This window comes from Glycomyces sp. TRM65418, from assembly GCF_019710475.1.
GTDB lineage: Bacteria > Actinomycetota > Actinomycetes > Mycobacteriales > Micromonosporaceae > Glycomyces.
Genome location: NZ_JAJFAX010000009.1, coordinates 111,674 through 167,849 on the forward strand (window position 1 = coordinate 111,674; position 56,176 = coordinate 167,849).

General features: G+C 69.7%; 49 protein-coding genes, 1 tRNA gene and 6 pseudogenes (2 of these 56 cut by a window edge). 21 read left to right on the plus strand and 35 right to left on the minus strand.

All coding sequences use genetic code 11. From position 1 onward, the window contains the following. Window positions 1–299 carry the start of an aldo/keto reductase gene (locus K3N28_RS18845; protein WP_228094300.1) on the minus strand. It extends 685 nt beyond the left edge of the window, so only the first 299 of its 984 coding nucleotides appear in the window; the start codon lies at window positions 297–299; its stop codon lies beyond the left edge, outside the window. A 283-nt stretch (window positions 300–582) separates the two neighbouring features. Between K3N28_RS18845 and K3N28_RS18850 the strand changes: the two genes are divergently transcribed. Continuing rightward, window positions 583–1,005, plus strand: coding sequence for a nuclear transport factor 2 family protein (locus K3N28_RS18850; RefSeq protein ID WP_374209830.1), 423 nt, complete (start codon window positions 583–585; stop codon window positions 1,003–1,005). Between the two features lie 213 nt (window positions 1,006–1,218). On the opposite strand, the gene K3N28_RS18855 is transcribed toward K3N28_RS18850, so the two are convergent. Next, on the minus strand, window positions 1,219–1,716 hold the full coding sequence (locus K3N28_RS18855) for a MarR family winged helix-turn-helix transcriptional regulator (RefSeq protein WP_228094302.1): 498 nt from the start codon (window positions 1,714–1,716) through the stop codon (window positions 1,219–1,221). Between the two features lie 101 nt (window positions 1,717–1,817). On the opposite strand from K3N28_RS18855, the gene K3N28_RS18860 reads away from it, so the two are divergent. Further along, complete coding sequence (locus tag K3N28_RS18860; RefSeq protein ID WP_228094303.1) at window positions 1,818–2,849, plus strand: LLM class flavin-dependent oxidoreductase; 1,032 nt, start codon at window positions 1,818–1,820, stop codon at window positions 2,847–2,849. A gap of 127 nt (window positions 2,850–2,976) precedes the next feature. Here the strand turns inward: K3N28_RS18860 and K3N28_RS18865 are convergent, their stop codons facing one another. Continuing rightward, window positions 2,977–3,192 carry a hypothetical protein gene (locus tag K3N28_RS18865; RefSeq protein ID WP_228094304.1) on the minus strand — a complete coding sequence of 72 codons (216 nt, stop codon included), beginning with the start codon at window positions 3,190–3,192 and terminating at the stop codon, window positions 2,977–2,979. A 221-nt stretch (window positions 3,193–3,413) separates the two neighbouring features. Between K3N28_RS18865 and K3N28_RS18870 the strand changes: the two genes are divergently transcribed. Next, entirely contained in the window at window positions 3,414–4,910 is a 1,497-nt protein-coding gene (locus tag K3N28_RS18870) for a SulP family inorganic anion transporter (protein ID WP_228094305.1), read from the plus strand. A 1,019-nt stretch (window positions 4,911–5,929) separates the two neighbouring features. On the opposite strand, the gene K3N28_RS18875 is transcribed toward K3N28_RS18870, so the two are convergent. Further along, a complete protein-coding gene (locus K3N28_RS18875) occupies window positions 5,930–6,757 on the minus strand; it encodes a Ku protein (protein ID WP_228094306.1) in 828 nt (275 codons plus the stop codon). Between the two features lie 264 nt (window positions 6,758–7,021). Between K3N28_RS18875 and K3N28_RS18880 the strand changes: the two genes are divergently transcribed. Continuing rightward, the gene (locus K3N28_RS18880) at window positions 7,022–7,480 is read left to right on the plus strand and encodes a DUF6463 family protein (protein ID WP_228094307.1); all 459 of its coding nucleotides are present in this window, start codon (window positions 7,022–7,024) and stop codon (window positions 7,478–7,480) included. 14 nt (window positions 7,481–7,494) lie between these two features. Here K3N28_RS18880 and K3N28_RS18885 read toward each other — a convergent pair whose 3' ends face one another. From K3N28_RS18885 to K3N28_RS18915, 7 genes are all read right to left on the minus strand, one after another. Further along, window positions 7,495–8,421 (minus strand): N-acetylglucosamine kinase, encoded by a 927-nt coding sequence (locus K3N28_RS18885; protein ID WP_228094308.1) that lies wholly within the window; start codon window positions 8,419–8,421, stop codon window positions 7,495–7,497. Window positions 8,422–8,483: 62 nt separating this feature from the next. Continuing rightward, complete coding sequence (locus K3N28_RS18890; RefSeq protein WP_228094309.1) at window positions 8,484–9,701, minus strand: family 16 glycosylhydrolase; 1,218 nt, start codon at window positions 9,699–9,701, stop codon at window positions 8,484–8,486. 27 nt (window positions 9,702–9,728) lie between these two features. Then, window positions 9,729–10,556, minus strand: coding sequence for a carbohydrate ABC transporter permease (locus tag K3N28_RS18895; protein ID WP_228094310.1), 828 nt, complete (start codon window positions 10,554–10,556; stop codon window positions 9,729–9,731). Further along, a complete protein-coding gene (locus tag K3N28_RS18900; protein WP_228094311.1) occupies window positions 10,553–11,461 on the minus strand; it encodes a carbohydrate ABC transporter permease in 909 nt (302 codons plus the stop codon). The genes K3N28_RS18895 and K3N28_RS18900 overlap by 4 nt, the downstream gene beginning before the upstream one ends. A 12-nt stretch (window positions 11,462–11,473) precedes the next feature. Then, window positions 11,474–12,886, minus strand: coding sequence for an N-acetylglucosamine/diacetylchitobiose ABC transporter substrate-binding protein (gene ngcE / locus K3N28_RS18905; protein ID WP_228094312.1), 1,413 nt, complete (start codon window positions 12,884–12,886; stop codon window positions 11,474–11,476). Window positions 12,887–12,908: 22 nt separating this feature from the next. After that, a complete protein-coding gene (locus K3N28_RS18910; protein WP_228094313.1) occupies window positions 12,909–13,676 on the minus strand; it encodes a sugar isomerase domain-containing protein in 768 nt (255 codons plus the stop codon). Beyond that, on the minus strand, window positions 13,673–14,584 hold the full coding sequence (locus K3N28_RS18915) for a MurR/RpiR family transcriptional regulator (protein WP_228094314.1): 912 nt from the start codon (window positions 14,582–14,584) through the stop codon (window positions 13,673–13,675). The genes K3N28_RS18910 and K3N28_RS18915 overlap by 4 nt, the downstream gene beginning before the upstream one ends. Before the next feature lie 322 nt (window positions 14,585–14,906). Here K3N28_RS18915 and K3N28_RS18920 point away from each other — a divergent pair, with 322 nt between their 5' ends. Continuing rightward, on the plus strand, window positions 14,907–16,289 hold the full coding sequence (locus tag K3N28_RS18920; protein WP_228094315.1) for an erythromycin esterase family protein: 1,383 nt from the start codon (window positions 14,907–14,909) through the stop codon (window positions 16,287–16,289). Window positions 16,290–16,532: 243 nt separating this feature from the next. Here the strand turns inward: K3N28_RS18920 and K3N28_RS18925 are convergent, their stop codons facing one another. From K3N28_RS18925 to K3N28_RS18935, 3 genes are all read right to left on the minus strand, one after another. Beyond that, window positions 16,533–17,111 (minus strand): hypothetical protein, encoded by a 579-nt coding sequence (locus tag K3N28_RS18925; protein WP_228094316.1) that lies wholly within the window; start codon window positions 17,109–17,111, stop codon window positions 16,533–16,535. Between the two features lie 305 nt (window positions 17,112–17,416). Continuing rightward, window positions 17,417–17,490: transfer RNA gene (locus K3N28_RS18930), tRNA-Pro, on the minus strand. A gap of 182 nt (window positions 17,491–17,672) precedes the next feature. After that, complete coding sequence (locus K3N28_RS18935; RefSeq protein WP_228094391.1) at window positions 17,673–17,927, minus strand: histone-like nucleoid-structuring protein Lsr2; 255 nt, start codon at window positions 17,925–17,927, stop codon at window positions 17,673–17,675. On the opposite strand from K3N28_RS18935, the pseudogene K3N28_RS18940 reads away from it, so the two are divergent. Next, window positions 17,880–18,032, plus strand: a pseudogene (locus K3N28_RS18940) (IS5/IS1182 family transposase); the annotation flags it as partial. The gene K3N28_RS18935 and the pseudogene K3N28_RS18940 overlap by 48 nt on opposite strands. Window positions 18,033–18,862: 830 nt before the next feature. Here K3N28_RS18940 and K3N28_RS18945 read toward each other — a convergent pair. From K3N28_RS18945 to K3N28_RS18960, 4 genes are all read right to left on the minus strand, one after another. Continuing rightward, the gene (locus K3N28_RS18945) at window positions 18,863–19,597 is read right to left on the minus strand and encodes a hypothetical protein (protein WP_228094317.1); all 735 of its coding nucleotides are present in this window, start codon (window positions 19,595–19,597) and stop codon (window positions 18,863–18,865) included. A 227-nt stretch (window positions 19,598–19,824) separates the two neighbouring features. Further along, a complete protein-coding gene (locus K3N28_RS18950) occupies window positions 19,825–20,646 on the minus strand; it encodes an N-acetyltransferase (RefSeq protein ID WP_228094318.1) in 822 nt (273 codons plus the stop codon). Next, window positions 20,643–21,526, minus strand: a protein-coding gene (locus K3N28_RS18955) for an IS5 family transposase (protein ID WP_374209831.1) whose coding sequence is annotated in 2 segments (ribosomal slippage) — window positions 20,643–21,167 and window positions 21,170–21,526 — 882 coding nt in all. Because the reading frame shifts where the segments join, the coding sequence is not laid out codon by codon here. Before K3N28_RS18955 ends, K3N28_RS18950 begins: the two co-directional genes overlap by 4 nt. 426 nt (window positions 21,527–21,952) lie before the next feature. After that, entirely contained in the window at window positions 21,953–22,204 is a 252-nt protein-coding gene (locus K3N28_RS18960) for a hypothetical protein (protein ID WP_228094320.1), read from the minus strand. Window positions 22,205–22,239: 35 nt separating this feature from the next. Here K3N28_RS18960 and K3N28_RS18965 point away from each other — a divergent pair. Continuing rightward, window positions 22,240–22,554 (plus strand): annotated as a pseudogene (locus K3N28_RS18965) (transposase); the annotation flags it as partial. 87 nt (window positions 22,555–22,641) lie between these two features. On the opposite strand, the gene K3N28_RS18970 reads toward K3N28_RS18965, so the two are convergent. Next, window positions 22,642–23,058: a hypothetical protein gene (locus tag K3N28_RS18970; protein WP_228094322.1), complete on the minus strand. Its 417-nt coding sequence runs from the start codon at window positions 23,056–23,058 to the stop codon at window positions 22,642–22,644. A 116-nt stretch (window positions 23,059–23,174) separates the two neighbouring features. On the opposite strand from K3N28_RS18970, the pseudogene K3N28_RS18975 reads away from it, so the two are divergent. Continuing rightward, a pseudogene (locus K3N28_RS18975) lies at window positions 23,175–23,588 on the plus strand (transposase); the annotation flags it as partial. Window positions 23,589–24,493: 905 nt separating this feature from the next. On the opposite strand, the pseudogene K3N28_RS18980 reads toward K3N28_RS18975, so the two are convergent. The 3 genes and pseudogenes from K3N28_RS18980 to K3N28_RS18990 form a co-directional block, all read right to left on the minus strand. Next, window positions 24,494–25,321 (minus strand): annotated as a pseudogene (locus tag K3N28_RS18980) (sigma factor); the annotation flags it as partial. 296 nt (window positions 25,322–25,617) lie between these two features. Beyond that, entirely contained in the window at window positions 25,618–26,511 is an 894-nt protein-coding gene (locus K3N28_RS18985; protein WP_228094324.1) for an NAD(P)-dependent oxidoreductase, read from the minus strand. Further along, on the minus strand, window positions 26,498–27,922 hold the full coding sequence (locus K3N28_RS18990; protein ID WP_228094325.1) for a pyridoxal-dependent decarboxylase: 1,425 nt from the start codon (window positions 27,920–27,922) through the stop codon (window positions 26,498–26,500). The genes K3N28_RS18985 and K3N28_RS18990 overlap by 14 nt, the downstream gene beginning before the upstream one ends. A 63-nt stretch (window positions 27,923–27,985) precedes the next feature. Between K3N28_RS18990 and K3N28_RS18995 the strand changes: the two genes are divergently transcribed. Continuing rightward, the gene (locus K3N28_RS18995) at window positions 27,986–29,461 is read left to right on the plus strand and encodes a PLP-dependent aminotransferase family protein (RefSeq protein ID WP_228094326.1); all 1,476 of its coding nucleotides are present in this window, start codon (window positions 27,986–27,988) and stop codon (window positions 29,459–29,461) included. A gap of 5 nt (window positions 29,462–29,466) precedes the next feature. Here K3N28_RS18995 and K3N28_RS19000 read toward each other — a convergent pair. Beyond that, window positions 29,467–30,258: pseudogene (locus K3N28_RS19000) on the minus strand (IS5 family transposase). Window positions 30,259–30,436: 178 nt separating this feature from the next. After that, a pseudogene (locus tag K3N28_RS19005) lies at window positions 30,437–30,727 on the minus strand (histone-like nucleoid-structuring protein Lsr2); the annotation flags it as partial. A 452-nt stretch (window positions 30,728–31,179) separates the two neighbouring features. Between K3N28_RS19005 and K3N28_RS19010 the strand changes: the two are divergent. Beyond that, entirely contained in the window at window positions 31,180–31,671 is a 492-nt protein-coding gene (locus K3N28_RS19010) for a hypothetical protein (protein ID WP_228094328.1), read from the plus strand. An 827-nt stretch (window positions 31,672–32,498) separates the two neighbouring features. Here K3N28_RS19010 and K3N28_RS19015 read toward each other — a convergent pair. Beyond that, window positions 32,499–32,789, minus strand: a complete 291-nt coding sequence (locus tag K3N28_RS19015; RefSeq protein ID WP_228094329.1) for a hypothetical protein — start codon at window positions 32,787–32,789, stop codon at window positions 32,499–32,501. A gap of 1,415 nt (window positions 32,790–34,204) precedes the next feature. On the opposite strand from K3N28_RS19015, the gene aac(3) reads away from it, so the two are divergent. Continuing rightward, window positions 34,205–35,020, plus strand: a complete 816-nt coding sequence (aac(3), locus tag K3N28_RS19020; RefSeq protein WP_228094330.1) for an aminoglycoside 3-N-acetyltransferase — start codon at window positions 34,205–34,207, stop codon at window positions 35,018–35,020. Window positions 35,021–35,522: 502 nt separating this feature from the next. Here aac(3) and K3N28_RS19025 read toward each other — a convergent pair. Further along, on the minus strand, window positions 35,523–36,020 hold the full coding sequence (locus tag K3N28_RS19025) for a MarR family winged helix-turn-helix transcriptional regulator (protein WP_228094331.1): 498 nt from the start codon (window positions 36,018–36,020) through the stop codon (window positions 35,523–35,525). Between the two features lie 90 nt (window positions 36,021–36,110). On the opposite strand from K3N28_RS19025, the gene K3N28_RS19030 reads away from it, so the two are divergent. Further along, window positions 36,111–36,533: a Rid family hydrolase gene (locus K3N28_RS19030; protein WP_374209833.1), complete on the plus strand. Its 423-nt coding sequence runs from the start codon at window positions 36,111–36,113 to the stop codon at window positions 36,531–36,533. A gap of 178 nt (window positions 36,534–36,711) precedes the next feature. Here K3N28_RS19030 and K3N28_RS19035 read toward each other — a convergent pair whose 3' ends face one another. Beyond that, window positions 36,712–37,863 carry a S9 family peptidase gene (locus K3N28_RS19035; RefSeq protein ID WP_228094333.1) on the minus strand — a complete coding sequence of 384 codons (1,152 nt, stop codon included), beginning with the start codon at window positions 37,861–37,863 and terminating at the stop codon, window positions 36,712–36,714. Between the two features lie 89 nt (window positions 37,864–37,952). On the opposite strand from K3N28_RS19035, the gene K3N28_RS19040 reads away from it, so the two are divergent. After that, entirely contained in the window at window positions 37,953–39,104 is a 1,152-nt protein-coding gene (locus tag K3N28_RS19040; RefSeq protein ID WP_228094334.1) for a serine hydrolase, read from the plus strand. Here K3N28_RS19040 and ligD read toward each other — a convergent pair. Together ligD and K3N28_RS19050 are read right to left on the minus strand one after the other, a co-directional pair. Beyond that, window positions 39,101–40,009: a non-homologous end-joining DNA ligase gene (gene ligD, locus K3N28_RS19045; protein ID WP_228094335.1), complete on the minus strand. Its 909-nt coding sequence runs from the start codon at window positions 40,007–40,009 to the stop codon at window positions 39,101–39,103. The genes K3N28_RS19040 and ligD overlap by 4 nt on opposite strands. Before the next feature lie 244 nt (window positions 40,010–40,253). Next, window positions 40,254–41,144, minus strand: a complete 891-nt coding sequence (locus tag K3N28_RS19050) for a LysR family transcriptional regulator (protein ID WP_228094336.1) — start codon at window positions 41,142–41,144, stop codon at window positions 40,254–40,256. Between the two features lie 104 nt (window positions 41,145–41,248). Between K3N28_RS19050 and K3N28_RS19055 the strand changes: the two genes are divergently transcribed. Beyond that, on the plus strand, window positions 41,249–41,596 hold the full coding sequence (locus K3N28_RS19055; RefSeq protein WP_228094337.1) for a DoxX family protein: 348 nt from the start codon (window positions 41,249–41,251) through the stop codon (window positions 41,594–41,596). A gap of 65 nt (window positions 41,597–41,661) precedes the next feature. Here the strand turns inward: K3N28_RS19055 and K3N28_RS19060 are convergent, their stop codons facing one another. The 4 genes from K3N28_RS19060 to K3N28_RS19075 form a co-directional block, all read right to left on the minus strand. Continuing rightward, on the minus strand, window positions 41,662–43,089 hold the full coding sequence (locus K3N28_RS19060; RefSeq protein ID WP_374209834.1) for a glycosyl hydrolase family 18 protein: 1,428 nt from the start codon (window positions 43,087–43,089) through the stop codon (window positions 41,662–41,664). A 330-nt stretch (window positions 43,090–43,419) separates the two neighbouring features. Beyond that, a complete protein-coding gene (locus K3N28_RS19065) occupies window positions 43,420–44,379 on the minus strand; it encodes a magnesium and cobalt transport protein CorA (RefSeq protein WP_228094339.1) in 960 nt (319 codons plus the stop codon). Between the two features lie 177 nt (window positions 44,380–44,556). Further along, window positions 44,557–47,178, minus strand: a complete 2,622-nt coding sequence (locus tag K3N28_RS19070; protein ID WP_228094340.1) for a bifunctional [glutamine synthetase] adenylyltransferase/[glutamine synthetase]-adenylyl-L-tyrosine phosphorylase — start codon at window positions 47,176–47,178, stop codon at window positions 44,557–44,559. Then, window positions 47,171–47,854: a type 1 glutamine amidotransferase gene (locus K3N28_RS19075; protein ID WP_228094341.1), complete on the minus strand. Its 684-nt coding sequence runs from the start codon at window positions 47,852–47,854 to the stop codon at window positions 47,171–47,173. Before K3N28_RS19075 ends, K3N28_RS19070 begins: the two co-directional genes overlap by 8 nt. A 361-nt stretch (window positions 47,855–48,215) precedes the next feature. Here K3N28_RS19075 and K3N28_RS19080 point away from each other — a divergent pair, with 361 nt between their 5' ends. Genes K3N28_RS19080 through K3N28_RS19105 form a run of 6 tightly spaced genes read left to right on the plus strand, consistent with a single transcriptional unit; the run spans window position 48,216 to window position 53,523 of the window. Continuing rightward, window positions 48,216–49,040: a hypothetical protein gene (locus tag K3N28_RS19080; protein ID WP_228094342.1), complete on the plus strand. Its 825-nt coding sequence runs from the start codon at window positions 48,216–48,218 to the stop codon at window positions 49,038–49,040. Beyond that, window positions 49,033–49,326, plus strand: a complete 294-nt coding sequence (locus K3N28_RS19085; RefSeq protein WP_228094343.1) for a hypothetical protein — start codon at window positions 49,033–49,035, stop codon at window positions 49,324–49,326. The genes K3N28_RS19080 and K3N28_RS19085 overlap by 8 nt, the downstream gene beginning before the upstream one ends. A gap of 31 nt (window positions 49,327–49,357) precedes the next feature. Continuing rightward, window positions 49,358–50,404 (plus strand): hypothetical protein, encoded by a 1,047-nt coding sequence (locus tag K3N28_RS19090; RefSeq protein ID WP_228094344.1) that lies wholly within the window; start codon window positions 49,358–49,360, stop codon window positions 50,402–50,404. A 2-nt stretch (window positions 50,405–50,406) separates the two neighbouring features. After that, window positions 50,407–50,730: a hypothetical protein gene (locus K3N28_RS19095; protein WP_228094345.1), complete on the plus strand. Its 324-nt coding sequence runs from the start codon at window positions 50,407–50,409 to the stop codon at window positions 50,728–50,730. 19 nt (window positions 50,731–50,749) lie between these two features. Then, window positions 50,750–51,484 carry a hypothetical protein gene (locus K3N28_RS19100; protein ID WP_228094346.1) on the plus strand — a complete coding sequence of 245 codons (735 nt, stop codon included), beginning with the start codon at window positions 50,750–50,752 and terminating at the stop codon, window positions 51,482–51,484. Window positions 51,485–51,489: 5 nt separating this feature from the next. Continuing rightward, window positions 51,490–53,523, plus strand: a complete 2,034-nt coding sequence (locus K3N28_RS19105) for a hypothetical protein (protein ID WP_228094347.1) — start codon at window positions 51,490–51,492, stop codon at window positions 53,521–53,523. Between the two features lie 241 nt (window positions 53,524–53,764). On the opposite strand, the gene glnA is transcribed toward K3N28_RS19105, so the two are convergent. Next, on the minus strand, window positions 53,765–55,117 hold the full coding sequence (gene glnA / locus K3N28_RS19110; RefSeq protein WP_228094348.1) for a type I glutamate--ammonia ligase: 1,353 nt from the start codon (window positions 55,115–55,117) through the stop codon (window positions 53,765–53,767). Between the two features lie 139 nt (window positions 55,118–55,256). Here glnA and K3N28_RS19115 point away from each other — a divergent pair, with 139 nt between their 5' ends. Continuing rightward, entirely contained in the window at window positions 55,257–55,976 is a 720-nt protein-coding gene (locus K3N28_RS19115; RefSeq protein WP_228094349.1) for an MOSC domain-containing protein, read from the plus strand. 85 nt (window positions 55,977–56,061) lie between these two features. On the opposite strand, the gene K3N28_RS19120 is transcribed toward K3N28_RS19115, so the two are convergent. After that, a protein-coding gene (locus K3N28_RS19120; RefSeq protein ID WP_228094350.1) for an HAD family hydrolase crosses the window boundary here: on the minus strand, window positions 56,062–56,176 show its 3' portion. The gene runs 677 nt beyond the window's last position; only the last 115 of its 792 coding nucleotides appear in the window; its start codon lies beyond the right edge, outside the window — the gene reads right to left on this strand; the stop codon is at window positions 56,062–56,064.

Sequence of the window (56,176 nt, forward strand, 5' to 3'; positions counted from 1 at the left end):
CGGAAGTTGTCGACGTGGTAGAGCTTCGGTTCGAGGGGCACGCGGCGTCCCATCTTGGTCGCCACCATCACGTCGGCGTCCGGGCGCTCACGCAGGAAGCGGCCGATGAGCTGCTCCGAGCGGCCGTCGCCGTAGACGTCGGCGGTGTCGAAGAACGTGACGCCGGACTCCACGGCGGCGTCGAGGACCGCGAACGCGTCCTCGTCGTTCACGTCGCCCCAGTCGGCCCCCAGCTGCCAGGTGCCCAGGCCGACCACCGAGACCCGCTGACCGCTCCTGCCGAATGCACGCTGCTCCATCGATCCCCCATCTCGTCGCTCCTGCTGCTTGCGGGGCAAGTGTAAGGACGGGTCGCCTCGCCCGCGCGAGCCGGTGCGGCGTTCCCGGCCACCGCTCCCCCGGCGCTCCGGCGACGGTCGACGCGGTCCGATGCACCCGCGGGCACCTGAACGCGTTCGAAGCCGTCGTCGCCGGGGAACTCCCTGGTGAGGCCGTCACCGCCGGACCGGGGCGGCGTTGTCCGAATGCCGAACTCCTCGTCGCCGCGCCGATCGGCGGCGAGGTCGCGAAAGGTGCAATGCAATGGGGATGACCGGACCAGCCGACATCGCGAACTCCACGGAACCGAAGGACGTGGTGCGCCGCCAGTATCTGGCATCGGCCTCGGGAGACCTGGCCGCGCTCCAGGCCACCCTCGCCCCCGACGTCGAGTGGACCGAGATGGCCGGATTCCCGCTCGGGGGCACGTACCGGACGCCCGAGGGCGTGACCGAGAACGTCATGGAACCGCTCGCCGCCGCCTGGGAGGGCTGGACCGCGCACGACGACACCTACATCGCCCAAGGCGAAGACGTCGTCGTCCTGGCCCGGTACACCGCCCGCAACAGGACCACCGGCAGGGACATCAACGTCCGCGTCGCCCATCACTTCACCGTCAGGGGCGGTCTGATCGTCCGCTTCGAGCAGTTCGCGGACACCGCGAAGGTCCGCGACGCCATGGCCTGAGCGCCGCCCGGAAGTCCGCCACGACGACGATCGCAGGTCGCGATGCGGCGTCGTGGCGTCCGCGGGCCGTTGCGCGCCGGACCGGTCCTTCGACGGCAGAGGGGCCTGACGAGGTCGCGGCGTGCAGTGGGACCGGCTGAGGTCCATGCCGGCCGATCCGGCGCCTGAAACCGACCGGTCCGAGAGCGACCATGACCGGGCGGCACCGCCCCGTCAGGCGGCCGGATCCTCGGGCGGACGGCCGGTCATCACGGTCCAGAGCGTGCGGCGGAGCGCGGTCTGGTCGGCTTCGGGAACGACGCTCAGATGCTCGGCGACGGCCTCCTCGCGGGCCCGCGTCACGACGTCGGCGAGGTCCATGCCCCGTTCGGTGGCGACCGGGAGGCGCACGCGCCGGTCGGTCGGAGACAGTTCGCGGACCACGAGACCCTGGCGCTCCAGGCGGTCCACGATGGCCATCAGCGTCGACTTGTCGATGCACAGCGCCTGCGACAGCTCGTACTGCGTGCGGCGCTCGCCGTCGCCGACCGTGGCGAGCACGAGCCAGTCCCGGTGGTCGGCCAGACCCCACTCCCGGCAGACCCGGTCGGAGAGGTCGGTGAGCGCCGCGACGGCCCGGCGCATGAGCCACGTCAAGTCGGCGGTCGCAGGGTCGTCGATCATCCGGCACGGCTTGACGGTCGCGCGACGCGGTTCGGCTGGCACTGGCATGGGTTCATCCTACCAGAGACGCTCCGCGCTCAGATCGTCTTGATTCAGATGATCTGATACCGTCGGTTCGGCACCCGACCGAGCAAGTGAGAAGGCGACCCATGAAGCTGAGCGTCCTCGACGTCATCCCCGTACGGTCCGACCAGCGCTCGGCCGACGCCATCGCCGCGTCCCGCGCGCTCGCGCAGCGCGCCGACGAGCTGGGGTACGAGCGGTACTGGTTCGCCGAGCACCACAACATGCCGATCATCGCCTCGACCAACCCGCCGGTGCTCATCGGCATGATCGCCGCCGCGACGGACCGGATCCGGGTCGGCTCGGGCGGAGTCATGCTGCCCAACCACGCGCCGCTGGTCGTCGCCGAGCAGTTCGCCCTGCTGGAGGCCGCGTTCCCCGGGCGCATCGACCTGGGCATCGGCCGGGCTCCCGGCAGCGATCCGGTGACGGCGTGGGCGTTGCGTCAGAACGCGGGCGACGATCCGGTCGCCCGGTTCTCCAGCGATGTGGACGAGGTCGTCGCACTGACGGGCGGCGCGGGCGTCGCCGTCGCGGTGCGCGGGGGCCGACACGAGTTGCGGGCGACGCCGACCGCGGCTTCCGCTCCCGACGTGTGGCTGCTGGGCTCGTCGGACTTCTCGGCGAAGCTCGCCGCAGAGAAGGGCCTGCCGTACGTGTTCGCGCACCACTTCGCCGGGCAGGACACGGCCGAGGCGCTGAAGCTGTATCGCGACCGGTTCAAGCCCACCGAGGGGTATTCGGAGCCGCGGACGTTCCTCACGGTGAACGCCTCCGTCGCCGAGACCGACGAGGAGGCGCTGCGCCGCACGCTCCCGCAGGCGCTCGCGATGCTGGCGCTGCGCAGCGGCGCCCCGCTGGAGCCGCAGCCGACCATCGAGGACGCCGAGCGGGTCGAGCTGACGGAAGCGCAGGCCACGATCATCGGCGCGATGCGCGCCAAGTGGGTCATCGGCTCGCCCGAGACCGCGAAGGCCCGGCTCGAGGAGCTGCGCGCGCGGTTCGAGGTGGACGAGGTGATGATCAACCCGGTCGCAGGCGTCTACGCGGGCACCGATCCGGCCGCCTCGCCGGCACGCGAGGAGACGCTGCGACTCCTGGCACCACTTGCGGGGTAAGGGAAGCGGGAGAACGCGCAAGCGCCGGCTCGGGCGCTGACGAAAGCCGGTCACGTGCTCGCTTGAGCGGCCGTGCGGTGGACGGGCGAGTCCCCGCTCTCAGGGCCCCGCCGAGAACCGCTCGCGCTCAGCCTTCGCTGACGCGGATCGTGGACTCGACGCGCCTGCGGCCGCGCCGAGAACCGGGTGCCGCACCTTCATGCTCCTGCCATGAACGTCCGCCCGAGACCGCACCCGGCGCGAGCCGTGGACCAAGCGCGTTCGCGGCTTCGCCGAGACCGGCGAGGTCCTCGATCAGCGCTGCACGCTCGGCGTGCACCAGCGGCCGGACGTCGCTTCCCATCGTCACTTCCTCGCTCGATCACGCTCGCCGACAGGTACGACCGCACGAGCGGCGGAACATCACGTCCGTCGAACTCGGCTCATCGTGATCGGCTGTAATACCGCGCACCATTGCCGGTTTCACGTCACAGGAGTGTCGCCCGAATCGGTAGGGTTGGAGGCAGTTCTGGCACCGTTCCAGCGTCGGCGGTGCGCCCCGCCCGCTTACCCGAACGGTTCTGCATGCCTCTCGCCGCCCGCTCGCGCGCTGCCCGTCTCCGTTTCACGCTTCCCCGCCCGATCGCGCCGTTCCTGCGGACCGAGCTGCTCGCCGGTCTCCTGGTCGCCCTCGCACTGATCCCCGAGGCCATCGCGTTCTCGATCATCGCCGGCGTCGACCCCCGCGTCGGATTGTTCGCGTCGTTCATCATGGCCTGCTCGATCGCGTTCCTCGGCGGACGCCCGGCCATGATCTCCGCCGCCACCGGCGCCATGGCCCTGGTCGTCGCCCCCCTGGTCGCCTCCCACGGCGTCGGCTACCTCATCGCCGCCACACTCCTCGCGGGCGCCGTCCAGCTCGGAGTGGCGTTCACCGGGATCGTCAAGCTCATGCGGTTCATCCCCCGCAGTGTGCTGACCGGGTTCATCAACGCCCTCGCGATCCTCATCTTCATGGCGCAGCTCCCCCACTTCGTGGACGAAGGCTGGGTCGTGTGGACGATGGTCGCCGTCGGCCTCGCGATCATCTGGGGCCTGCCGTACCTGACGAAGGCGGTGCCGTCGCCGCTCATCGCGATCGTCGCCCTCACCGCCGTCACCGTGGCGTTCGGCATCGCCGTCCCGAACGTCGGCGACATGGGCGAGCTGCCCTCGGGTCTGCCCGGCCTCGTGCTGCCCGACGTGCCGTTCAACCTCGACACGCTCGGCGTGATCGCGCCGTACGCGATCGGCCTGGCCGCGGTCGGCCTCCTCGAATCCCTGATGACCGCCAAGGTCGTCGACGACGCCACCGACACCGGTTCGAACAAGACCCGTGAAGCCGCGGGCCAGGGCATCGGCAACATCCTCGTCGGCTGCTTCGGCGGCATGGCCGGCTGCGCGATGATCGGCCAGACGATGATCAACGTCAAGGCCGGGGCCCGCTCGCGGCTCTCGACCTTCTCGGCCGGGTTCTTCCTGCTCATCCTCATCGTGGTGCTCGGCGACCTGGTGGCGCGGATTCCGATGGCGGCGCTCGTGGCCGTCATGGTCTTCGTGTCCGCGGTGACCTTCGACTGGCACTCGATCCTGCCGAGGACGCTCCGCAAGATGCCGGTCTCCGAGACGATCACCATGGTCGTCACCGTCGCCGTCACCGTCGCCACCCACAACCTCGCCATCGGCGTCCTCGCCGGCGTCATCGTCGCGATGGTCGCCTTCGCCCGCAAGGTCGCCCACCTGGTCGAGGTCACCAGCGTCACCGACCCCGACGGCTCCACCGAGATCTACGCGGTCACCGGACAGCTGTTCTTCGCCTCCTCAAACGACCTCGTCCACTTCTTCGACTACGACGGCGACCCCGACAAGGTCGTCATCGACCTCTCCGACGCGCACGTGTGGGACGCCTCCACCGTCTCCGCGCTCGACGCGGTCGAGGCCAAGTACGCCGCCCGCGGCAAGAAGGTCGAGATCGTCGGCCTCAACCGCCCCAGCGCGAGGCTCCACGGCGAACTCACCGGCACCCTCAGCGGCGGCCACTAGCGCCCGCGTGAATCCACGATCAGGGCCGCAAGCCGGTACCGGCTTGCGGCCCTTCGCCGTCCTCTGCTCGGCTGCGCCCGACGCGGCCGAGCGCGTCGCCTGCCGACGCCGCGAGATCCGTCGCCGCCCGGCTCTCAAGATCGCCTGGGCGTCGGCCTCATCGTCGGCTGGAGCCTGCAGACAGGACGAGCGGGCCGGAAACCGGCCCGCCCCTCCTGACGCTCCACATCACTGATCCGTTAACGCAGCGGCTGCGGCGACGATCGCCTGCTGCCGGCTCGAACGAGTCGTCTCAGCGCACATGTGGCACTCGTGCTCACCGTCGAAGTGGGGGTCGACGGCCCAGCCTTCGGCTTCGGCGGCCGAGCACAGCACGGGCCAGCTCAAGAAGGAATCGTCGTGGCACTGAAACGAGGCTCCGCAGCCGTCGCAGTACAGTTCGTACTCGCTACTGCCATTGATACAGGGGTATATCCGTCCGCTCATGGTCGATCGCTCCGTTCCACCGGCGAACCGGGCCCGGGTCGCGAGCCGGAACCGCCGGAGAAGTTCCTCTGGACACACGAGGTGCCCCGGAACGGACCAATCCAAACGCCACTGTCAGGCCGCCCCCCGGGTGCGGATCAGCCGACCGGGGTGGCGGGCCCCCGGAACGCCGCGCCTCCTGCGCCGGATGGCGGACGTAGGTTCGCAGCAGCTCCCGGTGGCGGCCGAGGTCAGGGACCGCGAGGTGCCGCATCACGGCGGGCTGGGCGATGCAGGCCACGAGGACGTCGCCGGGATAGCTGACGCGGTCGGGGCTGCTCTCGTCCAGCCGGGTCAGCCAGGGTTCGAGCGCGCCGAGGACGGCCCGGCTGACGTGCTCGGCGCAGTCCCGCGGGGCCCGTGAACGCCGGTGGATGCTCGGGTTCCTTCTCGATCGTCTCGGCTATCGTCAGCGTCAGGCCCTGCTCGAACTTGGAGTCGACGACCCAGGCCGGCAGCGGATACCGGGCCTGCAGCGCTTCGGGCATGGCGTGTCACGCGCTTTTCCGCTGGCGGGCGGTCTTCTTCGCTGCTTTCTTGGCGGTGCTCTTCTTCGCCGTCGTCTTGCGCGCGGTCGCCTTCCTGGCGGCCTTCTTCGCCGGCCGCCGCTTGCCCTCCTTCGTCTCGAGGCTCTTCTGCAACGCGTCCATGAGGCCTTCCTTCTTCGCCTCGATGAGGTCTCGCAGGGCCTCCTGGTAGGCGTCGCTGTACTCCTCGGGACGGAAGTCGCCGGTCATGGCGTCGATGAGGGTGGCGGCCACCTGGAGCTCGGTCTTCTCGGCTTCGCCGTCCAGGCCGCTGACCTCGGGTGGGAGGATCTCGTCAGGCCACATCATCGTGTGGAGCACGAGCACCTCGTCGCGGGGCTGGAGCGCGGCGAGGGTCTCCCGCCGCCGCAACGTGACCCGCACGACGGCGATCTTGCCGGAGCCGAGCAGCGCCTCGCGCAAGAGCACGTAGGGCTTGGACGCGCCTTTGCCGGGCTCGGCGTAATACGACTTCTCGTAGTAGATCGGGTCGATCTGCCGGCTCTCGACGAACTGCACGACCTCGATCGTCTTCGAGGAGCTCACCGGGAGGTCGGCGAGGTCGTCCTCGTCGATGAGGACCAGCTCGCCGTCCTCGGTCACGAGGCCGCGGACGACGTCCTCGGGTTCCACGGCCTCGTCGTCGAGTTCGCAGACCTTCCGGTAGCGGATCCTGCCGCCGTCGGCCGCGTGGTACTGGTGCAGGCCGATGTCGTGGCTGTCCGTCGCAGCGCGCAGGCTCACCGGGATGGACACCATCCCGAATGCGATCACACCGTTCCAGAGCACTGGCATGACCACAGCATGCCACTGTCAGTGGTCACTCATGATCCATACGTGATCATTCGTCACCACAACCTCATGCGCACCTCTCGCCGGGAGGTTCCAGCGCGGGAACATCGGTCCTGCTGGAACGCCATGCGCAGGCAGGGGCTGCTCGGGCCCTGTACGCCCCGGCCTCTTGTTGCGCGCCGACCTGACGGGCGCTCCCCCGTGCGGGGGAGGCGGTCGGCTCGCTCGGGGGAGGGCCGCGCTCGTCCGCGGCCATAGGTTCGGTCCATGCGAAACTCCATACGTATCCGTCAGGCCACTCCCGCCGCCGCCCGGTTGACCGGCCTGGCCGGCTGGTCCCTCATCGTCGTCGCCGTGCTCCACATTGTCGCGTTCATCCCGCTGGCGCCGTGGGGCGAATGGATCGACGGAAGCCTGCGGTCGGGTGACGCCGACCCCGATTCGGTCGCGGTCTTCTGGGCCCTGCCCGGCGGCATCGCGATACCCGCGGTGCTGACGGGCCTGCTCATGATCCGCTTCGGCAGGCAGGGCCAGCGCGTCCCGCTCGCCTTCGGGATCGCGCTGATCGCCTGGGTCGCGGTCTGCGTGTGGCTCATCGGCCCGAGCGGATTCATGGCGGTCCTGGTGACGGGCGGTCTCCTCATCGCCGCCGCTTCGACCGACCGCCGCAAAGGGGAAGTCCCCGTTGACACCGGCACTCGCGGGCGGGTCTCCGGAGCGGCATAAGCCACCGCACGCGCTCATCGCGGGTCTTCGGTCGTGATGCAGGCGGCCATGCGGGCGGCGCCGAGTGCTCCGGGGCCGGCCACTCGGATGTCGGGTTCGGGGAGAGCCGCGGTCAAGCGCGAACGGACGCCTTCCCGGATGCGTTCGCATTCGCGGAGGATGCTGCCCGACAGGACGATCGGGCCGGTGCGGTCCCCGGCGCGGGCGTGCATCGCGATCCGGGCGAGGTGATCGGCGGCGCCGTCGAGGATCGCGATCGCCTGCCGGTCCCCCGCTCGCGCGAACCGGTCGACCAGCCGCGCGAGTTCGGCCAGGCGCATGAGCGGGCTCCGATACACGGCTTGGGCGAAGTCGTCCGCGGTCACGGCGTCGAGGCCGGTGATGGCGTTGACGACCGCATGCATCAGCGGTGTCGGGGGCGCTGACTCCTGGAGTCGCTCGGCGGTCATGGCCGCGGCACTGCGGCCGATCCAGAAGCCCGAACCATGGTCGCCGAGGAGCCAGCCGAGTCCGTCGCTCACCCGGGTGATGCGGTCGTCCTCGATCTGCGCGGCGGCCGAGCCGGTGCCCGCGATCAGCACCGTGCCTCGGCGGTCGTCGGTGCCCGCGGCGAAGGCGACCACGGCGTCGCCGACCGGATGGACGCGGCAGCGCAGCCCGATGCCGTCCCAGACGGTTTGGAACGCCGCCGCGGTCTCGGCGTCGTCGAAGTCGCTCACTCCGGCGATGCCCATGACGCCGGCTCGGACCCGGTCGGAGTCGAGGCCGGTCAGGGCGGCCCGCGCCGCGACCGCCACCTGCTCGGCGGCCGCGGCAGGGCCGATCGTGATCGGGTTGCCTCCTCCGGCCTCGCCTCGGCCCAGCACGCCCCCGTTCAGGTCCGTGACGACGGCTCGGGAGGCCGTGCCGCCGACGTCCAAGCCCAGCACCAGTGGTTCCATGCGTTCTCCCAAGCGAAGCGGGTACGCCGTTCCCGGCGTACCCGCAGCTTAAGGCGGCCCGGTCAGCAGGCGCCCAGGTCGGTCCATTGCGGGGTCCATCCGGGTTCGGAGCCCTGGGTCCACCACTCGGCCCGCCACAGGTGCGGTCCGTCGCCGGACTTGGGGCCGAACGGGTCGCCGTTGGCGCTCCGCTCGTGGACCACGACATCGCCTGCGGTGTAGACGGACGCGTGGGCCCAGTCGACGGCGGTGTCGCACTCCTCGCCGCCCGTGGGCGGGTCGGTCGGTTCTTCGGTCGGCGGGTCGGTCGGCTCGCCGGTGGTCGGCGGGTCGGTCGGGGTCGGGCAGTCGCCGCCGCCGGAGCCCACGGTGTCCGTGTGGGCGACGCCGTCGCCGCGGTAACCGGCCACGAGGCGGTTCACCTCGGTCGGGGTGAGCACCTCGTCGGCGCTGTGGAACAGGTAGTCGACCTGCTGGTGGTAGACGCTCATGCCGCTCGTGTGGCCGGCGGTGTCGATGAACCAGAGGTTGAAGTTGATCGACATGGGCGTCTCGGGGTAGTACTTGCCGCTGTGGTCGGCGACGAGCTGCCCGTCGATGTAGTACTTGACGTGCCCGTCGGCGACGGTGAACATCAGGTCGTGCCAGCCCGCGAAGCTCTCGCGCTGGGAGGTGTGGACGTTGTCGGCGACCCACGGCTCGTTCTGGTAGGTCTCCCAGGTGGTCTGGTAGAAGATGGGCCCCTGCTCGCCCCACCCGCCGTTGGGCAGGTACTCGAAGTCGATCTCGCCGTAGTCCGGGTCCATGGGCGCGTCGAGCGGGGTGATCGTGAAGAACGTCTCGACGAGGCGGTCCCCGTCGGTGCCGCTCACGGGCGCGTCGGCGAACTTGACGCGGGCGGCGTAGGTGCCCTCGTAGAACTTGCGCTCGTGGAACAGCTCGGCGTGGCTGGTGCCGCCGGCGGTGCCGTCGGTCGCGGCCCGCAGCTGCAGGGTGCTCGCACCGTCCACGGTGGGGAACGAGATGTTGGAGGCGGGCCAGGCCGCGCCGGGCACGCCCGGTCCGCCGGTGTTGGTGCGGACGGTCCAGCCGCGCGCGTCGAGGTTCGGGTCGCTGGATGAGGCGTAGGCGAAGTCGTCGAAGAGGGCCTCTTCGCAGACGGGGTCGGCGGCGGCTGCGGTCATGTTGGTGATGCTGAATGCGGTGGCGGCGGCCGCCGCGGCTGCGGCGGTGGCGAGGGCCGCGATGCGGCGTGTGGAGGATTTCGTGCGGGTGGACATGTCGAGCTCCCTTTCCGATAGAACTCGTTACCGGACCGCCCCGGCCGTGAGGCCGGAGCGGATCTGTCGTTGGAACAGGACGTAGGCGGCCAGCACCGGGAGGATCGCGATGATCAGCCCGGCGAACAGGCCGCTGAAGTCGCTGCGGTAGCCCTGGCTGACCGCGAGCGCGGCCAGCCCCTGTGCCAGGACGTAGCGGTCGGGATCGGGGTTGAGGACCAGCGGCAGCAGATACTGGTTCCACAGGCCGAGGAAGTTGAAGATGCCGACGCTCACCATGCCGGGGCGGGCCATCGGCAGCATGACCTTGAAGAACGCGGACGTGTGCGAGCAGCCGTCGAGGAAGGCCGCCTCGGCGACGGCGGTGGGCAGGCCGCGGAAGAACGCGTGCAGGAAGAACACCGTGAACGGCAGGGCGTACGCGGCGTACACGAGGATCAGCCCGTGATAGGTGCCGAGCATGCCGAGCTGGTCGACGACGAAGAACAGCGGGACGAGGGCGAGGAACACCGGGAAGAGCATCCCCGCGACGAGCGTGTAGTAGATGACGCGGTTGCCGGGGAACCGGTAGCGGGCCAGGCAGTAGGCGGTGAGCGCGCCGAGGAGCATGACCAGGACGAGCGCCCCGCCGACGACGATGAGCGTGTTGAGCAGGTAGCGGCCGATCGAGGCCTCCTGCCAGGCGCGGGCCCAGTTGTCCCACCGGAGTTCGTCCGGCAGCGACCAGGGGCTCGCGAAGATCTCGGCGTCGGTCTTGAGGGAGGACAGGACCGCCCAGGCCAGCGGCAGGGTGACCAGCGCGGCCCAGCCGAGCAGGACGACGTGCAGCAGGGATTCGGTGGCTTTGGTCCTCATGCGACCTCCACTCGCTCGCGGCGCGTCGCCCGCAGCGCTACCGCGGTCAGCGTGAGGGTGAGGAAGAACAGGGTCACGCCCATGGCCGAGGCGTAGCCGAACTCCCCGTAGGTGAACGCGGCCCGGTAGAGCGTGAGGCCGATGACCTCGGTCGAGTTGTTCGGACCGCCGGGGCCGACGGTCATGATCTGGACCAGCGCGAAGCCGTCGAGCGCGAGGATGCCGAGGTAGACGTAGGCGACCTGGACGGTGTCCCACACGAACGGCAGTGTGATGCGCCGGAAGGTGGCGAGGCGTCCGGCGCCGTCGAGCCTGGCCGCCTCCAGGACGTCGCGCGGGATGGATTCCATCGCGGCGGCGAACAGGACGACGTAGAAGCCGACGGCGGCCCAGATCATGACGGCCATGACGGCCGGGAGCGCCCAGGCCGGCTCGGCCAGCCAGGACCGGGTGAAGGAGCCGAGCCCGACCGCTTCGAGCACGCCGTTGAGGAGGCCGTTGTTGGGGGTGAAGACGAACTGGAACAGCACCCCGAGGATCGCGACCGACAGCAGCTGCGGGAAGAAGTAGACGATGCGGTACGCCCGGGAGCCGCGGATACCGCCGCGCTGGTCGGAGCGGCCCATGGTGAGCATGGCGGCGAAGAACAGCGCCAGGACGATGGTGATCAGCGGCACGACCAGGAGCATCAGGCCGTTGTTGCGCAGCGCCGAGAGGAACAGGTCGTCGCTCCACAGTGACGTGAAGTTCTCGAATCCCACGGCGCCCGCCTGCCCGGACAGGCCGTTCCAGTCGGTGAAGGCCAGGTAGAACGCCTGCGCGTACGGGGAGACGACGAACACCCCGTACAGCAGGAGCGGTGCCGCCAGCGCGCCGATCAGGAAGCGGTTCTTGCCGTGCCGCATGACGCCCGCCCGTCAGCGCTCGTACTTGGTGACGGAGTCGTCGGCGGCCACGTCGTCGGCGGCGCTCTGGATGCGGTCGGCCCAGGCTTCGGGGTCGACGCGTCCGGCCAGCAGCTCGCCGGTGGCGTCGTCGACGGCCTTCGCGAGCGGGGCGTACCAGGTGCGGTACTTGTAGCCGAACACGTGCTCGCCGGCGGCTTCGACGGCGTCGGCGACGGAGGCGAGGCCGGTGCTCATCTCGACGCCGTCGGTCGCGCCGCGGACGACGGGGAGGGCCTTGGCGGTCTCGGCGAAGCCGCGGGCGACGTCGAGGGAGAACAGGCAGCGCAGGTAGTCGAGTCCGCCGCGCGGGTTGGCGGCCTGGGCGGGGACGAGGAAGGACTCGCTGCTGGAGCCTTGCAGGGCGCCGAAGGGCATCGCGTCCGAGGCGGTCAGGTCGGGAACGGGGGCCATGACCATGTCGAAGCCTTCGGGGGTCACGCCCTGCTGTTCGCCTTCGAGCCAGGAGCCGCAGGGGATGAAGGCGGCTTCGCCGTTGCTCCAGGCGTTCTGGGCCTCGGTGTGGGAGAGGGCCTCGGATCCGGCCATGATGTGGCCGCCGGTGACGAGCCGGTGGATGCCGTCGGCGGCGGTGAGCATGGCGTCCTGCTGCCAGGCGCCGGGTTCGAGGTTGTCGATCGCCTTGACGAGCTCCATGCCGCCGACCTTGGCGGCGAGGGACTGCAGCGGGTCCACCATGTACTCGGGGTATTTGCCCTGCCAGGTCCACGGGGCGATCCCGGCCTGCTTGATCTCCTCGCAGAGGGCGAGCATGTCGTCCCAGGTCCGGGGGTAGGCCCAGCCGTGGGACTCGAACAGGGAGGTCGAGTACCAGAGGCCCCACAGCACCGAGGAGTAGTTGAGGAACACGACCTCGCCGTCGAGGGTGCCGTCTTCGACGACGCCGGGGAGGAGGGTGTCGCGGACGGGGACGGCGGGATCGTCGAGGCTGGGGGCGTCGAGGAGTTCGGCGAGGTCGTGGAGCTGGCCGGAGGCGGCGAGCTGGGCGATGTCGAGTCGTCCGGCGCCGGTGTTGTCGACGACGTCCGGCGGTTCGCCGGCGACGAAGCGCGGTTGGAGGGTCTCGCCGACGCGTTGGACGCCCTGGTGGTCGACGGCGGCGTCGGGGTGGCGAGCCTCGTAGACCTCGGCGGCGTGCTCGGTGTAGGCCTGGCCGTAGCCGCCGTTGAACATGACGACTTCGAGGTCGGCGTCCTCGGGGACGCCGAGCGGGTTGTCGTCGGTGACGTCGCCGGAGGCGCTCTCGGCGTCGTCGGAGCCGCCGGCGGTGACGCAGCCGGAGAGCAGTCCGGCCGCTCCGGCGGCGGCGCCGCCGCGCAGCAGGGTGCGGCGGGTGGGCGTGGTGCGGGGGTGCGGCAGGGTCATGAGGGGCCTCTTCTTCGATGTGTCAGGCGGTGCGGCGGATGCGTCCGACGTACCGCGCTTCGAGGGACTGGTTGTGCTCGTCGCCGCCGGCGATGTTGGCGGACAGGTAGATCGGGGGATTCTGTCCTTTGTCGACGAATCGTTGGGCGATCTCGGCGCCGATCATCTGGGCGAGGACGGCGGCGGTGACGGAGGAGACCGCGCCGACCGCGCCGCCGCCGGGCAGCGGGAGGGCGGCGTCGCCGTAGGGCGCGCCGTTGTCGAGGACGACGTCGGCGATCTCGGACAGGCGCTTCCCGGAGGGGTGCCGGGAGGCGGACTTGGCGCTGTGGTCGAGGGAGGTGAAGGCGATGAGCCGATGGCCGCGTTCCTTGACCTGGAGCGCGAGTTCGACGACGACGCCGTTGATGCCGGAGTTGGAGGCGATGACGAAGACGTCGGCCGGGTGCAGGGGCGCGGATTCGAGGATTCGGTGGGCGGTCTCGGGTTTGCGTTCGAGGAACGGGTCTTCGAGGACGTCGCGGGGCTGGTCGCCGTGGAGGACGATGTCGCGCATGGCGATCCGGTTGGACGGCACGAGACCGCCGGCGCGTCCGGCGAGCTCCATGGCGAGGGCCTCGGAGTGGCCGGATCCGAACGCCTGGAGGATGCCGCCTTCGTCGAGGCTCGTGGCGATGAGGTCGGCGGCCTGCCGGACCCCCGGGAGCTGGTCCCGGCCGACCCGCTGCACGGTCTCGGTGATCAGTTCCAGATAGGACTCGGCGGTGATGCGCGGGTGTGCCTCGGTCATTCCTGCTCCTTGGATCGGTTGCGGCGGGGGCGTCCCGGTTCGTCGGCGAAGCGGTGCGCCTGCACGGCGCGGGCGGTCACTTCGAAGGCCTCGGTGGTGCGCTCGAAGGTGCGCTGCGCGACCGCGACGTAGATGAGGTCGAGGACGAGCAGCTGGGAGTGCAGCGCGGAGAGGGCGGCGAGGCGGAACGTCGTCTCGTGGACGGCGGTCGTGAGGACCACGTCGGCGGCCTCGGCCATGGGCGAGCGGGCGAAGGAGGTGACCGCGACGGCCAGCGCGCCTTGGTCGCGGGCCTCGGCGAGGACCTCGACGCCCTCGCGGGTGCGGCCCGAATGGGACAGTCCGATGGCGACGTCGCCGCTGCGGAGCAGGGCGGCGTTGGTGAGCGCGGAGTGGGCGTCGGAGCGGAACCAGCAGGGGACGCGGATGCGTTCGAGGCGGAAGGCCATCTCGCGGGCGGCGGTGCCGCTGCTGCCGAGGCCGAACAGCTCGACCCGCTCGGCGGCGGCGACGGCCTCGGCGACCCGGCCGACCAGGTCGAGGTCCAGTTGGGACGCGGTCTCCTGGATGGCGCGGGAGTCGGCGCCGGCGACGACGCCGAGGACCTGGTCGAGGGAGTCGCCGGGTTCGATCTCCTTGTCGATGTCGGTCTCCCAGCGGGCCTGGGCGACGCGGCCGTTCTCCGCGGCGAGCGCGACCCGGAGCGCGGCGTAGCCGGGGAAGCCGAGCGTGCGGCAGAACCGGGTGACGGTGGCGGTGGAGGTGCCGGCGCGTTCGGCGAGGTCGACGATCGAGGCCTTCGCGGCGGTGTCGGGGTCGTCGAGGATCGTCGCGGCGACGCGCTGCAACGCGTCGGGCAGTGTCGGCTGCTCCATCCGGAGCCGCCCGATCACACCTTGGTTCCCCATCGAATCCCTCACCATAATAATTTTCATCCCTGGATGCTTATGATGAAAATTACGTTCGACGGACGCAGAAGTCAAGGTACTTTCCAGATAAATTTCACGGCGGAAGCCCCTCGAGCCCCTTGCCGAGGCGCCCTCGCACGTCCGGCCCTTCGGGGCCGACACCACCGCGTTCGCCGTCGGCAACCCTCTGGGCCTTCGAGTCGGAGCCGTTCCGTCAGACCGTATCGGTCGGGGCCCTCTTCGACAGGACGCTGCGGAACGGCCGGTCGCGCCGACCTGCCCCGCCCGTTTGACCGCAGGTCGACGCGGGCATGTCTCGGACATGCCGAATCGCGAGTTCCGCAACCGGGGCGCCAGGTCAGAGGAGGCCTCCGCGGCATCGATCGTTCGCTCCGAGGCCCTCCCCGTCACCGACGGCCTGCCCGACGACCAGACCTGGCTCGACCTGGTGGGCGACGCGCGGTTCGTCCTCCTCGGCGAGGCCTCGCACGGCAGCGCGGAGTGCTACTCCGCCCGGGAGCACCTGACGCGGCGGCTCATCGAAGAGCAGGGCTTCTGCGCCGTCGCCGTGGAGGCCGACTGGCCCGACGCCTACCGCGTCAACCGGTACGTGCGCGGCGAGGGCCGGCCCGACAGCGCCGACGACGCGTTGAGCGGCTTCGAGCGGTTCCCGGTGTGGATGTGGCGCAACACGAGCGTGCTGCGGTTCGCCGAATGGCTCCGCGTCCGCAACGACCGCCACGAGGGCGAGGAGCACGCGAAGGCCGGCTTCTACGGGCTCGACCTGTACAGCCTCCACCGGTCCGTCCGGGAGGTCATCGCCTACTTGGAGGGCGTCGATCCGGAAGCGGCGGCACGCGCCAGAGCGCGCTACGCCTGCTTCGACCACAGCGGGCGCGAGGACGGCCAGGCCTACGGTTACGCGGCGGCGTTCGGCGCCGGGGAATCATGTCAGGAGCAGGTGCTCGAGCAGCTGCTCGACCTCCAGCGGCACGGGCTCGAGGCGGCTCGGCGCGACGGCCTGCTCGCCGAGGACGACCGCTTCTACGCTGAGCGCAATGCGCAGACCGTCCTGGCGGCCGAGGAGTACTACCGGTCGATGTTCGGTGATTCGGTCGCCTCGTGGAACCTGCGCGACACCCACATGGTCGAGACCCTCGACGCGCTCGCCGAGCATCTGAGCGAACAGCGCGGCGAGCCCGCGAAGATCGTGGTGTGGGCGCACAACTCCCACCTCGGCGACGCCCGGGCGACCGAACTGGGCCGAGGCGGTGAGCTGAACGTCGGGCAGGTGATGCGCGAACGGCATCCGGGCGAATGCCGCCTGATCGGCTTCACCACCTACACCGGCACGGTGACCGCCGCCGACGACTGGGGCGGCCCCGCGCTGCGGAAACAGGTCAGGCCCGGCCTGCCCGGCAGCGTTGAGGAGCTGTTCCACCAGGTCGGACGGAAGGCGTTCCTGCTCCGGTTCGACCAGGCGCAGCGGGCCGCCGAGGTGCTGCGCGAGGAGCGGCTGGAACGCGCCATCGGCGTCATCTACCGCCCCGACACCGAGCGGCACAGCCACTACTTCCACGCCAGGGTCGCCGACCAGTTCGACGCGATCGTCCACATCGATGAGACGCAGGCGGTCGAGCCACTGGAGCGGACCGCGCACTGGGACCAGGACGAGCCACCCGAAACTTATCCGTTCGAGGTGTGAGCCACCGAGACAGTGCGGGGCCCACCAGGAGCCGTTGACGGCGTCCCCAACCGATCCGGTCTCGGCCCCGCGCAAGCGGACCAGACTGCGCCGCTCGGGGGTTCACCGCCCGCCGGCGCGCCTCGCCAAACCGATCAGCCCCCACTATAGACACTCGCTCCGTGGGCGGTCGCCGTTCAACGAGCACCACGGTGACGCCTGGCAACGATCGGGGGCATGGACGCGGCCCCGGAGGCCGGTGCTTCAGGCGGTGCGGTTCCTGCGGCGCAGCCACCACAGGATCTGCAGCAGTGCGCCGAGTGCGGGCAGGCCCAGGAAGGCCCAGGCGAACAGCTCGTCCTTCGTCACCCAGTCGATGCCCGGGTAGTAGGAGGTCTCAGAGGAGAGCACGCGCAGTCCGATCCCGATGACCACGCAGGCGAGGGCGGCCGACCCGTACGCGATCCTCCTGCCCGGGAGCGGGATCGCGGCGGCGATGAACACCGCCGCGGCGCCGAGGTAGATGAGCATGAATTCGAGCGGCGCGGGCCCGTCGTTGGCGATCATGTAGGCCAGCACGGTGATGTAGAGCGCGATGGCCCCGCTCAGCAGTGCGCCGCCTTCGGCGAGGTAGGTGTCGAGGCGCGGACGCGGCATCCGCCACGCGGTCCACAGCAGCCACGGCGCGGGCAGCGCCAGCAACGCGATGAGCACTGCTGTCGTCCCTTGGCCCACGAAGAGCCAGCAGAGGAGGGCCAGGAACCAGGCGACTGGCGCCGCAACCCAGGTCACGATGGACTTGGCGGTTCCGGGGCGGTCGATGGTGTTCGATGCGCTGTTCATAGGACCAGTCTCGCAACCGTGCGCAATCACCCAGCTACCGGATTCGTGCCATCGTTGTAGAGTACCTACAAAGAATGCGCCGTCAATGCCGCTACACCCCCGGTATTTTCTAGGTTCTCGCCAAACGGATCACCGGGCTGCGGCACCGCGGCTACCGGGCTTTCCAAGCCCGTAGTCGACTACCGGACCTGAGAACCATCGCGAGGCCGGCTACCGGCACCGTTGCCAGCCCCTGAAGAGCAAGTTCGGGCAGTCGGTGACCGACTGCCCGAACATGAACCGTATTCACTTTTAGCAGTATCTTGTCGGGACGACAGGATTTGAACCTGCGACCCCCCCGTCCCAAACGGGGTGCGCTACCAAGCTGCGCCACGTCCCGATCTCACCACCACAAAAGCGGCCTCAGCCAGGGTACAGCACGAGCGCCTCAAAACACCGCCAGGTATTCGGACTGTCTCCGACCCCTTCCGAGCCTAAGACCGCAACCTGACCTGCGTGAACGGCATCCCACTACTTCCTCCAGGGAGGTGACGGCACAGGTTCGGAAGCGCTGGCAAAGCCTTAAGCCGGCTCAGTGTGGGCAGCGTCGTACTTGGTGATCACCTCATCCGAGAGCTTCCCTCGAACCTCGACCGGCAGGCGATGCTCCTCACCCCAGGGGCGGATGGCGCGATTTCGCTCCTTGCCGCCTCGGTTCGGCGCACTCTTCGCCGCCGCCGGCGCGGCGCCCGAGGCGGCAGGCCACCGGCATTCGACGCCGACCGCTGCAAGGACCGCTCCACCATCGAGCGCACCATCGGCCGCCTCAAACAACACCGCTCCCTCGCCACCAGGTACGACAAACTCGCCGTCCGCTACCTCGCGACCGTCCAAGTCGCCATCATCACCAACCGGCTCCGCGACTTACCAAACACGGCCTAGGCGGATTGCAGTACTCGCAATCGGCGTGGAGCGCGCAGTCGTGCGCACGGCGGGCCGGGCCGCTGACCACTCGTTGCCAGTTTCGGAACGCGTCGGCTATTTCACCCGGGGCAAAGCGCTCGTCGCTGTTCTCGAGCCGCACGACGGCGTCCTGGAGGGCACTTGAGGCGCCCGGATTTCTGGGGAAGTCCCGCCTGCTCCACGAGTAGCGACGGCGGCGGGCTTGCGATGCGCGTACTCGCGCGCGGCCTACGCGGCATCGCCCTTTCTATTGTCGCTCATGGCGACCATTATGCTGCGCACCGCATGTCGCTCGCAAGGACGGTCCGGGTGATCCCGGGAAGCGCCCGCGCCGCGACGTGCGGCCGGTCTGCGAAAAAGCCACCGGAGCAAGCGGAACCGCTCTGCAGCGCCGCCGACCCGACGGAAACCTCACGCGGGCAAAGAGGTGCGGCCCGGGTCGTTGACCTCGACACCGGGCCGCCATGTGCCACATAGTCGCCGCTGCGTTCCCTACCGGTAGCCGTTGAGTCTACTGCTAGCATCGCGCTCTACCATTGAACTACCGCCCCATGTGGTGGGGCGGGAGGGATTCGAACCCCCAACATCGATGTCCCAGAGGAACTACTCGCGGAACGCCGCCGCGTGGCGAATGCTGAATCTCGAGCGAGAGTCTCAAGTTTAGCGGTGAACGTGCGCCCACGACTGCGGGGCTAAATTCCGCAGGGGACCCAATTGTTCCCGCGTTCTACTAGGACTGAATCTCAGTTTCAGCGTTCGGCGCTTTTGGGGCGCCGTCCCTGTCGCTCAAACAGGGAGTCTGGGTGCGTCTATTCGCCGAGCAGGTAGCCGAAGACCTTGTCGCCGATCTTCTCGTCGACGACCTCGGTCCCGTTGGCCTCCTCCCGGGCGAACTTGACGGCGATCTGGAGCTTCTCGAGCCGCTCCGCGAGCTGCGCGACCCGCTTGGCCGGCGCCGCGCCCGAGAACTTCACGGTGGTCCAGTAGCCCACCGGGATGTCCTCGTAGTACACGTCGACCTGCGCCGGGTGCTCCTCGGTCGCCTCGGCCTTGACGTGGTTACGCGGGACCTTCTTGGCCCGCTGCGTCTTCACCGGATCGGTGGCGTAGCAGTCCGCCGCGTCGTTGAACGTCCACGACTCGGCCGCGTCCAGCACGGGCAGCGCCTTCACGAACGCCTGCAGCTCGCCTACCTGCTTCTCCAGGAACAGCAGGTAGGTGACGGGGACGTCTGCGAGGAGCACTTCGCCGTCGATGACGACGTCCGCCGCAGCGATCGCGTTGGTGCGGTCCTTGGTCGCGGTGACGTCGAAGAGCCGGGTCATCGCCGCCGAGACCTCGCGCAGCTGCTCCTCGACCCGCCGCTGCACCTTGGTCGACTCGGGCGGCAGCTGTTCGCCGTCCTCGTCCTTGGGCTGGTAGGTCCGGGAGATGCCCGACAGGAGCGGCGCTTTGCCGAGCTCACGTCCGGCATCGCCGATCACGCGCGCGGCCTTCGCCTTGACGCTCTTCTCGATCGCGATGATCTGGTTCAACTTGGTCACGGGGCAACCCTCACTTTCGAGCTACACCATAGACACCGCCCGCCACAACCGCCAACTCGTTAACCGCGCGCGCTGAACGAATCCCGTTCCGCGGCTGCGGAAGCCGTGCACTAGCGGTCGCACCGGGGTTCCATGTGCAACCTCACGGAAGGCGTCAGCCCTCAGTCGTTCGGTGTCACATACTCCGCGAAGACCAACTTTCACGGATGGAGCACTAAGAGCGTGTCTCAGCTGGTGGGTTCGGGTGCGGGTTGCTTCGCGGAGGCCGGGTGGGTGTAGCTGCGTTGCACGCCGACTGGGCGGAACCCGAAGGCGTGGTAGAGGTGCTTTGGGGTGTCGTCGGCTTCGGCGCCGATCATGATCGATCCGGCACCTCGAGCCCGGGCCCGGGCCACGGCGTGGCGCAGCATCTGCGTGGCGGTTCCCATGCCCCGCTGGCGGGGGTGGACGAATACATCCTCGATGACGCCGATGCCCTCCCCGCTCACCCATACCGCGATCGTCGAGACCGTCGCTCCGTCGCGCTCGGCGAGGAGGTAGTCCACCCCCGGCCCGAGTGCGCGGCGCAGATCGACGGCCGCACGGGTCTGCTCCAGTGGCCGTGCCGGCACGCCGTGGCGGGCGTCCTCTTCAAGGTGGTCAATGCGGAACAGGTGCTCGATCGCCTGCCAGTCGGCGTCGCCCTCAGCCGCCCGCGTGTCGAGGCCGTGTGGTTCGGGGATGGTGGTGGTGGCCGGCAGTGCGAGAAGGAGCAGGTGCTCGACAGTCCAGTCGGCGAGGGCGACAGCGGCTTCGACCGGGGGCGGGGTGTCGGTGTCGATGACCAGCCGTGCGGGCAAGGCGGTGCTGTGGTCCGTCACAATGGCCGACGCGGCTGCCCTGTCGCGGACCCGGGTGATGAAGTTGCCCAGCGCATGGCCCGGTGCGGTCGGGTGGTGGACGATCTCGAATCCTGCCTGTGCGCTGATGCTCGCCCCGAGCGACCAGAATGCCGTCGCAGTGCGTTCGAACAGCGATGATTCCGTCAAGTCGTGGGCATGAGAGTTCATTCGCTCGATGGTAGTGCGACACCGCATGCCTCAGAGCTGCGCAGTGAGAGCTTGCCGCAGTTGGTGAGTTTCTTGTAGCAGGTGATGGCTGCGGCGAGGGCGAGGAATGCGGCGAAGAGGTGGCCGTGGCGTTCGTATCGGAGGGTGAGGCGGCGGTAGCCGCCGAGCCAGGCGATGGTGCGTTCGATCGCCCACCGGTGGCGGCCGAGTCTGGCTGAGGATTCGATGCCGCGGCGGACGATGCGGTCGCCGATACGCCGCTCGCGCAGGGCCCAGTGGCAGTCGGGGATGTCGTAGGCCTTGTCCGCGTGGAGCTTCGCAGGCTTGCGGCGCCGGGGCCCGCGCCGGGACCGGATCTTGGGGATGCCCTGCACCAGCGGCTCCAAGGCCTGTGAGTCGTGAAGATTGGCCGCTGAAATACCCAATGCGAGTGGCAGGCCGTTCCGGTCGGTGAGGACGTGGATCTTCGAGCCCGCCTTACCTCGATCGACCGGGTTTGGGCCGGTCAGCGATCCCCCTTTTTAGCGCGCATACTCGCGGCGTCGACGATCGCCCGCGACCAGTCGATCTCCCCGGCGGCGCCGAGCCGGTCGAGTACGGCCCGGTGGAGTTTCGCCCATAGCGCGGCTTCGGACCACTCGGTGAAGCGCCGGTGCGCGGTCTGGTGCGAGACGCCGAAGTCCGGCGGCAGATGCCGCCACGCGCACCTGCTGGTCAGCACGAACACGATCGCACAGAACACCGCCCGGTCATCGGCCCGCGGGATCCCACCGCCTTGGACGCGTTTCGGCGAAGCCGGTATCAACGGCTCGACGATCTCCCAGAGCCCATCGGGTACAAGACGTTTGGCGAACTCATCCACATGCGAATAATTCCACATGCCTTGCGCGCCAACTGAGATGCGCTTTGATTCTCATATCAATAGTTTCGGATCAACAAGTGAGGTTTCAATGTCGAATTCGCCGGAGTAGCCGTACTACATTTACCACCCTGGAACGGTCCGCTTCTTCTCCGAAACATCGACGCAGCGCCTCATTAACGAGATGCTCTAGTTCTGAATCGCCAATCTTTGAGATATCTCCGTTCACGGGGGCAAGCAGGACTATCAACTCTCGAACAACGTCCGAGTATTCGTTCGGATTTCCCGGATAAACCACCTCCATCGGGTCAGCAGTCTCCAGGCTTGTCGAGAGATCCGAATAGGCCTGCGGAAACCGCCGCCGCAGAACCTGCTGTACCAATTTCTCTGCGCCATCTATTAGCTGCCAGAAAGGCTCACTCAAGGGTCCTTCATCATCTCGCTCAGTCATCGAGCCTCCAGGATCGTCTCGAAAACGGCATTGCCGTTGGACTTGATTTGATAGACAGCATACCCACTGGTGCCGATCGACACCAGCACACGATGACTACGCGCACTGTCCGGGATCGTCCCCTCAGGGAATCCTGATTCCTCGATCTGCTTACTCAAATCACGAACCGCCTGGCGCGCGTCACTAATACTCGAAAAACCACCGCGCTCAGCCCGAGGCAAGTCGATATGACCCATGTTACTGTTCACGACTTTTGTCGGAACGTCGCCCGCTCCGGGGACGCAGGGTAGATCCTCATTATGAACCAGGACCGACGCGGAACCGGCAAGTACATAGTAGGTGCGGTGCGGACAAGGCCTACGACATCCCTGACTGCCACCGGACACTGCGTGAACGGCGTATCGGTGATCGCATCGCCCGCCGCGGCATCGAATCCTCAGCCAGACTCGGCCGCCACCGCTGGGCGATCGAACGCACCATCGCCTGGCTCGGCGGCTATCGCCGCCTGACCCTCCGATACGAACGCCACGGCCACCTCTTCGCCGCATTCCTCGCCCTCGCCGCAGCCATCACCTGCTACAAGAAACTCACCAACTGAGACACGCTCTAAGGGCTGTCCCGGAAGTGCTTTTGGTGGGAGGTGAAGGATCAGCGAGTCGCTGAGCGTGCGGTTGTATGGGCAGGTTCAGGCGTCGGTGTGCGACCGTGCATTCTTGTCTGCCAAGACGACGGCGCAGAGGTTCCACGTCATGCCTATGAGGAAGGCGACGAGCGGGACGCCTTCCAGGTACCCGAAACCGCAGAGCCCCAGTGAGCCGAGTGCGGCCACCGGCGCTAGAGCGTACAGAGCGGCGGTTCGCAGGTGGAGGGCACGAGCCAGCACCGGGCCGATGACCATTGCAGTCACAGGGGCTACGAGCAATCCGACGAGCGCGGGCTCGTATCCCTCCCAGATGCTCTCGGGCTTAGAAGAGGATCCGGACGCGTTCCAGAAGGGCAGGAACACCAGGGCGATAGTCAGCGCTTGTGCTACCCAGATCCCGAGCGCGGCGACGAACGCTGCCTTGCCGGTCCGTGTAGGGCGTTGTTCGTCTTCTGTCACAACAGAACACTACCGCGGTCAGCCGATGCCGACCGGCTCGCAGCGAGCTGCGACGGGTGTCCAGGTCCTGGTGGCGCGCATGGGATCATGCCTGCGTGGTGGGTGTGATCAGCGCGGCGGACGAGTCGAAGAACTACCGTTACTCCACCAACCACCAGGTCGTCATCGACGCCGATACCCAACTCGTGGTCGTCGTCGGCACGCCCCTGCCCGGGGAACCGCAACGACTCCAAGGCGTTCGGCGAGTCCGGCGTTGACGAGGCGACCCGCCCCGCCACTGTCATCGCCGATGGGGGCTACCCGGGCACCAGGGCGGTCATCCCTCCCGCCGCAAGAAGAAAGACGAGCCACTGGCGGGACGGAAAGAGGCGCACAACGCCCCGCACCGCCACGTAAGGGCACGGGTCGAGCACACCTTCGCGAAATCGAAGCGCTGGAACGTGCTGCGCGACTGCCGTCTCCGCGGAGACGGATCAGCCGAGGCCATGGCTGGCATCGCCCGGCTCTACAACCTCACTCTCGGCAGCTGACCCGCCCCCGACCGGCAGGAACTCAGTCTTCGGTCATACGCCCAGAACCACTTCCGGGCCAGCCCTTAGGCACAGCGATACGAGTCGGATGCGTGTGGCTGAACGCTGTCCCGTAAGTTGACCGGACATCATTGTCTCCCAGGCATGTTCAATCACCTGGGCCGAGGACACTCGGTTCCTTCGGGACTGATCGGTCGATACCATCGATTCCACCCCTGGACTGCCTCCAGATCGGACCGATGATGGCTCAAGAGGACTCGGCTGACGGACCCGCACCGGTTCGGCCGGGCGACCTGGGGCGCCGACTGCGCGTTCACCGGCAGCATCGCGGTACGGCCGCTCCCATCGTCCTCGCCTCAGGGGCGGCTACGTTCATCCTGCTCCTCCTACCCGCAGGCCTGGACGCGCTTGACGTCTTGCGGTGGGCGGCCGTGCTCATTCCGCTCGGCATGGCCTCCAACCGCCGCGCGCCTGTCCCCGGACCCCACGGCAGACTGCGGATCCCCGTCTACGAGCGCGGCGTTCGCGTGGAACCCGAATGCGGGCGACCCACCGTGGTGGACCCGGTCACCATCGTCACCGTCACCGGAGCCGCCTACCAACGCGGTCGCCCAAGCCCGCGACACGGTGGACCGACAAACACCACCGCACGACGGAGGACACACCGATTAACGCGTTCAGCGCCCGCAGCTCGCTCAAGCGTGTCCTCGTCAACGGTGACACCTCCAGGGCGCCGTCCTGGGCGCGCATGGTTACCGCCGGAGTGGTCGCCCTGGCGCTTGCGGGGGGCTACCTGTGGCGGTTCCCTCCATCGCCTGCCGCGATGCCCGAGAACCTCGGGCATCTGGAGCGGTTCTGCTCGGACGCGGACCGGGTCTTCTCAGAGTCGCCCCGGATATCACCGCCGGAAGTCCGAACCGGTCGAAGTCCGCGTCCAGAAACGAGACGACCTCGGCGACCGCCGCGCCCCGCAGTGTGAGGACGTCGAGCCCCGCGGGGATGTGGACGGACCTGACCGCATCCCACCGGTACGTGCCGAAGGCGAGCTGCCCGTTGGCCCGCGTCGGCAGGAACCGCCACGGGCCCGCCGTCACCGCATCGAGCGGGAAGGAACCGATGGCATCGCGACCGGTAAACCATTCGGGCAGCGGCGGCATCGAGTACTTGGCGTCCTCGGTCAGCATCGCGACGATGGCCGCCACGTCACCGCGCTCCCATGCGGCCGCGTACCGGCCGGCCGGCTCGCGCACGGCGGCGTCGCCCAGCAACCGCAGGGCCGCCTGCTGACTCGTGTCGTCGCGAAGCGGGTCGAGCGCCTTGCGGGCGCGCTGCAGTGCGCTGTTGACCGGGGCGACCGTGGTGTCCCGCTGATCCGCCACCTCACGTGCCGAAAATCCGACGGCCTCGCGTAGGACCAGGACAGCAAGCTGCCGCGGCCCCAGCCATTGGAGTGCGGCGACGAACGCCGTCTCGACGCTCTCCCACTCGAGCAGGCGGTCTTCGGGCCCCGGCGGCATGTCCTCGAACCGGCCCAGTGCTCGCCACGCGCGCACCATCACTTCTTGGACGACGTCGTCGGCATCGTCGACCGACCCGAGCATGCGATAGCAGTACGCTTGCAGCTCAACACGGAAGAGCCCGGCCAGCTCCCCGATGGTGGCGGGATCGCCCACGCGCGCGGCCTCCAGCAGCCGCGCCCGACTCCTCCCATGACATCCTGTACCCCCATGCAGCAGTCCACGAAAACTGAACGGTCGCGGCGGCGCCGCCAAGCCGTGCCTCCGGCAGGGTCCGCGGACGCGACCCGATCCCGAAGCATCGGCACCGAACCGTTCGGTATGGACTTCGATGACGAGGCGTGTGGTCGCCGGGCCCGAGGGTCGATGCCCCGCGGCTCCGCCGTCGATTCTATGGACGGCCACACCCGCCGGCGTCCGATCGCTACCGTGCTCGTCGCTTGGCGACGCCCGGGATGCGGGTCGGTGAAACGGTGTACTGACCCTTCCGCGCCCGGCGTCCGCCGCGGAGGTCAGGTGCGGTCGCGCGCGGCGATGGCGTCCGCGACCGCGATCATGTCCTCACCGCTGAGTCCCAGGTCCACCGCCTGCTGATACAGGTCCCGGCACAGGCGCAGCAGCGGCACCGCCGTGCCGTCGGCGCGCGCGGCCTCGTCGATGAGGACGTTGTTCTTGAGGACGTCGCCGACCGCCGCCTGCGCTTCGCGGTCGCCCTCGACGAGCTTCGCCACCTTGCCGCGCGAGACCGGCGACGACATCGGACCGGCGTCGAGCACCGCGCGCAGCACGTGCGGGTCGACGCCGCCGGCCCGCGCGAAATGGAACGTCTCGGCCAGCCCGGTCACCATCGTGATGAGGAAGATGTTCGCCGCCAGCTTCGTCATCAACGCACTCGGCACTTCGCCGCATGCGAAATGCTCCCCGCACATCGCGGCCACGACCGGCAGTGCCGCGGCGACGGCGTCCGGCTCGCCCGCGAGCATCGCCACCAGCGTGCCCGCCTCTGCGGGACCCCGGGAGCCCGAGACCGGCGCCTCCACATAACGCCCGCCCGCCGCGTGGACCTCCGCGGCGAGTCTCCGGGAGTAGTCCGGCGCGAACGTTCCCATCTGCACGACCGTGCGGTCCTCGACGAGCGACTCGAGGTTCCCGCCGTCTCGGTCCAGCACCGCGTCGACGGCGGACTCGTCCGCCAGCATCAGCACCACGATCGGGCAAGCCGCGAACACCTCGGCCGAGCTCTCGGCGACGGTCGCGCCCGCGGCCGCCAACGGGTCGCACCGGAACCGGGTGCGGTTCCACACCACGACGTCGAATTCGGCCCGCACCAGGTTCAGCGCCATCGGCTGCCCCATGATGCCCAGTCCGAGGAACCCCACCGGTCCGACCTGATCACTCGTGCGCATGATCGCTCCTCGTCGAGAGTGCGGGCGCGTCGCCGCGCCGCTTCCAGCATCGGATGATGGCCTGTGCCGCGGCGGTGATGTCGTCGGCGGTCGTGGAGTCGTCGCAGACGCTGATGCGCATGGCACGACGCCCGCGCCAGACGGTGCCCCCGGCCCAGCAGGTCCGGTCCTCCTGCACGGCGGCGAGGACCGCATCGGTCGTCTCGTCGTCGTCGAACCGCACCAGCACCTGGTTCAGCGCCTGCGGTGCGAGAATCTGCGCTCCAGCCGCCTCGAGCATGTCCGCCATCCGCGCGGCGTGGCCGCAGGACCGGTCGATCATCTCGGCGACACCCGCGCGCCCGCGGCTGGCCAGGACCGCCCACACTTCGACGCCGCGTGCGCGCTGCGACATCTGCAGTCCCAGCTCGGAGGCCACTCGTCTCGCGTCACCGTCCAGGTACGCCGCCTGGAAGGCCATCGTTCGCCGCAGGTTCTCGGGGTCGCGGCAGATCACGATGCCGCAGTCGTACGGCGTGTTCAACCACTTGTGGCCGTCGCTCGCCCAGGAATCAGCCAGGTCGACGCCTTCGACCAAGTGCCGCTGCGACGGCGAGGCGCCCGCCCACAGCCCGAAGGCCCCGTCCACGTGCACCCATCCGCCCTTGGAGTGCACCATCGGGATGAGCGCTCCGAAGGGGTCGCTGTGGCCGGTGTTGACGTTGCCGGCCTGCAGCAGCACCAAGGTCAGGTCGTCGACCGGCGGGAACCGCTCGACGAGCACGCGCCCGCGGTCGTCGGTCGGTGCGGACGCCACCTGCGCGGTGCCGATGCCGGCCGCCCGCAGCGCCTTCGACACCGATGCGTGGATCTCCTCAGAGGCGACCACGCGCAACGGGGGCGATCCAGCGAGCCCGTAGCGGTCGAGGTCCCAGCCGGCGCGGCGCAGCAGCGCGTCCCGTGCCGCGACGATGCAGGTCAAGTTCGCGATCGTGGCGCCGGAGCAGAACGCGGCGACCACGGTCTCCGGCAATCCCAGCAGCTGGAGGCACCAGCGCGCGGCGATCTCGTCGAGCAGCGCGGCCGTCGGCGACATGACCGGCAGCGCGGCATTCTGGTCCCACGCGCCGGCCAGCACGGCCGCCGCGGCCGCGGCGGGATCGGTGCCGCCGTTGACGAATCCGAAGTAGCGGCCCCCAGTGGCGGCCACAGTGGCCGGTGAACCGAGCTCGTCGAGCATCGCCAGCACCTCGCCGGCCGGGACCGGGCCGTCGCGCAGCTCGCGCGGGAACGACTTCAGATCGGCCAGGGCCTCCTCGGTCGGGAACACGCCGCGCTCACGGCTCGACTCGATGTACGCGGCCGCGCGCTGCGCGGCCTCGAGGACGAGTGACGACTTCTGCTGTCCGACGCCATGCGAATGAAGCGACATGCCCGTCAGCTTCGCATCGACTGGCACTGGTATTCAAGAGCCAGTTGATGCGAAACTGGCATCATGCAACATTTGACCAGGCAGGTGACGGCGCAGCACCTGGCGGCACGGCTCTTCGCATGGCGTGACGGCCCGGGTCCGCTGTACCTCCGGCTCGCCGAGGCGCTGCGCACCCTCGCGGAAGCCGGCGCGATCGCGACCGGTACCCGCCTGCCGTCCGAACGCACGCTGGCGCTGGCGCTGCGCGTCTCGCGCAACACCGTCACGGCCGCGTACCGGCAGCTCCGCGACACCGGCTGGCTCGTCGGCAACCAAGGCGCCGCACCGCGCGTCGGCGCGGTCACGCGCGTCCCCGAGTGCGCGACGGCCGCGGCCGACCCGCTCGCGGCGCTGTTCGTCGACCGGGACCGCCCCAGGTTCGACCTCACCGCCGCCAGTCCGACCCCGGCGCCTGCGGTGATCGACGCGCTCGGCCGCCTCCCGGAGCTCATGCCCTACTCCGCCTATCGGGAGACCGGCCTCCACCCCGGTGGCCACCCCCTCCTCCTGGAGGCCATCGCCGAGCATCTGCGCCGGGACGGCATCGCCGCCCACCCCGATGAGATCGTCGTGACCAACGGCGCCCAGCAGGCGTTGACACTGGTCGCCGAGGCGATGCACCGGCCGAGGCGGCCGACCGCGATCGAGGCGGTGACCTTCCCGGGGGTCATCGACGCACTCCGGCGTCGCGGGCGCGCCCAGCTGATCACGCTGCCGGTCGACCAGGACGGGCTGCGAGTCGAGGCGGCCGCCCGCCTCATCCGGGCGACGAGTCCGATCGCCGCCTACATCACGACGTTCCAGAACCCCACCGGCCGCGCGATCGGCGACGTCGGCGGGGAACGGCTGCTGGAAGCGGCACTGGACGCCAAGACCGCGATCGTGGAAGACCGCGTGCTCGCCGATCTGCACCTCCGCGAGGACGCTGCGCCGACGCCGTTCGCCGCGCTTCGTCCCGACGCAGCGGTCACCACCGTCGGCAGTGTCTCCAAAGTGCTCTGGGGCGGGCTGCGGATCGGGTGGATCCACACCAACCGCACGCTCGCCGCCCACCTGCGAGCCCGCCGCCGCGCCTTGGACCTGGGCGGTGCCGCGCCGATGCAGCTCGCCGCGGCCTGGCTCCTCGCACACCACTACCGCGACGCCGGCGCCTGGCGCGTTCGGCGACTGCGCGAATCGCTGGCCGCGCTGACGGCGGCGATCACAGCGGCCGATCTCGGCTGGGAGTTCCAGCGCCCGGCCGGAGGTCCGAATCTCTGGGTCCGCCTGCCGCAGCCGACCGCCCGGGACTTCGCCGAACTCGCCTCGCGCGAGGGCGTCGCCGTCGCGGCCGGGGATGCCTTCGCCCTGACTCCGGGGACCGCGGTCGACATGATCCGCATACCGTTCTTCCTGCCTCCGGCCGACCTGGAGGCAGCGGTGGCCGCGCTTTCGGACATCTGGGAACGACACCGGCGACAAGGACGGCATCACCGCCAAAGCGGGCCGCAGCAGTATTAGAGTTCCTAACTTATTTGTTCGAGGCGTCTCCAGCAGATGAGTGCGCAACCGAGATGAAGGAAGGCTTCGTGGATCTCGCTGCGCCGTTCCCAGCGGATGCGCAGGCGGCGGAACCAATGCAGCAGCGCCAGCGTCCGTTCGACCGCACAGCGCGTGACACCCAGCCCGGAGCCGTGCGGCTCGCCGCGGCGTGCGATCCGGGTGCGGATCCCTTTGGCGTGCAGCATTTCGCGGTACTTGTCGTGGTCATAGCCGCGGTCGGCTTGGACGATCCGCGGTTTGCTGCGCGGCCGGCCGGACTTGCCCCTGGTCGGGCCGATGGCCTCGATCAGGGGTACCGGTTGGGTGGCGTCGTTGCCGTTGCCGCCGGTCAGGATCACCGCCAGAGGCAGGCCGTTCGTGTCGGTGGAGATGGTGTTTGGAGCCGGTGCGGCCACGGTCTACCGGGCTCCGACCGGTTTTGGGCCGCCTTTGAGCGCTCGCAGGTGCGCCGCGTCCACCACCACCCGGTCCAAATCGAGGTCGCCGAAGCCGTTCAGCTCATCGAGCAAGACGCCGTGGAGGGCCTCCCCCACGCCGGCTCCCTGCCAGTCGCGCAGCCGGCGCCAGCACGTCATGCCGCACCCGAAGCCGAGCTCTTGCGGCAGCCATTGCCATTGGATGCCCGTATAGAGGACGAATAAGATGCCGCACAATGCTTTCCGGTCGTCGAGCGGCTTCCTGCCCGGGGCGCCCGCTCGGCGCTCGCGCTTGGGAACGAGCGGCTCGATCCTGGCCCACAACGCATCATCGACAATCCGCGGCCCACGGCTCTTGCGCTGCTGTGGCCCACGCTTCCCACGCCTCACACCAGCAGGAACGAGCCACCAACGAAATAGTTACGAACTCTAAGACCGCAACCTGACCTGCGTGAACGGCATCCCACTACTTCCTCCAGGGAGGTGACGGCACAGGTTCGGAAGCGCTGGCAAAGCCTTAAGCCGGCTCAGTGTGGGCAGCGTCGTACTTGGTGATCACCTCATCCGAGAGCTTCCCTCGAACCTCGACCGGCAGGCGATGCTCCTCACCCCAGGGGCGGATGGCGCGATTTCGCTCCTTGCCGCCTCGGTTCGGCGCACTCTTCGCCGCCATCGGCGCGCCGAGAGTGGCAGCGGCCGAGCGCTGTCCGAACCCGCGGTATGCCGTCAAGCGGTCGCGCAGCTTCTCGGCACGCTCGGACGAAAAATCGATGCTGCAGAGGTAGCCGTCGATGCCGAACTCCACCGTCTCGGCGGTCGATGTCGTCGGTCAAGGTGACAACGATCTGCTTCGCCACGGTAGATCTTCCTAACAGGAGCATTGAGGATTCCACGGCGATACCGTGCATCGGTCGTCGTTGAGCCGCAAGGTCCGAACTCGGTTGCGACGTCCGCGAGCATAGTAGCGAGGGCCGGCATTGGTGATGCTCCTCCCAGAAGCCCTCGCGAGACTCGCCGCTCAAAGTTCGCGCAGGCGGTCTGGTCGGGTGCTGAGGCACTGCGGATCAAGGGCACTGTGGAGAAGGCCGCCGACGCTCACCAGAGCACGATGCCGATGATCGTGGCCTACAAGGTCATCGCACTCGACTTGAACAGTCCGACGACGCCATCGCGGACTTCCGATGAAGCCCCGGCTGCGGGAATGTCGTTGACGCCCCCACCCACACCGGGCATGGTGTCCACATGGATGCCCTGCTTCGGATGTGCGAGGACCACTACTACGACTTCGACCCGCGGGCGGACGTACCCGTGGCCGCTGCCCATGCGCTGAGCGAGGACCTGATGCTGCCGGCGTTGGTCGACCTGGCGTGCCTGCGGCACGAGGACCGCGCCGAGATCCGCACCCTCATTCCGCAGCTCTTCACCGAGGCCGGCAGGCCTTTGCCCTCCAAGGCAGCTGCGGCTTTCGCTCGCGCCAAAGCGGTGGCGCAGCAGTGCCTCGACGGTCTGCTCTCGCCCGACGAAGCGATCGTGCCCCTCATCAGGTTCCTCATGCGGGTACCGTCCTGCGGCGGCATGTACTGCCATGACGAGGGAGACATCCTGCGGTTCGAGGAGACGCACCATGCTGGGCACAACCTCGAGCAGCCGGCGACGGGGACCGTTCCCGACTGGTTCCCCGACAACGACGCCGCGGAGCAGTTCCGTGAGTTTCTGCATTCGCTCACGGTGAGCGACCACGAATGCGCCTGAGCACATCGGCGCGGAATCAGCTCGCGGTTTGAGCGGCCGTGACCGTCCCCGGGAAGGTGCCCCTGTCCAGCGATGATATTGACGGCTGCGGAAGCGAGATGCAGGTAGCGGCGCAACGAGTGCACATTCAAGTCCGCGCCGCTTCGACCGGTGCTCTTCGGGGTGGGTGCGCCACACGTAGCGGTCGAAGGTCCCGGCGGGTCCGCGGATGTGATCCGGCGGCTCGTTGAACGCTATCGGTGAACGTGGCGCCGTCACAGGGTGGCGAGCACGAGCTGGAGGCGGGTGTAGCGGCGGGCCGCGGGGCTCCACCGGCGTTCGACCACGGGTCAGGACCCGGTCCAGCCGGTGATCGCGACCCGTTCCCCGCGGACGGGGACGAGGAGCGCGGATGCAGCCGGGCCCGGAGATGGCGGAGGGGACCGGCAGGAGATGCCGTGCTGCTATCCCCGCCGCGGCGTCCCCTGTCGCCGGGGAGGGAGCCAGCCCCCCGGCACGCCTGAGGCCAAGCTGAGCGGCCAGCGCCGCCGGAACCGCGGGCACAGCACGTGGCATCACCAAGACGATGCGCCATCCACCGCATGCTGCTTCCAAACGCTCTGCGGCGGAGACCAAGACGTTCGAACGCAAGCTTATGTGTTCACCGCGCTGTTGCTGTGAGTCTCCGCGCTGGCCGATTCGGGCCGCTGAAGAGCGCTGGGCCGTACATCAAAGACGCGAAGCCATTGCCAGAAGGACCATGCCGCATCGCGAAAAGGACCGTCGAGCAAAGGCTTCGCTAGTGTTGGCGTAGTGCGGTATTTCCAGCGCAGAAGGCTGGATTTCAGCTAGTGACCGCCGCGGTGGTGACCCGGGTAGTCGTAGTAATAGTCGCAGTAGTCGCGCCCGAGGAATCCGTCGAGCAGACCGTCGAGCAGCCCGTCCTTGTAGTCCCGGCAGTAAATGCGGTTTCCGACGTCGTGATGTCCCCGGTAGTTGTCGCTGTAGCCGCCGATATTGAGCAGCTCCGTCTCCGGTGATCCGGTCGTCTCGCCGGCGTTCGCCGGTGCCATGGTCCCGACGACGACGAACACGGATGCCGCCAGTAGGACGAGCGTTCGAGTGAATTTGCGGATCATGATGCGCCTTTCGCTAGCTGCCATGTGGTGATAACCCCACGCTGTTGATCCAAAAGCTACTGGTTCCTAAAAGATATTTCAGGTTTTCTCTGATCTCGGCGGGCAGAGTCCGATCCGTGTGCCCTCGGGTATGCGCCGTCTGCAAGTCGACCCCGGCCCAGAACCGCGAGGTTGCCTATCGCGGAGACGAGTCCGGTGTCGAGTTCGACGACCTTTGAGGATTGACTGTCGGGTTTCGGACAGCGCCGGAGAACGCACCGTTCTCCGCCGCTGGAGGCGACCGCCGCCGACCCTCCCGTATCGGTGTGCCCAGGACGCCGGACTCCCCACGACGCGATACGACCCGGCTGCCGTCCTCCCCGGCGCGGCGCGGCTTCGCCGGCCCCGTCGTCGACCTGACCGCCGAAATCGTCGACAGGGGTCGCAGGCCGGTCCACCTTCGTTGCGCTACCGCGGACGGATGGTCGAGCAGTCCTTCGCCTGGACCGCCAACCGACGCCGCAACACTGAGCACGACAGCTGCACTTCGTTGGGCGAATCAGTCTGCAGTGGATAGGTTCTGGCTCTTCGGGGGCTGGAGACAGGTAGATCTCCGCGGCTCTGGGTTCGCCGGGGTGGTCGACATTGACCTGTATTCGCCATTGGCCGGGGTGTAGTTCGATGTCGTCGGACTCGTCGGCGTCACCGATGTCGACGACCCCGTCGAAGTCGAGCGCGACGATGGTCGAACCGTCGTCGTGCTGAAGCATGGTGCCGAAGTCGGGCGGTTGGTCCCGCTCGTCGGTCACGGCCATGATGGTCGCCTTTCGGGAGTCCGGACCGCCCTTGCCGTGCAGTGGCGGGGCGACCGTTCGGTCGCGTGGTCCTCTTTCGTCTGCTGTGGGCTCCTGATGGGATCTTGTACGGCCTCGTGGTCGGCGGATCGCCGCGGGTTTCCGGATGCGGCGGGTGAACTCGGCACGCTGCTGTTCGGCATAGGCGACCGCAGCGGTTTCCACTTCGCCGAGTGCGACCGCGGGACGTTCAACGGTGTCGAGCGAATCGGATCCCCCATGCGGACCTCGGCGCCTTCGCAGCGCACCGGACAAGCACAAGGAGAGCGGGTAACCGGCGGAGAACTTCGGCACGTACTCGGCACGGCTCCGCCGGAATCGGCCCAAGTCGACCGGACCATGTTGTACCGACAGGGTGAGGTCATCAACGCAGGTGGATCCATGTTTTCGCAGGCAAGAGGCGCGCGGTTCGGGTGGGCGGCTGGGTTCCCGAACGGGTGGGCTACCAAGCTGCGCCGTCCCGGTGGCCGTCCTCTGGGACGGCCCTAGCAGGGGTACAGCAGCCGCGCCGAGGGCTCGCTACGAGGAGATCCGGTGCACCTCGGTCGTCGTGGCGGTGATGCGTTCGGTGAGAATGTCACGATGAGCGAATCTCATCCAACGGCGGTGCTGACGCGGTCGAGTCTGGCCGAGGACCTTCGTCGGATCGGCTTGGCCGACGGCGATGCGGTGATGATCCATGCGGCGTTCGGGAGCGTCGGGACGGTCCTGGGCGGTCCGGACGCGCTCGTCGATGCCGTATTCGATGTCATCGGCTCGGAGGGAACGGTCCTGAGCTACCAGGACTGGGAGCTGAACGCCGATGTCTGGGACGAGGAGGGACGCGTGCTGGAGGCGTACCGCGAACACATGCCGCCCTACGATCCGGCGACGGCCCGACCGGCACGCGACCACGGCATTCTCGCGGCGGTGATCGGCACGCGCCCGGGCGTGCGTCGCAGCGGGAACCCCGGTGCCGCCGTCGCGGCGATCGGGGCCCGCGCCGAGGAGTTCACCGCGGACCATCCGCTCGATTTCGGCTACGGCGAAGGATCACCGTTCGCACGACTGACCGCGGCGGGCGGACGGGTGCTGATGGCCGGCGCGCCGCTGGACACGATGACGATCCTGCATCACGCCGAGCATCTGGCCGATCTCCCGGACAAGCGCCGTGTCCAGATCGAGTACCCGCTCGCGACGCCGGACGGCACCCAGTGGCGCCTCGTCGAGGAGTACGACACCAGCGACCCGGTCGTCGCCGGGCCGCCGGAGGACTATTTCCGGCTCATCGTGGAGGACTACCTGGCGACGGGCGCCGGCCGGCGCGGCACGGTCGGCGAGGCCGACAGCGTGCTCGTGGACGCGGCGGACGTCGTCGCGTTCGCCGTGAGGTGGCTGGAAGAGCGCTACGGAGGCTGAGACACCGGGAGATCGAACTGCAGCGAGGCCTGTGCTGCGGGCGTCGGCGCCTTGGTTTCGAGCGCGGGCCAAAGACGGTCAGGGAGCCGGCGCGGTGCTCGGCGGCTGGGTCTCGACCCGTCCCGTTCGGCGGGGCGAGGGAGCGGCCGCTCTGCATCCTCACGCATCATCCCCGTGGACGCCGCACCGGCCGAGGGCGTGACGTTCCTGAGCGGCGACGTCGCCGAGGCGGTGCGCGTCGGCCTGGAGGCCGCCCTCGGGAAGAACCTCGGGATCCTCTCCCCCGCGAGCGGCCGCCAGGCCCGCGAACACGGTCTGGTCGACGAGGTCGGCTGCGCATCGCGCCGATCCTGCTCGGCGACGGCATCCGGGCGGGCATCCGATCCGCCTCCGGCACGTTCACGGCGATGCGCCGGTCGCGGCGGCGGACGTGCGGTTCCGCCCCATTGCGGAGCAGGAAGGCCGGAGTGCCGATGCGATCCGGAGCTCGATCGCTCGCGGCTCAGGCGAGGTCGACGGGGCGGACGCCGAGTTTGGCGGCGATGCGGGCCAGCGCCTGCTGATCGGTCGCACTGAGTCGATCGAGGGCGGCTTCGCGGACGGCGCGGACGTGGATGGGCGCGGCGGCGACCACGACGTCGTACCCGGCGTCGGTGAGGCTCGCGATCGTGTAGCGGCCGTCGTCGGGATCGGGCGAGCGTTCCATCCAGCCGCGCTGCTCGAACCGTTTGACCACATTCGAGAGACGGGAGAGGGAACCGCCCGCGAGGAAGGCGAGTTCGCTCATCCGCAGGCGGCGGTCCGGGGCCTCTGAGACGTGGCTGAGGGTCAGGTATTCGAACAGGGTGAGGCCCGCTTCGCGCTGGAGCGGCGCCTCCAGGCGCCCCGGCAGCAGGAGGATCAGCGAGGCCAGGCCGGTCCAGGCCTCCTTCTCGGCCGCGTCGAGCCACCGGGGCTCGTCGTTCGAGCGCCCGTCGGGTTCCGGAGTGATGCTGGCCATGGCGGCACTATACCGAGGGAGCATGACTTCACGCTTGAAGTGAATGCTGATAGCTTTACTTCAATCATGAAGTCAATTGAAGGGAATGCCATGGGCGAGCCGGAATTCTTCGTGACCCCCGGGTTCGGCGAGAAGCTGTACGACCTGCTGGGTTACAGCCAGGCGGTCCGCATCGGCGACCGCGTCGAGATCTCGGGGCAGGGGGGCTGGAACGACGACATCGAGTTTCCCGAGGATCTGGAAGAGGAGATCGTGCGCGCCTTCGACAACGTCGAGCGCACCCTCGCCGCGGCGGGCGCGACCTGGCGCGACGTCGTCCACGTGAACTCCTACCACCTTCCCGAGGACCCCGAGTTCATCGGCGAGCGCCCCACCCGGGTCATGGCCGAGCAGTTCCGCAGGCGCATGGGCGGCCGGGCGCCCGTCTGGACGCAGACCGGCGTCGCCGCCCTCGGCGCACGCGGCATGCGCGTCGAGATCCGCGTGACCGCCGTCCTGAACCGGACGGACTGACACGCGCGTCGGCGCGAGCCCGGGCGGGCTCGCGCCGACGGCGGTTCACTGCTGGAGGCAGCGCACCACTCCCCCGCGGCCGGGAAGCCGAGGTGCGCCGATGTCGTCCGCGAGCTTCGCGTGGGTTCCGCGCCGGCCCTCGGGCAGGTGTGCCGCGAACGGGCCGAGGGCTCGCATGTCAGAGCGTGGACAGGTAGGTCGTCAGGGTCTGCTCGTACGCGGCCGGGTCCTCGTTCCAGGAGGCGGTGTGGCCCGAGGCGGTTTCCATGACGGTGGTGCGGTCCGGCGGGAGGAGTTCGGCGAACTCGAGGGTCGCGCGGTGGTCGACCGTCTCGTCGGCGGTGTCCACGAACAGGAGCATCGGCATGTCGAACTCGTCGGCGAAGTTCCGCTGGTCGAGGTCGTCCAGGTCGATGTCCGCGCGGTATTCCACGATCCGCTTGGCCGCCCATGTGATCGGCGCGATGACGTCGCGGTCGGCGGCCTGCATGTCGAGGGTCGAGTTCCAGTCCATGACGGGCGAGTCGAGGACCATGCCGCGCACCGCGTCGGTGTCGGCGAGCTTGCGCGCGGCGACGGCGACGGTCGCGCCGCCCATCGACCAGCCGTGCAGGATCACGTCCTCCGCGCCGTTGGCCAGCGCGTAGTCGACGGCGTCCACGACGTCGTCGCTCTCGTGCTCGCCGAGGCTGTGCAGGCCGTTCGGCGCGTCGGGCGCGCCTTCGTCGTTGCGGTAGGTGACGGCGAGGACGGGGTGGCCGAGGTCGTGGTAGGTACCGACGGCGCGGAGGGTCTCGGCCGGGGAGGCGTTGCGGCCGTGGACGGTGACGACCCAGGTCGAGCCTTCGGCGGGCACGAGCCAGGCGGGCATGTCGCCGAGGTCGGTGGGGATGTCCACGGTGGAGTAGTCGAGGCCGAGGCCGGTCTTCGGGTCGTCGCGGAAGGTCCACTTCTCAATGCGGGCGGCGGTGCCCGCGGTGAGGTCGCCGTAGAGGACGGCCTCCAGGGCGCGGGTGACGGTGTCGTCGTCGGCGGTGATGATCTCGCCGACGACGGCCTGGCCGTCCTCCCATTGGAGGCCCCACGTGCCGGGCCGTTCGGTGGCCGAGCCGAGCGGGAGGGTCACGGTCGTCTCGTCGACGGCTTCGACGGTGAGCGAATAGGCGTCCTCGCCGTGCTCGACCTTGAGGACCTCGCCCGAGAAGTACCAGCCCGCGCCGCCGAGCCCGGCGAGGGCGAGCACGAGGAGCACGCTGAGCGCGATGATGAGCGGGCGCAGCCAGCGGCGGCGCTTGCGGGCCGGGGCCTCGGTTTCCACGGTTGTCGTCACGGCGTGTCCTCGGTGGTCAAAGGGGCATTCCGCTCGATCCTAGTCGGCGCGGACACACGGTGCCGCGGGCCCGCGTATAGGCTGCGGACATGACGGAGCGAGACGAATTCGCATGGCTCGACGGCATCCTCGAACGCGCGGTGGACGGCGGGCAGGTGCCCGGCGTCGTCGCGGGCGTGGCCGACGGCCGGGGCTCACGGGTCGCGGCCGCCGGCTCGCTCGCGTTCGGCGGCGCGCCGATGCGGCGTGACACGCTCTTCCGGATCAGCTCGAACACGAAGCCGATCACGGCGGTCGCCGCGCTCGCGCTGGTGGACGACGGTGTGCTCGATCTCGAGGCGCCCGTGGACGACCTGCTGCCGGAGCTGGCGGACCGCCGGGTGCTGCGGAATCCGGACGGCCCGCTCGACGACACCGTCCCGGCGCGACGCCCGATCACGGTGCGCGACCTGCTCACGTTCACGTGCGGGTTCGGGCTCGAGGGCGCGATGTTGACGGCGGACGACCCGTGGCCGATCTTCACCGCCGCGGTCGAGCGGGACCTGCACACGTTCGGGCCGCCGCAGCCCGCGAGCATGCCGGACGCGGGCACGTGGACGGCGCGGCTCGGCGAGCTGCCGCTCGTGGCCCAGCCGGGCCACATGTGGCTGTACAACACCGGCACGCAGATCCTGGTGGCCCTGATGTCGCGGGCGGTCGGCAGACCCTTCGACGAGATCCTGCGGGAGCGGGTGCTCGCGCCCCTGGGCATGGACAACACCGCGTTCTGGGCCTCGGACCCGTCCCGGTTGCCGACGGCGTACCTCCGGGAGCGCGGCGAATTCACCGTCTTCGACCCGCCGGACGGGCAGTGGGCGGTCGAGCCGGCCTTCCCCGACGGGAGCGCGGGGCTGCTCTCGACGGCCGACGACCTGCTCGCCTTCGGACGCATGCTGATGCGCGGCGGCGACCCCGTGCTGCGGCCGGCGACCGCGGCCGAGATGATCCGGGACCAGCTCACGCCGGAGCAGTACGCGAACGCGTGGCCGGGGTTCAGCTTCCTCGACGGGCGCGCCTGGGGCTACGGGGTCTCGGTCCTCGACGACGGCTCGTACATGTGGGAGGGCGGCCTGGGGTCGGTGTGGATCAACCTGCCCCACGTCGACCGCACGGTGGTGGTGCTGACCCAGGCGAGCATCGACGAGCAGGGGCTGCCGGGCGTCTGCGTCGAGGTCATCGAGGCGGCCAGGTCCACCGCCTAACGCAGGGCGTCCAGGCGTTCCCGCGCCTCGGCCGCCGAGGCGGCGTGGTCGTCGATGTCGGCCCACGGGTCGGTCTTCTGCGCCAGGCGTTTGCGGATGGAGGTGCTCGAGTGGCCGTTCGGCTCGGCCCGGCCGAGTTCGGCCCAGTCCAGCGGCGTCGCCACCGGCGCGCCCGCCCGGGCGCGCAGCGAGTACGGGGCGATGAACGTCTGGCCGTAGGCGTTCCGGTTGACGTCCAGGAAGATCCGGTCGCCGCGGCGGTTCTTGCGCTGCGCGGTCGTCAGGCGGTCGGGGTCGGCCGCGGCGAGGCGGTCCGCCATGGCGTCGGCGAGGTCGCGGACGGCGTCGAAGTCGGCGGAGCGGTCCAGCGGCGCGACGACGTGGAAGCCGCGCCCGCCCGTGGCCTGCACGAACGGCGTCAGGCCGACGTCGGCGTAGAGGTCGCGCGCCCGGCGGGCGACGTCCCGCAGCGTCGAGACCGGGACGCCGTCAGGCGGGTCGATGTCGACGACGAGACGGTCGGGGTGGTCCGGTTCGTCCACAGTGGAGAGCCAGACGTGGAACTCGATGGTGGCCTGGTTGGCGAGGTAGAGCAGGGTGGCCTCGTCGTCGCAGACGACGTGGTTGACCGAGCCCTCGTCGACCTGGGGCATGTCGACCACGCGGACCCAGTCGGGGAAGTAGTCCGAGGCGTGCTTCTGGAAGAAGCCGGCCTCTCCGATGCCGTCCGGGTAGCGGCGCAGCGTCAGCGGCCGCCCGGCCAGGTGCGGGAGCATCGCGTCGGCGACCGCCCGGTAGTGGTCGAGCATGTCGCCCTTGCTCACATGCCCCTCGGGAAAGAGTTCCTTGTCGAGGTTGGACACTTTGATGTCGTGGCCGCCGACCTGCATGGTCTCCGCCGCCATATGGCTCACCCCCCGGAAGTCGTACCCGCGGAGGTACCCGGCTGGCGGCACCCGGAAACGGACGCCCCGGAGGACGTGAGCGGATCCCCGCAGCCGCCGTCCGGGGCCGGGGTGCAGGTCAGCGGCCGGTCGAGCAGGGGCTTCCGACGAAGGGGACCCGCGAGGCGGTCGCCCTGGGTCGCCCCAGGGTGCGCTGCGGACCTGTGCGGGCGTCCGTGGACACCGTTCCGGCCTGAGCCGCCGCTCAGTCCGCGGCTTCTCGGGCGGCGGCGATGAAGTCGGCCAACGCCGGAGTCGGCCGTGCCGTATTCGGCCAGGCCAGGACCACCGTGCTCGGGGCGATGCCCTCGACCTCCCGGTAGGCGATGTCGGGCCTCGCGTAGTAGCGGGCCGCGCTCGCGGGCGCCAGCGCTATGCCGTCGCCGTTCGCGATGGCGCTCAGCCAGTCGTCCGGGTGCTCGGTGACCGCGCCGATCCTCACCGGGCGACCGCCGCGGGCCTCGGCCGCGATCCAGTGGTCGCGGAAGGCGCCGGTCGCTCCCGGGGCGGCGACGAACGGCTCGTCGAGCAGGTCCTCGAACCGCAGCGACGCCGACTGCGCCAGCGGATGGTTCGCGGCCATCGCGACGCAGCGGGGCTCGGTGAGCAGCGGCAGCAGCGCGAAGTCCTCCCGGCTCGGGAACGGCAGCCGCATGAACGCCGCCTCGACCTCCCCTGAGACCATGCCTTCGATCGGCGCGCCCCAGCTCGCCTGGCGCATCTCCACCCGCCAGCCGGGCCGCGACGCCCGGAACGCGGCGATGACGTCCTGGGTCTTCTCGTTCGCGGCGCTGGCGAGGAACCCGATGCGGAGCACTCGGGTCCTCTCGGCTTCGGCGGCCCTGACCGCGCGTTCGGCCTCCACCCAGCTCCCCAGGACGCCGGGCACGGCCGCAGCCAGCGCCTGCCCGGGTCCCGTCAAGGCCATGCCCGACTTCGATCGGACGAAGAGCCTCGCGCCGAGCCGCTCCTCCAGTTGCCGGATCTGCTTGGTCAGCGCGGGTTGGGAGACGTAGAGCCGGGCGGCCGCGCGGGTGAGGTTGCCTTCCTCGGCGACGGCTCGGAAGTAGCGGAGCAGTCGGGTGTCCACATCCATAACCGGAGGTTATCGACGCATGTATTGGACACCGCGAGAGGGGCATCCGAGACTGGAGTGACTCGGCGGAACGGCCGCCGGGACTGTCTTGAGGAGCCGCTGCAATGGTCGTCGCGCTGGTCGTCGTCACTCTCGTCACCGCCCTGTGCAACGCGGTCGAGGCCGTCGCGAACTTCATGCGGGCCGAGTGGGTGAAGCGGAACTCCCGTGCGGTCGGGGTGCCCGACTCGTGGCTGCCGTTCCTCGGTTTCGTCAAGGGCGCGGCGGCGGTCGGGCTGGCGATCGGGTTGGTCTGGCGGCCGCTGGGGATCGCCGCCGGGGCCGGGCTCGTCGTGTTCTTCGTCCTGGCGACCGCGCTGCACCTCCGCGAACGCGTGTTCCACAACTTCGCGGGGCCGCTGCTGTTCCTGGCGCTCAGCGTGGCCGTGCTCTGGCTGATGATCGCCGCCTGAGAGGAGGCGGTCGGCGGGACTCGGCAGCTCGAGTCCCGCCGACCGGTGGGGTCAGCCTTCCGGGATCAGTCCAGCCCGGCGGCGATCGCGTTCACGAGCGCGCCGTTGCTGGTGTCGCCCGAGAGCTCCCAGGCGAACGCGCCGCCGAGGCCCTGGCTGTTCGCCCAGGCCATCTTCGTCGCGATCGTGGCCGGGGTGTCGTAGCTCCACCATTCGCCGTTGCAGTAGGCGTAGGCGGTGCCGCCGACGGTGCCGGTGGCGGGGCATTCGTTCACGAGGACCTTGTAGTCCTCGATCCCGGCCTCATAGGTGCCCGGCGCCGCGCCGGTCGCCGAGCCTCCCGGCGTCGACTGCGTGACGCCGGTCCAGCCTCGGCCGTAGTAGCCGAAGCCGAGCAGGAGCTTCTCGGACGGCACGCCCAGCGCTTTGAGCTTGGCGATGGCCGTGGCGCCGTCGAAGCCGGCGGTCGGCTGGCCGGTGAAGCCGTTGAGGGGCGCGTGCGGCGCGGTCGGTCCGTCGGCGTCCCAGGCGCCGAAGTAGTCATAGGTCATGACCATGTAGAAGTCGACGTACTGGGCCGCGGCCCCGTAGCCGCCGAGGTCGATCTTGCCGCCGGAGGTGCCGTCGCCGGTGATCGCGGCGGTCACCAGCTCGTTCCCGAACTTGGTGCGCAGGGCGCTCATGAGGGAGGGGTAGGCGTTGGTGCCGCTGGTGTCGCAGGTCAGGCCGCAGGCGTTGGGGTACTCCCAGTCGATGTCGATGCCGTCGAACACGCCGTTCCAGCGCGGGTCGTGCAGCAGGTTGTAGCAGGACTCGGCGAAGGCCGTCGGGTTCTGCGCGGCCTGGCCGAAGCCGCCGGAGTAGGTCCAGCCGCCGAAGGACCAGAGGATCTCGATGTGCGGGTACATCTCCTTGAGCTTGCGCAGCTGGTTGAAGTTGCCGCGCAGCGGCTGGTCCCAGGTGTCGGCGACGCCGTCGACGGACTCGGCGGCGGTGTACGCCTTGTCGATCGCGGCGTACGAGTCATCCATCGTGCACTGTCCGTTCTTGACATTGCCGAAGGCGTACACGATGTGGGTGAGGTCCTCGGCGGAGCCGGAGGAGACGATGTTCTTGACGTGGTAGTTGCGGCCGTACACGCCCCACTCGGTGAAGTAGGCCGCGTTGATCTTCCCGCTCTCGCCGGGGTCGCCGGTCGGTTCGTCGGTCGGAGGATCGGTGGGGGCGGTGGTCGGGTCGGTGCCGCCGCCGCAGGCGCCGAGGGACTCCCAGACGCCCCACTGGCCGGTGGTGCCGGGCTCCTCGCCCTGGGTCCACCACTTGGCGCGGTACTCCACGCCCTGGTGGCTGACCTTGTCGCCACCGACGTAGACCTGCGATGACCGCCATTCGGCGGAGCAGACGGTCTCGGCGGAAGCGCTGAAGGGGTTGGCGACGGTGTAGATCAAGCCGCTCGCGACCACGGCCAGAACCGCGGTGAGCGTGGCGATCATCCGCCGCGTCTTCAGTCGTCTCAATGTTCCTCCCAAAGGTAAAGAGACTTAACTGATAAGTCTCTTAATTTTTACGGGAGCGCCCTGGGAAGTCAAGGATTCACATCGAAAAATTTCAATAGCCGCCTACGTCGGGAATGGGAGCGTTTGAATGCCACGGAGGGCGACGATCGCCTCGACACTTTCGGTTTGCGCGGCGGCGCTACAGTATTCCTCGAAGGCAGGCAGGGCCGGAGGGGCGGGACCGCTGCGCCCGCATTCGCGAGTCGAGTGCGGACACAGCGGCACCGCCCCTCGCTCTTCCCTTTGCGACGCAAGGACAGTGGCGGCTCACAGCCAGCCGTTGCGTTTGAAGCCGCGATAGAGCAGCACGCACACCGCCGCCATCAGGAGCAGCGCCGCCGGATAGCCGAACGGCCAGTGGAGCTCGGGCATGTCGTCGAAGTTCATGCCGTAGATGCCCGCGATGAGCGTGGGCGCCAACGCGATCGCCGCCCACGCGGAGATCCGCTTCATGTCCTCGTTCTGCCACGTGGCGATCTGCCCCTGGTGGGCCGTGAGCACCGTGGTCAGCAGGCTCATGCACGTGTCGATCGCCCCGTCCACGCGGACGAGGCGCCCGGCCGACGCCTCCATGCGAGGCCCTTCGAGGGCCGGAATGCCGCTGCGGCGCTCTTTGATCAGGTGCGCCAACGGGATCAGGGGGCGCACGGCGTTCTGGAACTCCAGGGTCTCGCGGATGAGGAAGTAGACGTCCTCGTTGCGATCGACGCGCAGGCCGGAGAAGACCGCGCGTTCGAGGTCGGCGACGTCGTCGGCGAGGTCCTCGACGGCCGCGTCGTACTCCTCGACCACGGCGTCGAACAGGGCGTGCACGACCGCGGCCGCGCCGCCGGTGCGGAACGCCGGGTCGCTGAGCCGTTCGCGCACGGCCGCAACGGGATCGGCGACGCCGCGCCTGACGGTCACGAGCGAGCGGGCGTCGGTGTGGACGGCGAGGTCCCCCGTCTCGACCTGGCGGGTCGCCTCGACGTACCAGACGGTCTTGACGAGCAGCATGACCGCGCCGTCCGCGGTCTCGACCCCGGGCCGCCGGTGGAGGGCGTGCGCGGGACCGGACCCGAAGCGCTCCAAGCCGAGCGCGTCCAAGGCGAGGTCGAGCGCGCCGGGCTCGGGGGCGTCCAAGGCGACCCAGACGAACGCGTCGTCGGCGGCGGCCGCGCGCAGATCGTCCGCGGTGCCGCGACGGTCTTCGACCCCGTCGGGGCCGACCACGGTGTAGTCGATCATCGGCGCCCCCATCCCGAACCCCCACCCACCCAGAGGGGACCGAAGCCTAGCGCGATCATGCCCGCCGGGTCCGACAGGAATCGGCGCCGAGAAGGCCGGCGCGGCGATCATTCACCCGATCGGGTGTCAGATCGCCGCCGACCCGAGCGGTCGGAGGCCGACCGCCGCCGGCCGATGTCAGTCGCCGTAGACGATCCGGTGGGCCGCCTCGTGGGCCCGGCGGGTCAGCCTCCGGTAGTGGTTGAGGAAGCGCTCGGTGTCCTCGCCGAAGCCGAGGGTCTGCGCCAGCGCCGCCAGCTCGGGGCCCGACCGCGGCAGGTCGTCCCTCGGCACGCCCCGCGCCAGCGTCATGTCGTTGCGCACCCGCGACACGAACTCCCAGGCCTCCTTCAGCGCCTGGAAATCCGCGCGGCTCAGGTGCCCGGCCGCCGCCGCGGCCTCCAGCGCGGGCACGGTCCGCGTCGTGCGCAGCGCGGCGTCCTCGCCGTGCTCCAGCTGCAGCAGCTGCGCGGTCCACTCGATGTCGACGAGGCCGCCGCGGCCGAGTTTGGTGTGGCCGTTCGGGTCCGCTCCCCGCGGCAGGCGCTCGGAGTCCACGCGCGCCTTCACTCGCCGGAACTCGATCCGTTCGGCCTCGGTGAGCCCGCCGGGCCGGTACCGGACGCGGTCGGCGAACACGGTCCAGGCCTCGCACAGCGCGGGGTCACCGGCCACGGGCCGGGCGCGCAGCAGCGCCTGGCGCTCCCACAGGCGCGCCCGGTCGTCGTAGTAGCGGCGGTACGCGGCGAAGCTCGGCGCGATCGGCCCGCCCTTGCCTTCGGGCCGCAGGTCGAGGTCGATCTCCAGCGGAGGGTCGGCGGTCGGGGCCGCGAGGAGCTGCCGCACGGATTCGACGACCTTCGCGGCGGCCTTGCGCCCGGCGTCGTCGTCTCCGGTGTGGACGAACACGACGTCGGCGTCGGAGCCGAAGTTCATCTCGCGCCCGCCCAGGCGGCCCATGCCGATCACGGCGATCGGCGGCGCGCCGGGCACGTCCCGGGCGGCGATCTGCAGGGCCGCTTCGAGCACCGCGTCGGTGAGGTCGGAGAGGGCCAGGCCCACGGCCTGGTCGTCGAGGAGGCCGAGGAGGTCGGCGGCGGCGATCCGGATGAGTTCGCGGCGGCGGATGGCGCGCACCACGCCGATCGCGGGCGTGGCCTCGGCGTGCCGCGACGCGGCCTGGCTCATGCCCGCGGCCAGTTCGTCGCGCGGGCGCGGCGTCAGGTCGGCGTTGTCGGAGAGGTAGCGCAGCGACTGCGGCACGTGGAGCAGGAGGCTCGTGAAGTACCGGGACGTGCCGAGCAGGCGGGCGAGCCGGACCGCGGCCGGGCCGCCGTCACGCAGCAGCCGCAGGTACCAGGGCGTGGACCCCAGCTTGTCGGAGACCTGCCGGTACGCGAGGAGCCCGCGGTCGGGCTCGGGCGAGTCGGCGAGCTCGTGGAGCACGACCGGCAGGAGCGCCTTCTGCACGGTGGCGGTGCGGGAGACGCCCGCGGTGAGGTTCTTGATGTGCGTGAGGGCGCTCGCGGGGTCGTTGAAGCCGAGGACGGCGAGGCGCGAGGCGGCCTCGGACTCGGTCATGCGCAGTTCCAGCGTGGGCACGCGGGTCACGGCGTCGAGCAGCGGCTTGTAGAGGAGCTTCTCGTGCAGGCGGCGCGCGGTCGTCGCGTGCGCCCGCCAGGCGGCGAGGAAGGCCTCGTCGGTGGTGTAGCCGAGGGTCCGGGCGAGGTGGTGGAGCGGCTCGCCGCCCTCGGGCACGCGGTGGGTGCGCAGGAGCCGGTGGAGCTGGAGCCGGTGCTCGACGGTGCGCAGGAAGACGTAGGTGCCGGCCAGTTCCTCGCCGTCGCGTCGCGCCAGGTAGCCGGCGGCGACGAGGACATCGAGCGCCTCCAGTGTGGACCGCACGCGTAGCGAGGGGTCGCCGCGGCCGTGGACGAGCTGGAGCAGCTGCACGGCGAACTCGATGTCCCGCAGGCCGCCGGGGCCGAGTTTGATCTCGTACTTGCGTTCGGCGGCCGGCACCGACTCGGCGACCTTGCGGCGCATGTCCCGGATGTCGGCGACGACGCCGGGCCGGTCGGCCGCACCCCAGATGAACGGCTGCACGGCCGCGAGCCAGTCGAGGCCCAGCGCCAGGTCCCCCGCGGCGGGCCGGGCCTTGAGCAGGGCCTGGAACTCCCAGGTGCGGGCCCAGTCCTTGAGGTAGGCGAGGTAGGAGTCGATCGAGCGCACGAGCGCGCCGTGGCGGCCCTCGGGTCGCAGGCCCGCGTCGACGGGCCACGTCGCGGGCCCGACGATCTGGATCATGCGGGCGGCCTGCCGGGTGGCGAGGTCGAGGTTGCCGTCGGCGACGAACACGACGTCCACATCGGAGACGTAGTTGAGCTCTTCGGCGCCGGTCTTGCCCATGGCGATCACCGCGAGCCGCGTCTGGCCGGGGAGGTCCTCGCGGGCGAGTTCGAGGCCGCGCGCGAGCACGGCGTCGGCCAGGCGGGACAGGGCGTCCGAAGTGGCCCGCAGGTCCGTCAGGCCGGTGAGGTCGGCGGCGGCGATCCGCAGCAGGTTCGCCTTCCACGCGTGGTTGAGCGTCGTGGCGGTCGCCTCGCGGATGCGGCCGAAACCGGCGTCCTCGTCCTCGGTGAGGGCGGCCTCGACCGCGGGGTGGGCGCGCAGGAAGTCCCCCAGCGCGTTGCTGGCCTCGACGACGGCGAGCCGGGCCTCGTCCGCGTCGACGCCCTCGGCGTCCTCGTGGTCAGGCATCGAGGATGGGGAGCGCCTTCTTCTCGCCCGCGGCCACCTTCACGAACCGCTGCAGGATCGGCTTCCAGGTGGCGACGATGTGCTCGTCGACCTCGGCGGCCTTGGCCAGCGCGGCGTCGTCGAACGCGCCGAACTCCGCGAGCTGCCCGGGCGTGAACTCGAAGTGGGACTGGACGCCCCAGGCGGTGTCGCGGATGCGGAAGACCTCCAGTGCCCCTTGCGGTGAGGCGGCGAGGAGCGTGGCCTCCTCGGGGAGGGCCACGAGCTCCTGGCGGCGCCAGCGGATCACGTCGAGGGTCATCGGGGCGGGCCCGAAAACGAGGTCGCGTCCGGCGGCGTCGCGTTTGGCGAGCATGCGGGGGCCGAAGGGCTCGTCCCGGTCCTCGACGCGTCCGCCGAAGGTCGCGGCGAGGATCCGCGCGGAGGAGCAGATCGCGAACACGGGGGTGGTGTCGGCGACGGCGGTCTCCATGAGCCCGGCGAGGTCGTCGCTCCAGTCCTTGCCGCGGCCGCCGCCGAGGGCGATGAGGGCTTCATGGCCTCCGGCGGAGTACGGCACGGCCTCACCGAGGTGCGGCCGGACCGTGTCGAGTTCCATTCCGGCCTCGGCCAGCCACGCGGCGGCCCGGCCGAGGCCCTGCGCGGGATCGTTCTCGATGACGAGTGCGGTGGTCACCCCACCATGCTAATCGGTCGCGGCGTCGCGGCGTCGCGCTCCGTCGCCGCCGCCGGTTCGGACCGGCTCCGGGCGCGTCAGGCGGCCTCGCGAGCGCTGTCGCCCTGGCGCGTTCGATAACGGTTCGGTCTCATTCGTGTCGGAAACTATTGCGAGACTTGGAAAGAGTTTCGCGACATCACCTCCGGGCCCTTCACGGGAAGGGCCGCCGCACCTCGGCCCGCAGGTCAGGAACCGGGCAATACCGAATACGTATTCAAGTAGGTACATATAGTGCGTACGGACTATTAACTGAAGCTTCAAAGAAGTGTGCTAAATATTGCTTCCTTCCCGGATGGAACATCCACTACCAGGAGATCTCTTGACGGACACGGAATCCCAAAAGCACTGGGAGCGCTCACAAACCAGTTCCTGCGGCAATGTCACCGTCACCATCGCGCCCGGCCAGGTCCCCGCGATCGAACTCGCCGACGGCGCCGAGCGAATGCACACCCGTGATCTCGCCGAACTCATCACGGCGACCGCCCGCGCCGCGGCCGACGCCGCCCGCGCCGCCGCCCCCGAGCCCGAGGCCGCCCCGTCGATCGAGGACACGATCGCCGTCCTCGCCGAGCTGCGCGGCGACCTGCGCGACAACGGCCTGGACGCGGCCATCGAGCGGCGGCGGAACGACGCCGTGCCTCCCGGCGAACGCGACGGCCCCCGCGAACGGCAGTTCACCGACGGCCCGACCGGCCTGGTCATGCCTCCGTTCGCGGACGAGCTCCTGTCCGAGTCCATCGCGCTGCTGGAGCGCTTCAAGCATCAGCCGCCGGGCAGCGGGAAGAACGACCGGGACGCGCAGCCGACCGGCGCCGCCAAGAGCGAGAGCAAGCTCGTCGCCGTCGAGTCCACCATGGCCTACCCCATCGCCTCCGTATGGCTGAGCAAGCGCGCCTTCGAGCTCGGCCCGAGAGCGCTCACCCGCGAGTTGAACGAGACCGCCGCCGCGGCCGTCGCCGACCTGGCGGGCAAGGAGGACGACTACTACGCCGGCCTCGGGCTCCCCATCGGCCCCGGCGACCTCGGTCCGATCGCCGAGGAGAACCAGGCGAGGGGCGAGCGGGCGACGCAGGACCTCGCCACGCTCCAGGAGCGGCAGCGCGAGATGACACGACTGTTCAACCAGGGAGGCTACTTTGCCTGAAATCGACGGCGCCCGCATCGACCGCCTCGGCACCGAGATCGAACGCGAGGTCGGCGACATCCTCGCCGAGGCCAACGAGATCATCCCCGTGTTCCGGACGCTGGACCAGACGCTCTACACCTCCGTCGACGTCTCGCTCGCGGTCGCCTACACGCTCGCCACCAGCTACATGAGCTCCATGGTCCAAGGCGCCGCCGAGTGCTTCACGGGCCTGAACGAGGACCTGACGGCGTCCGTGCAGGCGTGGAGCGACGCCGACGACGCCGCCGCCGCAGACCTGAGCTGACCGCCCACGCGACCCTGAGGAACTTCACCGCATGTCTTACACCGCCCCGGATCCCGAGCAGTTCGCCGGCATGGAGCAGGCCTACTCGTACATGGCGCCCCTGGCGGCCGTCCAGATCGTCCTGCCCGCCTTCACCTTCTCGGGCCCCGTCACGCAGATCTCCCGCATCATCTACATGAACCAGTGCAATCCCGGCTTGATCATGCAGGTCGGCGCCTCGTGGCTGCAGCTGGCCGAGAAGTACCTGGCGGCGAGCGAGAAGCTCAAGGAGAAGACCGGCGAGGTCACCGAGCAGGACTGGTCGGGTGAGGACCGCACCGCCTTCGACGACAAGGCCGGCAAGATGGACGCCCAGCTGGTCGTCATCGCCGCGTTCGCGATGCACGTGGGCATCTCCCTGTTCATCATCGCCGCGATGCTGGCCGTCATGGTCCCCCTCATGCTCGCCGTCGCCGCCTCGCTCATGGCGATGGCGGTCTTCTACATGGCCGTCAAGTTCGTCCCGGTCATCGGCCCCATCGTGTCCGAGAACGTCCGCGTCGTCGCCACCACCGTCGGCATGAGCTGCCTGGGCGTGCTCGAGGCGCTGGACAAGGCGATCACCGTGGCGGCCCAGGCCCTGGCGGGCTTCATCGGCGCCAACATGACCGCCTCCTGGGCCGCGCTGGCCTCCAAGGGCAACGTGATCAACCCGCTCGACACGATCGGCTCGACCGGATTCAGCCTGCTCCAAGGGCTCTCGCAGATGGCGCTGCGCAATCTCATGGCGCCCGGCCGCACCGGAACCGGCACCATCGGCAAGTTCTCACCCAAATTGGACGGCATGCTGGCGAGGCAGAACCCCGCGATGACGACCTTCCTCGGCGGTCAGGGGGTCTACAACATCGGCAACAACATCAACGGCGACGTCAACGCCGACGGCGACGGCGAACGGTGGGACCGGCAGACCGGCGTCGACTTCGGCGGCCTCGACTACATGCCCAACACCTTCGAGGGGCAGGCCCGCGAGGACGACTCCGCGCCCCAGTGGCGCGACCCCGACGAATATCCCGAGGACACGGAAGAAGCAGGAGCCTGAGCATGGCTGAGAGAGTTATCGACCCCGAAGCCCTGGAAGAGTACCGGGCGGTCGTCCGCGAGCAGCTCGACCACCTCGACTCGATCATCACGAGGCTCGAGAACGGGCAGCCGCTCGGCCGCCTGCCCGCCTTCGGGCAGCTCGACGCCTCCGTGACCGCCCGGCAGAACTACACGACCTTCCACGAGACGACCTGGACCAACCTCCAGAACCTCCGCGAATCCCTGCACGGCATGATCAACACCCTCAACGACTCCGCGGAGCTCGCCGAAGAGGCCGACACCGACGCCCAAGCGGAAATGCTGGACTATGAGTCGCAGCTGTGACCGGTCGAGGCGCGCCTCGATGAACCGCCGCCCCGTCGCCGCGGCGGCCCTGCTCGCGGTCCTGGCCTCGACCGCCGCCTGCGGCGACGACGCCCCGGCCACCGGCGGCACACCGTCCGGCTCCCTGTCGGTCATGTCCGCTTGGGACGGCTGCGACGTGTTCGCCGACCTCGCGGCGATCCAGGAGTACCTGGGCGTCACCGCGGTCGACGGCGCACTCCAGAGCGACGGCCTCGGCGAAGGCATCGACGCCGAAGCCGCCGGCTGCTCCGGACTGTTCGACCTGGCCTCCTTCGAAGACACCCAGGGCACATTCGAATACCAGGCCACCGGCGACGCCGCGATCCGCGCCGGACTCGCCCCCTGGAGCACCGACGCCGAAGCCGAGGCGAACTTCGCCGACCGCGTCGACGTGCGCCGCCAGAACCTTCCGGGCGTCGACTACCTCGACCAGGTCGAAGGCGAACTCGGCGGCGAATGGGACGAGAGCCTCACCGTCACCGCCGAGACCGAGCACCGCACCTATGTGGACGTGTACGGCCGGTACGGGTCATGGGTCGTCTACGTCTCCGTCGACTACCTCCACGACCCCGGCGTCGGGGCCTACGAGTCCGCCCCCGAGTTCTACCCGGACTCCAGCGCCGAAGAGATGGCCGTGTACCCCTTCACAACTGCACAGTTCACCGACTGGCTCGCGCAGGAGCACCTGCCGCAGATCCAGTCCGACATCCTCGAGCGAGCCGGAAGCGAGTAGCGGCCATGGCCGAAGAAGACGACTTCGAGCGCACTGACTATGGCAAGACGACCGAGGGCCTGACCGGCTCCCAATACCAGGCGGCCGCGAACCAGCTCCTGGTCCAACCTCACTGCGGCACCGACTCCTGCACCTGCAAGGTCGAGGAGCCGGCCGAGGCGGCATGGGTGAAGCTCATGTCGGCCGTCCCCCAGGCGAACCAGATCAACAGCCTGCGGGCCGCCCGCGAGGGCACCATGATGCTCCCCGAGGGCCAGACCATCCAGTCCATGGTCGCCTCGATCCGACCCCAGCCCGAAGCCGACTACGCCCTCGACACCATCCGCGACGAGTGGAAGGACTTCTACGAGGACTTCCGCATCATCGGACCGAAGCTGGAGCTCGGCCTGACGGCCCTGTCGCAGGCCTGGAAGGGCGACGACTTCGACGCCTTCGAAGAGCAGGCCGAGACCGTCATCAAGAACTGCCAGACCATTCAGGACGACATCGGCGGCGAGAACGGCGCCGACGGCGTCATCAAGCTCCTGGACGACAAGCAGTTGGAGATCTTCGAGCAGCAGGGCGGGACCGCGTGCGTCTACCCGGCGCCGAAGTTCTACATGGAGGGCACCAGCTGCGGCTCGCACCGCATCCACATCCGGCCCCCGTTCTTCAAGAGCTGCGTGATCGAGGCGAACGACGAGATCAAGCACGCCGTCGAGCTGGCCGGATTCGACCCGACCGTCGTCGACGAGGTCCAGGAGGGCCGCCAGACCACGTACGACCGGTGGATGGAGTACGTCACCGCCAATCCCGACTACGAGCAGAACGGGCTCAAGGGCGAGGCGCTGGCGCAGGCGAAGGCCGACGAGTACGCCGACCGGGAATTGGTCGCCATGGGCGCCAAAGGCTCCGAGCAGCTCGAGGAGCAGGCCGCGATCGTCAACGAAGAGGTCACCGAGCGCCACTCCAATGTAGAGGCCCAGGTCACTGAGATCAAACCCGACTCCAAGCCGAGCGAGCCCACCACGTTCAACGACGGCCAGACCGACATCCCCGACACCGGCGGGCTCGACATCGGCGGCGGCGGCACGGGCATGCCCGACCTCGGCGACACCGGGGGCAACCTGGACGGGATGGGCAAACCCGACAACCTCACCAGCCTCAGCACGGGAGGGCCCGGCCTCGACGGCGGCGGCGCCGGCGGCCTGAACGGCGGCGGTCCCACCCCGGACGCGTACGGCGGCGGCAACGGGCTCAACACCCTGAGCGACGAGAACCCGTTCTCCTCCGGTGTGACCGACCCCGACAACCTCGGCGGCCAGCCGCCCGGCTCGTACGGCGGCTCGGACCTCTCGACCACCGGCGGCGGCACGCCCGGGTACACCGGGAGCCCGCCCGGTGAGTACTCCGGCGGCGGCGACCTGAGCGGACTCGACGACAACCCGTGGAGCTCGAGCGACGTGCCGGACCCGGACGACGTCTCGGGCGGCCTCGCCTCCGGCGGACTCTCCTCCGGCGGTCTCGCCTCCGGCGGCGGCCAGATCCCGGGCGGCGTCGGGGGGCCCAACAGCTTGGGCGGCAGCGGTGTCACCGGGCTCAACCCGCCCGGCGGGATCGGCGGCGTCGGCGGACGGACGCCCTCCGCCCCGCCGCCCATCCGCGGCCTGACGACCGGCGCGAGCGGCCACACCTCCAAGCGTCCCGGCAGCATCGGCGGCAGCGCCGGCGGCGGGCTCAAAGGCGGGCCCGGGTCGACCCCCGGCGGCGGCCGGACCCCGGGCGGTCTCGGTGGCGGCCGGACCCCGAGCGGTCTCGGCGGGACCGGTGCCGGAGGCGGTGCCGGATCCGGATCCGGACGCGGCGCGGGCGGCATGGGCGGCGCGGCCGGTCGCACCGGCGGTGTCGCGGGCGCCGGTGCCGCCGGCGTGCTGCCCGGCGGCGGCGCCAGAGGCGCCGGTTCGGACCAGGACACGAAGGGCTCCGAGACCTGGCTCGTGGAAGAAGAGGACGTCTGGGGCGGCATGCCCGAAGACGAAGACGACGACCCCTACGCGTAGGGCTCGTACGCCGAGAACGGACCGTTCTCGATGCGAAGACTCGGCGCGGCCTGCTGATCCGGGCCGGATCAGCAGGCCGCGCCGCAGCCGATCGGGGTGCGGCGCGGCACCGTGCAGCCGCACCGCGCCCCGGTCCCGCCACCGACGACTCGGGCCGCGCGGCCCGGTCAGCGCCCGTACGGATGCTGACCGGGCCGCGCGGCCCGTCGGTTCACGCCCCCTCGCCGTTGGGGGGAGGCGGTCACAGATGCATGTAGCGCTTGCGTTCGAAGGCGGTCACCTGCGTGCGGTAGTCCTCCCACTCCTGACGCTTGTTCTTCAGGAAGTAATCGAAGACGTGCTCGCCGAGGACCTCGGGGACGAGCTCGGAGGACTCCATGGCGTCGAGGGCCTCGGCCAGGTTCGCCGGAAGCGGCTGGTACCCCGCGGCGACGCGCTCGGCGTTGGTGAGCGCCGAGACGTCGTCCTCGGTGCCCGGAGGCAGCTCGTAGCCCTCCTCGATGCCCTTGAGGCCGGCGCCGAGGAGCACCGCGTACGCCAGGTACGGGTTCGTCGCCGAGTCGAGCGAGCGGATCTCCACGCGGGCCGAGTTCGGCTTGCCGTAGGCCGGGACGCGCACCAGCGCGGACCGGTTGGCCTTGCCCCACGAGACGTACGAGGGCGCCTCGGAGATCTGGCCCGGTTGCGGGCTCGTGAACAGGCGCTTGTAGGAGTTGACCCACTGGTTGGTGATCGCGGTGAACTCGGGCGCGTGGCGCAGGAGCCCGGCGATGAACGCCTTGGCGGTCTTGGAGAGCCGCTGCTCGTCGCCCGGGTCGTGGAAGGCGTTGTCCTCGCCTTCGAAGAGCGAGAGATGGCTGTGCATGCCCGAGCCCGGCTGGTCGGTGTACGGCTTGGGCATGAAGGACGCGGTGACGCCGGAGGTCAGCGCGACCTCCTTGACGATGTGCCGGAACGTCATGATGTTGTCGGCGGTGGTCAGGGCGTCCGCGTAGCGCAGGTCGATCTCCTGCTGTCCGGGGGCGACCTCGTGGTGCGAGAACTCGACCGAGATGCCGACGCGCTCCAGGGCGAGGATCGCCTGGCGGCGGAAGTCGCGGGCCGTGGAGTGCGTGGTGTGGTCGAAGTAGCCGCCGTCGTCGACCGGCGTGGGCTTGGTGCGGCCCTCGGGGTCGATGTCGGAGAGCAGGAAGAACTCGATCTCGGGGTGTACGTAGAACGTGAACCCGCGGTCGGCGGCCTTGGACAGGGCCCGACGCAGCACGTGGCGGGGATCGGCCCAGGACGGAGCGCCCTCGGGGGTGAGGATGTCGCAGAACATGCGGGCGGACTCGCCGATGCCGCGGCCCTCGAACGGGAACACCTGGAACGTCGTCGGGTCGGGCATGGCGACCATGTCGGACTCGTAGACCCGCGCGAAGCCCTCGATGGCGGAGCCGTCGAAGCCGATGCCCTCTTCGAAGGCGGACTCGAGCTCGGCGGGGGCGACGCTCACGGACTTGAGCGTGCCGAGGACGTCCGTGAACCACAACCGGACGAACCGGATGTCGCGTTCTTCGAGCGTGCGAAGCACGAACTCCTTCTGGCGTTCCATGGTGTGTCCTCCTAGGTCCTGGGGCCGCAATTGTCTCACCTGTTTATGTCCCCGACGTTAACCGCACCTGGCGAGCGCGCGAGCCGGAACCCGTCTTCGCATATGGGCGCGCCCCGGTGCGCTGGGTAGATTGGTGCGCATGTTCGCAGGCGAGATCAAACAGTTGTGGCGCTATCCGATCAAGGGCCTCCGGGGCGAGTCGCTCCGCTCCGCGGTGATCGACTTCGACGGGATGGCCGGAGACCGGATCCTGGAGCTGAAGGAGCCCGGCGGCGACAAGTCGCTGTGGGGCGGCAGCCACCCGAAGATGATGGCGTGGGAGGCCGCGTGGCCCGCGCAGTGCGGCTGCGCCGACGCCGTGGCGGGCGACCCGGTCCTGTACGAGCCGAGCGGGGCCGCCTGGGCGGCCGACGACGCGGGGCTGCCGGCGCGGCTCGCCGAGTCGATCGACGCCGAGAAGGGCGTGGAGCTGCGGAAGGTCGACCGCGAGTACGGACGCGTCCTGGTGGTCTTCGAGGCGAGCGTCCGGAGGCTGGGCGAGGAGTTGGGCCGCGAGGTCGAGACGCTGCGGTTCCGGCCGAACGTGATCGTGGACGCCGACCTGGAGCCGTACGCGGAGGTCGACCTCCCGCCGGGAACGCCGATCCGCCTGGGCGGGCACGAGTTCACCCTGCAGAAGCCGTGCGAGCGGTGCGTGCTGCCGAGCTGGGACCCGAACGGGGCCAACGTGCGCGACAAGGACCTGCACCGGCACATCGTCAAGGAGCTGGGCAACCACTTCGGGATCTATCTGCGCATCGCCGAGAAGGCGACCGTGGCGGTCGGCGACGCGATCACCGCTCAGCCCCTGCCGCGATAGGCGGCCTGCGAGCCGTCGGCCGGCGTTGCCGGGGCCGGAGCGGCAACGGCGAGACGAAGACGCCCTGAGCCGGGGATCGGTCGGCTCAGGGCGCATTTTCCAGCATAGGGTGTGGCTGCGACATGCTGGGTTCACGCCGCTCGGCGACGCTCGCGGGCCACGAGCCGGCCTTCTTGGCCGCGCTCGCGAGCCGTAAGTCG

Bases quoted from the DNA above. Each gene is read 5' to 3' on its own strand.
- K3N28_RS18890 (WP_228094309.1), bottom strand. From the start codon at position 9,701: ATGTCCACCCGCACGAAATCCTCCACACGCCGCATCGCGGCCCTCGCC.
- K3N28_RS18865 (WP_228094304.1), bottom strand. From the start codon at position 3,192: ATGGGAAGCGACGTCCGGCCGCTGGTGCACGCCGAGCGTGCAGCGCTG.
- K3N28_RS18920 (WP_228094315.1), top strand. From the start codon at position 14,907: ATGCCGAATCGCGAGTTCCGCAACCGGGGCGCCAGGTCAGAGGAGGCC.
- K3N28_RS19040 (WP_228094334.1), top strand. From the start codon at position 37,953: ATGACGGAGCGAGACGAATTCGCATGGCTCGACGGCATCCTCGAACGC.
- K3N28_RS18880 (WP_228094307.1), top strand. From the start codon at position 7,022: ATGCGAAACTCCATACGTATCCGTCAGGCCACTCCCGCCGCCGCCCGG.
- K3N28_RS19070 (WP_228094340.1), bottom strand. From the start codon at position 47,178: ATGCCTGACCACGAGGACGCCGAGGGCGTCGACGCGGACGAGGCCCGG.
- K3N28_RS18860 (WP_228094303.1), top strand. From the start codon at position 1,818: ATGAAGCTGAGCGTCCTCGACGTCATCCCCGTACGGTCCGACCAGCGC.
- ngcE (WP_228094312.1), bottom strand. From the start codon at position 12,886: ATGACCCTGCCGCACCCCCGCACCACGCCCACCCGCCGCACCCTGCTG.
- glnA (WP_228094348.1), bottom strand. From the start codon at position 55,117: ATGGAACGCCAGAAGGAGTTCGTGCTTCGCACGCTCGAAGAACGCGAC.
- K3N28_RS19100 (WP_228094346.1), top strand. From the start codon at position 50,750: ATGAACCGCCGCCCCGTCGCCGCGGCGGCCCTGCTCGCGGTCCTGGCC.
- K3N28_RS19065 (WP_228094339.1), bottom strand. From the start codon at position 44,379: ATGATCGACTACACCGTGGTCGGCCCCGACGGGGTCGAAGACCGTCGC.
- K3N28_RS19055 (WP_228094337.1), top strand. From the start codon at position 41,249: ATGGTCGTCGCGCTGGTCGTCGTCACTCTCGTCACCGCCCTGTGCAAC.
- K3N28_RS19115 (WP_228094349.1), top strand. From the start codon at position 55,257: ATGTTCGCAGGCGAGATCAAACAGTTGTGGCGCTATCCGATCAAGGGC.
- ligD (WP_228094335.1), bottom strand. From the start codon at position 40,009: ATGGCGGCGGAGACCATGCAGGTCGGCGGCCACGACATCAAAGTGTCC.
- K3N28_RS19030 (WP_374209833.1), top strand. From the start codon at position 36,111: ATGGGCGAGCCGGAATTCTTCGTGACCCCCGGGTTCGGCGAGAAGCTG.
- K3N28_RS18850 (WP_374209830.1), top strand. From the start codon at position 583: ATGGGGATGACCGGACCAGCCGACATCGCGAACTCCACGGAACCGAAG.
- K3N28_RS18875 (WP_228094306.1), bottom strand. From the start codon at position 6,757: ATGCCAGTGCTCTGGAACGGTGTGATCGCATTCGGGATGGTGTCCATC.
- K3N28_RS18870 (WP_228094305.1), top strand. From the start codon at position 3,414: ATGCCTCTCGCCGCCCGCTCGCGCGCTGCCCGTCTCCGTTTCACGCTT.
- K3N28_RS18915 (WP_228094314.1), bottom strand. From the start codon at position 14,584: ATGGGGAACCAAGGTGTGATCGGGCGGCTCCGGATGGAGCAGCCGACA.
- K3N28_RS18900 (WP_228094311.1), bottom strand. From the start codon at position 11,461: ATGCGGCACGGCAAGAACCGCTTCCTGATCGGCGCGCTGGCGGCACCG.
- K3N28_RS19060 (WP_374209834.1), bottom strand. From the start codon at position 43,089: ATGATCGCCACGCTCACCGCGGTTCTGGCCGTGGTCGCGAGCGGCTTG.
- K3N28_RS19050 (WP_228094336.1), bottom strand. From the start codon at position 41,144: ATGGATGTGGACACCCGACTGCTCCGCTACTTCCGAGCCGTCGCCGAG.
- K3N28_RS18885 (WP_228094308.1), bottom strand. From the start codon at position 8,421: ATGGAACCACTGGTGCTGGGCTTGGACGTCGGCGGCACGGCCTCCCGA.
- K3N28_RS18950 (WP_228094318.1), bottom strand. From the start codon at position 20,646: ATGAACTCTCATGCCCACGACTTGACGGAATCATCGCTGTTCGAACGC.
- K3N28_RS18990 (WP_228094325.1), bottom strand. From the start codon at position 27,922: ATGTCGCTTCATTCGCATGGCGTCGGACAGCAGAAGTCGTCACTCGTC.
- K3N28_RS18895 (WP_228094310.1), bottom strand. From the start codon at position 10,556: ATGAGGACCAAAGCCACCGAATCCCTGCTGCACGTCGTCCTGCTCGGC.
- K3N28_RS18855 (WP_228094302.1), bottom strand. From the start codon at position 1,716: ATGCCAGTGCCAGCCGAACCGCGTCGCGCGACCGTCAAGCCGTGCCGG.
- K3N28_RS18910 (WP_228094313.1), bottom strand. From the start codon at position 13,676: ATGACCGAGGCACACCCGCGCATCACCGCCGAGTCCTATCTGGAACTG.
- K3N28_RS18925 (WP_228094316.1), bottom strand. From the start codon at position 17,111: ATGAACAGCGCATCGAACACCATCGACCGCCCCGGAACCGCCAAGTCC.
- K3N28_RS19015 (WP_228094329.1), bottom strand. From the start codon at position 32,789: ATGATCCGCAAATTCACTCGAACGCTCGTCCTACTGGCGGCATCCGTG.
- K3N28_RS19025 (WP_228094331.1), bottom strand. From the start codon at position 36,020: ATGGCCAGCATCACTCCGGAACCCGACGGGCGCTCGAACGACGAGCCC.
- K3N28_RS19010 (WP_228094328.1), top strand. From the start codon at position 31,180: ATGTGCGAGGACCACTACTACGACTTCGACCCGCGGGCGGACGTACCC.
- K3N28_RS19095 (WP_228094345.1), top strand. From the start codon at position 50,407: ATGGCTGAGAGAGTTATCGACCCCGAAGCCCTGGAAGAGTACCGGGCG.
- K3N28_RS18995 (WP_228094326.1), top strand. From the start codon at position 27,986: ATGCAACATTTGACCAGGCAGGTGACGGCGCAGCACCTGGCGGCACGG.
- K3N28_RS19090 (WP_228094344.1), top strand. From the start codon at position 49,358: ATGTCTTACACCGCCCCGGATCCCGAGCAGTTCGCCGGCATGGAGCAG.
- K3N28_RS18985 (WP_228094324.1), bottom strand. From the start codon at position 26,511: ATGCGCACGAGTGATCAGGTCGGACCGGTGGGGTTCCTCGGACTGGGC.
- K3N28_RS19105 (WP_228094347.1), top strand. From the start codon at position 51,490: ATGGCCGAAGAAGACGACTTCGAGCGCACTGACTATGGCAAGACGACC.